Raw genomic sequence first — 57,671 nt, forward strand, 5'->3', positions numbered from 1 at the left:
GGCTGGACTGGTACAACTACCACCGACCCCACACCGGCATCGGCGGCCAAACCCCCGCCAGCCGCGTCACCAACCTGTCCGGACAGCACACCTAGCGCGTTCCCACCAGCTGCTCCGACGCCGCCTCCCGCTCCGCCATCGCCCTCAGCGGCCCGTCCACTGCGGCCAGTTCCGCGTAGACGCCCCGTTGCACCACGCGCCCCTCGTCGAGCACGATCACCTCGTCCACCGCTTCGAGTCCCGCCAGCCGGTGGGTGATCAGGAGCGTGGTACGGCCCTCGGTGGCGGCCAGCAGATCGGCGGTGAGCGCGTCGGCGGTCGGCAGGTCCAGGTGCTCGGCGGGCTCGTCGAGCACCAGGACGGGGAAGTCGGCGAGCAGCGCGCGGGCCAGTGCCAGCCGCTGCCGCTGCCCGCCGGACAGTCGCGCCGCGTGCTCGCCGACCAGCGTGTCGAGCCCGTCGGGGAGACTGTCGGCCCACTCCAGCAGCCGGGCGCGCGCGAGCGCCTCGCGCAGCTCGGCCTCGGTGGCGTCCTTCTTCGCCAGGAGCAGGTTCTCGCGCACCGAGCTGTCGAAGAGGTGCGCGTCCTGTGCGCACAGTCCGACCAGCCGCCGCACGGCGTCGCCGTCCAGGGCGTACGCGTCCACGCCGGCCAGCGTGTACGAGCCCGCGTCCGCGTCCAGGAAGCGCAGCAGCACCTGCGCCAGCGTCGTCTTGCCGGAACCGGACGGGCCGACCACGGCGACCCGTCGGCCCTCGTCCAGGACCAGGTCCAGCGCGGCGAGCGCGTCCCGGCCCTGGCCGGCGTGCCGGGCGGTCAGTCCCTTCACGACGAGCGGGAACGGCGACGCGGGCGCCTGCCGGGGCCGCTCCGGCTCCCGCACCGGCTCGGGAGCGTCCAGGACCTCGTACACCCGCTCGGCGCTCCTGCGCACCCGCTGCCGGAACCGGACCGCGAGCGGCAGCCCCAGGACGGCCTCGAAGGCGGCCAGCGGGGTGAGGACGACGACGGCCATCGCCACGCCGGCCAGCCGTCCGTCCGCCACGGCCCGGGCGCCGACGAGGGCGGCGGCCGTGACGGTCAGGCCGGAGATCAGCGCAGTCAGGCCGTCACCGAGCGCGGTGGCGGTGGCGGCACGCGAGGCGATCCGGGTGAGGGCGCCGTCGGCCCGCCGCGCCTCGGCGGCCCGTGCGGGCAGGGCGCCGGCGACGGTCAGTTCCGCGGTGCCGGTGAGCAGGTCGGTCACGCGCGTCGCCAGCAGCCCACGGGCCGGGGCCAGCTTGCGCTCCGCCCGCCGGGCCACGGCACCGGTGACCAGCGGTACACCGGTCCCCGCCGCCAGCAGACCGGCCGCGAGCACGGCACCGGCCTCCGGCAGCAGCCACGCCGTGAAGCCGACGGACGCGGCCGAGACGACGACGGCCGCACCGGCGGGCAGCAGCCAGCGCAGCCAGTAGTCCTGCAACGCGTCCACATCGGCGACCAGCCGGGACAGCAGGTCGCCCCGGCGGGCTCGGCGCAGGCCGGCGGGGGCCAGCCGCTCCAGCCGCCGGTACACGGCGACCCTGGTGTCGGCGAGCATGCGCAGCACGGCGTCGTGCGACACCAGCCGCTCGGCGTAGCGGAAGACGGCCCGCCCGATGCCGAAGGCGCGTGTCGCCGTCACGGCCATCATCAGATACAGCACGGGCGGCTGCTGCGAGGCCCGTGAGATGAGCCACCCGGAGGTGGCCATGAGCCCGACGGCACTGCCGAGCGCCAGGCTCGCGAGCAGCAGCGCCAGGCCCAGCCGCCCGCGCCGTGCGCCGCTCATCGCGCGGACCCTGGCGAGGACACCGCCCGGGACGGGCTGCGTGACGGGCTCGGCGGAGGTGACGCCCGTCTCCACGGGTTCGGGCCCGCCCGGGCGCGCCGTGCCGTCCGCGATCGCGGTCGCGGCACGGGCGGGCAGCTCGGCCCTCTCCAGCCGCACCACCCGGTCCGCCACGGCCAGCAGCGCCGGCCGGTGCACCACCAGCAGCACGGTCCGCCCGGCGGCCAGCCTCCGCACCGCCGCCACGATCTCGGCCTCCGTGGCGCCGTCCAGCGCGGCCGTCGGTTCGTCCAGGAGCAGCACGGGCCGGTCCGCCAGGAACGCCCGGGCCAGCGCCAGCCGCTGCCGCTGCCCGGCGGACAGCCCGGTCCCGTCCTCGCCCAGCACGGTGTCGACGCCCTCGGGCAGCGCGGCCACGAACTCCAGCGCTCCGGCGTCCCGCAGCGCCCGTCGCACGGCGTCGTCGTCGGCCTCGGGCCGCGCCAGCCGTACGTTCTCCGCGATGGTCCCCGCGTACAGGTGCGGTCGCTGCGGCACCCAGGCGATCCGGGACCGCCACTGCTCCAGGTCGATGCCGGCCAGATCGGCTCCCCCGACACGCACCCGGCCCTCGGCCGGCCGCACGAAGCCCAGCAGGACGTTCAGCAGCGTCGACTTGCCCGACCCGCTCGGCCCCACCAGGGCGACCGTCTCCCCGGGCTCGACGGTGAACGACACGTCCGACACGGCGTCCACGGACCGCCCGGGGTGACGGACGGTCACGCCCTCGAACGCCAGCGCGCCGGCCGGCACCGCGCCGGTGCCCGATGCGGGCACCGGCGTCTGCAGCACCTCGAAGATCTCCTCGGCCGCCGCGAGCCCTTCCGCGGCCGCGTGGTACTGCGCCCCGACCTGCCGCAGCGGCAGATACGCCTCGGGCGCGAGGACGAGGACGACCAGGCCGGTGTACAGGTCCATCTCCCCGTGCACGAGCCGCATGCCGATCGTCACGGCGACCAGCGCCACCGAGATCGTCGCGAGCAGTTCCAGTGCGAACGAGGAGAGGAACGCGATCCGCAGCGTCCGCATGGTCGCCCGCCGGTACTCGCCGGTGATGCGCCGGATGGACTCGGCCTGCGCCTTGGCCCGGCCGAACACCTTCAGCGTCGGCAGCCCCGCGACGACGTCGAGGAAGTGCCCGGACAGCCGGGACAGCAGCCGCCACTGGCGGTCCATCCGGGACTGGGTGGCCCAGCCGATCAGCATCATGAAGACCGGGATGAGCGGCAGGGTGCCGACGATCACGGCCGCCGAGACCCAGTCCTCGGTGACGATCCGCGCCAGTACCGCCACCGGCACGACCACCGCGAGTCCCAGTTGCGGCAGGTAGCGCGAGAAGTAGTCGTCGAGGGCGTCGACGCCCCGGGTGGCCAGGGCGACCAGCGAACCGGTCCGCTGCCCGCTCAGCCACCCGGGCCCCAGGGCCGTCGCCCGCTCCAGCAGCCGTCCCCGCAGCTCCGACTTCACCGCCGCGCTCGCCCGGTGGGCGGCCAGCTCGGTGAGCCAGCCGACCAGCGCCCGCCCGGCGGCGACGGCCACCATCAGCAGCAGGGGAGTGCGCAGTCCGGCGGCCGGCATCCCGTGCTGGAAGGCACCCACCACCACCTCGGCCATGAGCATGGCCTGTGCGACGAGCAGCACCGCCCCGACGGCCCCCAGGCCGACGACCGCCACCAGGAAGAGCCGGGTGGTACGCGCGTACCGGAGAAGACGCGGATCGATCGGTTTCACGTGAAACACACCTCAATGGACGGGTTCGGCGATGTGCTGCGTGCCGATCCGCTTGCGGAACACCCAGTACGTCCAGCCCTGGTAGAGCAGCACCACCGGGGTGGCGATCGCCGCGAGCCAGGTCATGATCTTCAGGGTGTACGGGCTGGAGGAGGCGTTGGTGACCGTCAGGCTCCAGTCCGGGTTCAGTGTCGACGGCATGACGTTCGGGAAGAGCGTCAGGAAGAGCATCGCCACCGCGGCCACGATGGTGATCCCCGACAGGGTGAAGGCCCAGCCCTCACGCCCCGCCCGGGCCGCCACGAGCGCGGTGACGAGCGAGACCACGGCCACGGCCATCGCGATGAGCGAGGCTCCGTCGCCGTCGGCGGCCTGCGTCCACAGCAGGAAGGCCAGGGCCAGTACGGCGGCCACCGGGCCGATGCGCAGCGCCAGTTTCCGGGCCCGCTCCCGGATCTCCCCGACGGTCTTCAGCCCGACGAACACCGTTCCGTGGAAGGTGAACAGCGACAGCGTGACCAGGCCGCCGAGCAGCGCGTACGGGTTGAACAGGTCGGTGACGCCGCCCACGTATTCCAGGTCGGAGTCGATCCTCACGCCCCGGACGATGTTGCCGAAGGCCACACCCCACAGGAAGGCCGGGACGAGCGAGGTCCAGAAGATCGCCGTCTCCCACCTGCGCTGCCAGCTCTCCTCGGGCCGCTTCACCCGGTACTCGAAGGCCACGCCCCGGACGATCAGGCAGACCAGGATGGCCAGCAGGGGCAGGTAGAAGCCGGAGAAGAGCGTGGCGTACCACTCGGGGAAGGCGGCGAAGGTCGCGCCGCCGGCGGTGAGCAGCCACACCTCGTTGCCGTCCCAGACGGGGCCGATGGTGTTGATCAGCACCCGCTTCTCGGGGCGGTTCCGGGCGAGCAGCCTGGTGAGGACACCGACGCCGAAGTCGAAGCCCTCCAGGAAGAAGTAGCCGGTCCACAGGACGGCGATCAGGACGAACCAGACGTCGTGCAGTTCCATGACGGTGCAGCTCCCTCGGCCTAGTACGAGAAGGCCATCGGTTTGTCGGCGTCACGGGAGTCGCCGCCGATCTTCACGGGCGGGTTGAGGTCGGAGTCGGTCAGCTCGGGCGGGCCCGCCTTGACGTACTTGGCGAGCAGCTTGACCTCGATGACGGCGAGGATCGCGTACAGCGTGGTGAAGACGACCATCGAGGTGATGACCTCGGCCTGGGAGACACCGGGGGAGACCGCGTCCCTGGTCTGCATCACGCCGTAGACGACCCAGGGCTGCCGGCCCATCTCGGTGAAGATCCAGCCCCACGAGTTGGCGATCAGCGGGAATCCCATCGTCCACAGCGCCAGGAGCCAGTACAGCCGGGTGAGCCTGGATCCGAGCGGCTTCCTCAGCAGCACCAGGTGCGGCACCTCGTCCTCCCCGGTGCGCAGGGCGTCCGGCAGCATGAACTTCCTGCGTGTGAGCCACAGGCCCAGCAGGCCGAGGGAGAGGGAGGCCATGCCGAAGCCGATCATCCAGCGGAAGCCCCAGTAGGCGACGGGGACGATGGGCTTGTAGTCACCGGGTCCGAACTCCTCCCGCAGGGCCTCGTTGGTGTCGTTGATGCCGGGCACGTACGACTCGAAGTCGCTGTGGGCGAGGAAGGACAGGAGCCCGGGGATCTCCAGGGCGACCTTGTTGTGCCCCTCGTCGACGTCCCCGTACGCGAAGACGGAGAAGGGCGCCGGGCTCTCGCCGTCCCACAGGGCCTCGGCGGCGGCCATCTTCATCGGCTGCTGCTCGTACATGACCTTGCCGAGGGTGTCGCCGCTGACGGCGGTGAGCAGGCCGCCGACCGCCAGGGTGACCAGGCCGAGCCGGAGCGAGGTCCGCATCACCGGGACGTGCTTCTTGCGCATCAGGTGGAAGGCGGCGATGCCCGCCATGAAGGCGCCACCGGTCAGGAAGGCCGCTGAGAAGCTGTGGAAGACCTGGTTGAGCGTGGTGTTCTGGGTCAGGACCAGCCAGAAGTCGGTGAGCTCGGCGCGCCCCTTCTCCTCGTTGATCCGGTAGCCGACCGGGTGCTGCATCCAGGAGTTGGCCGCGAGGATGAAGTACGCCGACAGCAGCGTGCCGATCGAGACCATCCATATGCAGGCCAGGTGGACCTTCTTCGGCAGCTTGTCCCAGCCGAAGATCCACAGGCCGATGAAGGTGGACTCGAAGAAGAAGGCGATCAGGGCCTCGAAGGCGAGCGGAGCGCCGAAGACGTCACCGACGAAGCGCGAGTAGTCGGACCAGTTCATGCCGAACTGGAACTCCTGGACGATGCCGGTGACCACACCCATCGCGATGTTGATCAGGAAGAGCTTCCCCCAGAACTTCGTCGCTCTGAGGTACTTCTCCTTCTCCGTGCGCACCCAGGCGGTCTGCAGTCCGGCGGTGAGGGCGGCCAGCGAGATCGTCAGGGGGACGAAGAGGAAGTGGTAGACGGTGGTGATACCGAACTGCCATCGCGCCAGGGTCTCCGGCGCCAGAGCCAGGTCCACGTCGTCTCTCCTTACATCGCCGTGGTCACAGCGGCAGTCCGCCCCGCTGACCCCCTCCATCTCGGGATCAACCGGGCGCGCTTGTGAAAGCGTTCACATTCACAAGCTATTATGACCTACCGATTCACACCCTCCGCACGGGGGTCCCCTTTCGGTCAGCCCTCTGGTCGAAATCTCAACATCTTGTTGAAACCCCAGCATGCAGGCGGTGCGGATACGGGTCCGGATCTTCTGGCGCCAGGCGCCCGACCGCGTCCCTCTACGCCGTCCCGACCGCATAGGCCCTGCTCAGGGCCCTGCCGCTCGCCTTCGCCGCCCGCGCCGGAGGCAAGGATGTGTACTTCGCCACAGGCGTGTCCGTTTCACGTGAAACGTGCGCCCGGCAGGTATGGAGCTGGGCACCGCCACCTTCCGGTCCGACGGCGACGCCCCGGCACTCCCCCACGGGCCCACGCCGATCCGCGTGAGGCGCAGTGCCACCTCGCAAGCCCGCGCGCCACGCCCGGGGCCATCTGGAGGACGACCGCCGCCTGCCGGCGACCGTCCGCGACGGCAACCCCGTACGCGTAAAAACGGCCGGCGACCGAGTCACCGGCCGACAGCAGGACCGGCCGACAGCAGGACCGTCCGGCAGCAGGAGCGGCCGGCGGGCGGGACGCCGGCCGCCCGCGCTCACAGTTCCTTGCGGAAGCCTTCCGCCGCCTTCAGGAAGATGTCGTTCGCCTCGGCCTCCCCGACCGTCACCCGCACACCCTCGCCCGGGAACGGCCGGATGACCACACCCGCCTGCTCACAGGCCCCCGCGAACGCCACCGTGTTCTCCCCCAGCCGCAGCCACACGAAGTTGGCCTGGGTGTCGGGGACCGTCCAGCCCTGGGCGCGCAGCGCGTCGACCACGCGCGTGCGCTCGTACACCAGCGAGTCGACCCGGCCGAGCAGCTCGTCCTCCGCCCGCAGCGAGGCGATCGCCGCGTCCTGCGCCAGCTGGCTCACCCCGAACGGCACCGCCGTCTTGCGCAGCGCCGCGGCCACCGGCTCGTGGGCGATCGCGAAGCCGACCCGCAGCCCGGCCAGGCCGTACGCCTTGGAGAACGTGCGCAGCACGCAGACGTTCGGCCGCTCCCGGTACAGCTCGATGCCGTCCGGCACCTCGGGGTCGCGGACGAACTCGCGGTAGGCCTCGTCGAGCACGACCAGGATGTCGCCGGGCACCCGGTCGAGGAAACGCTCCAGCTCGGCCCGCCGTACGGCCGTGCCCGTCGGGTTGTTGGGGTTGCAGACGAAGATCAGCCGGGTCCGGTCGGTGATCGCGTCGGCCATCGCCTCCAGGTCGTGCACGTCACCGGGGGTCAGCGGCACCTGGACGGAGCGCGCACCGCTGATCTGCGTGATGATCGGGTACGCCTCGAAGGACCGCCAGGCGTAGATCACCTCGTCGCCGGGGCCGGAGGTGGCCTGGATCAGCTGCTGTGCCACGCCGACCGAACCGGTGCCGGTGGACAGGTGGGAGACGGGGACGGCGAAGCGCTCGGACAGCTCGTTCATCAGGGCCGTGCAGGCCATGTCCGGATAGCGGTTGAACGACGAGGCCGCGGCCGCCACCGCCTCCATCACGCCCGGCAGCGGCGGATAGGGGTTCTCGTTGGAGGACAGCTTGTACGCCACCGCTCCGCCGGCCGCGGCGGGCCTGCCCGGCTTGTAGGTGGGGATACCCTCCAGCTCGGCGCGCAGCCTGGGGCTCGTCTCGCTCACCGCAGTCCTCCTCACGAAGACCGGCGGCCCATGACCGCCGCCGACATCCAATACTCCTCACCTTATGAGGATTCGGCGCTGCTGCGTATAGGTGAGCGCGGTCCTGTGCGCGCGACCTGCGACACCTCTGCTGTCCCCCTGGCATCACAGGCATCACCACACGAAGGCGCACGAATCGGGGGGCGCGCCATACATATATCTATGCGCCGGTGACTCACGCCCTGGCGCGCGTCCCCCGTGAAGGTGAGTTGAGACCTCTTCGCAACATCGAGGGCTCGGCAGGCCTGCGTGCGCCGACACGTCAGGTCCTAGCACAAGATGGGTCAACTTCCTTGTTTTCAAAGGGAATTGACTGTTAATGATCATGCAGAAACGTCCCTGCCAACGCGTGCATATGCGTCCGCCCTACCCCACCGCATGAGCCCTACTATCGGCTCGCCATGACAGCAGCAGGGAAGCACCAGGTGAGCCGCGCGGAAACCTCACGTCGAGGCAGCCGACCGGGCCGGGCGGGCATCAGAGACGTGGCCGCCGCCGCCGGAGTCTCCATCACGACCGTCTCCGACGCCCTCAACGGCAAGGGCCGGCTCCCGGACGCCACCCGGCGCCATGTCCGCGAGGTCGCCGACCGGCTGGGCTACCGCCCCTCGGCCGCCGCCCGCACCCTCCGTACCGGCAAGTCGGGACTGATCGGCCTGACCGTGACGACCTACGGGGACGAACCTTTCACCTTCACCGAGTTCGCCTACTTCGCCGAGATGGCGCGCGCCGCCACCTCCGCCGCGCTCGCCCGCGGCTACGCCCTCGTGATCCTCCCCGCCACCTCGCGCCACGACGTGTGGTCGAACGTCGCCCTGGACGGCACCGTCGTCATCGATCCCTCCGACCAGGACCCGGTCGTCGGCGAGCTGGTCCGGCAGGGCCTGCCGGTCGTCTCCGACGGCCGCCCGGCCGGCTCGCTCCCGGTCACCGCCTGGGTCGACAACGACCACGAGGCCGCCGTCCTCGGCATCCTCGACCACCTGGCCGACGCCGGCGCCCGCCGCATCGGCCTGCTCACGGGCACGACCACGGACACGTACACCCACCTGTCGACCACCGCGTACCTGCGCTGGTGCGAGCGCGTCGGCCAGGACCCGGTGTACGAGGCGTACCCGGCGCACGATCCCTGCGCGGGCGCCGTCGCCGCCGACCGGCTGCTCGCCCGCCCCGACCGGCCCGACGCCGTGTACGGCCTGTTCGACCCGAACGGCACCGACTTACTCGCCGCCGCCCGGCGCTACGGCCTGCGCGTACCGGACGACCTGCTGCTGGTCTGCTGCAGCGAGTCCACCGTGTACGCCAACACCGAACCGCCCATCACCACCCTGTCGTTGAAGCCCCGGCGGATCGGTACGGCGGTGGTGCAGCTCCTCATCGACGCCATCGAGGGGGTGGAGTCCGACCGGCCGGTGGAGCAGGTGATACCGACCGAGCTGATCGTGCGCACCTCGTCGCAACGACGGCCGCCGCGGACGACGGTCAGCCCGCCGCGGTCGCCCGAGGAGGCGTAGCACCGGTCTCCGAAGAGGAGCGGGACCGGTGTCCGGCGCGCGCGGCGCGCGCGTCCGGCAGGTCAGGGGCGGTTCTCGCGCGCAGCGGAGCCGCACGCGCGGGGAGAAGCGCGGCGGATTCCCCGAGGAAGGGGGGCCGGTCTCGCGAAGGGACGGCGTGGCGGGACGACCGCAGGGTGGCCGAAGACCGGTCCAATCGGGGCGAAAGCCGCAGTGAACTGGACTCTTGCTCCGATTCACCACCCCTGGGTCATCACATGGCGCGATCCGCATTCCTATGATGGGCCCACGACACCGCGGGCCGCTGCGACCAGGCAGTCCGATGCGGTGCAGATGCGGCGCGATGGTGGAGGGGTCGATGACTCAGGGGGCCGGTCAGGGACCCGAGGTGGAGCGGACGGCGACGCTGCGCGACTTCCGGGTACCCGCGTACGTCCACGAGACCGGTCCGTACGTCCACAGCACCCACCCGGGCGACGTCGCCCCGCCCCACGAGGAGATCCAGCCCGAGGGGTACACCCCCACCCAGCGCGACCTGCCCGTCATCAACCGGGGCGACACGGTGCAGGTCAGTGTCGACCCCGCGGTCGCGGCGGCCCCGCAGCCGGCCACCGGACCGGGCCCGCTGTACGTCGTCGGCGACGTGCACGGCTACCTCGACGAGCTGGTGGCCGCCCTCCAGCAGAAAGGGCTGATCGACGCGGCCGGTCACTGGTGCGCGGGCACCGCCCGGCTGTGGTTCCTCGGCGACTTCACCGACCGCGGCCCGGACGGCATCGGCGTCATCGACCTGGTGATGCGGCTGTCCGCCGAGGCCGCCGCGGCCGGCGGCTACTGCAAGGCGCTGATGGGCAACCACGAGCTGCTGCTGCTCGGCGCCAAGCGGTTCGGCGACACGCCCGTCAACTCGGGCGCGGGCACCGCCACCTTCCAGGCGGCCTGGCTGCTCAACGGCGGCCAGAAGACCGACATGGACCGCCTCCAGGACCACCACCTGCAGTGGATGGCCCGGCTCGACGCCCTCGAGGAGGTCGACGGCCACCTGCTGGTCCACTCCGACACCACCGCCTACCTCGACTACGGCCGTTCCATCGAAGAGGTCAACGACACCGTCCGCGAGACGCTCACGCGCAACGACGCGGACGAGGTGTGGGACCTGTTCCGCAAGTTCACCAAGCGGTTCTCCTTCCGCGACGAGGGCGGCGCCGACGCCGTGCGCTCCCTGCTGGATACGTACGGCGGCACCCGCATCGTTCACGGCCACAGCCCCATCCCGTACCTGATGGGCGAGGTCGGCTCCGAGGAGGGCGAGGACAGCGCCGGTCCCGTGGTCGAGGGACCACACGTCTACGCCGACGGACTCGCCATCGCGATGGACGGCGGCGTGACCATGGCCGGAAAACTGCTGGTCCAGCAACTTCCCCTGGACATGTGAGGGTTCGCCGGGCAGGCGCTGCCCGGCGGGGACCGTGCCGGGCAGGGGCCGATTTCGGCAAACCCCCTGTCACCGCGGGCCGTCACCGCTCTACCATCGGCGTATCCGTAGCAGGCTCCCCTCCGTTTCTGCCCGACGGCTCGTCAGCATGCCGAGCCCCAAGCCCTACGGAGCATCGGGGGATGCACATGAACAGCGCTCCGCAGCACCTGATGAGCGAGGACCGCCAGGAGTACGAGCGGATCCTCGACGAGGCGCTGCGCTCCGCACCACACCGCCCGGAGACGGCCACTGCCGGACAGCGGCTCAATTCCGAACAGCTGCGCACCATGGCGCTCAACGCCACCGCGGTCATCACGGCGGCCGCGGCGGCCGAGTACCAGCACTACGTCAAGGTCCGCGAGGAACTGCGCCGGCCGACGCCGGCCGGCCCGTCGCCGTCCGTGCGCGAGCCCGGCTCCGCCGAGCCGGGCACCGGCACGATGGGCCTCGCGACCGGCAGGGGGGAGGCCGCCGAGACCGCCGGCGCGGGCGTCGTCGCCGTCGTCGCGGTCCTCGCGCCCGTGCTGGCCGGAACCGCGGCGGCGATCTTCCTGCTCGTCGGCTACGTCCTGAAGATGCTCGACCCCGAGCCGGCGTTCGCCCGGACCATGCTCACCACCGGATGGGTGTTCGGTGCCGTGACCGCGGTCGCGATCCTCGTCGCCGCCGCGGGACTGCTGATCACCGCCCTGCGCAACAAGCCGACGGCCGAAACCGGCCCCCACGGCGAACTGGGCGGGGAAGTGACCCGGGCCAGGGAAGCCTGGCGGGAGGCCCTGCTGGAGCGGGGCATCCTGCCGTTCCTGCGGGACGCGCTCGCCGATCCGGGTACGGCCGCCGCGCTGCACCCGACGGCACCGTCCGCGCCGGCCGGCCGCATCCCGCACCTCGGGTACGACCGCCCCGGTTTCACCAGCCCCGGCGACGGTCCGGGCCGCGGCACGCGGCCGAGTTTCACCAGCCCGGACTACACCAGCCCGGACTTCGGAGGACCGGAACACCGGCCCGAGTAGCCATCGGCCCCGTACCGAGCGGCCGTCGGCTTGCGCTCCCCCCTCGTGCGGGGCGCAAGCCGGGCACCCCCGGCCGGGGCCGGCGGACCACGCACCCGGTCAGAGGATGCCCGCCCGGCCGGCGGCGGTGATCCAGCCGGGGAACTGGGACAGCAGGCGGTCGTACAACTCCTGGTCGGGAACGGAGCCGATGTCGTCCACGGCGAAGAAGCCGACGTTGTCGACGCGGCGGCCGGGCAGTGTGTCGAAGCGCTCGAGCACGCCGTACTGGGACTTCCCCAGCCCCACGAACTGCCAGAAGATCGGCTCCTGCGCCGCCTCGCGGAGCTCCCGCTCGATCTCGGCGTTGCGGTAGACCCCTCCGTCGGAGAAGAACAGCACGAGAGTCGGCGCGGTCGCCGGGTTCTCCCGAACGAAGGCCCGGACCTGGGCGATCACCTTCTGTTCCTCGTTCTGGATGCCGACGTCCCGCATGTCGACCTGGCCTTCTCGCAGACCCTTCTTCCTGCCGCGCCGGAAGAGGCCGATCTCTCCCACGCGCACGTGCAGCCCGAGCCACTCGGGCAGTTCGCCCAGCCGCAGGTCGGGCAGGCGAGCCGCGTTCGAGGCGAACGTCCAGGCCTGCATCTCGCCGTCGTCGTCGAGCTGTGCGGCGACGGCGGCCATGCGCTCCACGACGTCGGCCACCACGCCTTTCGAGTAGAGGAAGGACATGGAGCCGGAGGCGTCGAGGACCAGGACGACCCGCGCGGTGACGCCGGCCGCCCCGTGCTTGCGGAGGCTGACCGCCACCTGCTCCTTGCGCAGGGACAGCCGCTTGTGCATGTCCACGGGCAGTCGTTCCTCTCCCTTGGCCGGGCGGGGCGCGGGAGACGCCGGGGGCTGGAGGGGGGCTGGTTCCGGTGCCGTGGGGGCGGGTGGTGCCGGGGCGGGTGCTGCCGGCGTGGCGGGCGCGGCCGGGGGAGCCTCGTCGACCGTGATGCCGAAGTCGGTGGCCAGCCCCGCGAGCCCCGAGGCGTACCCCTGGCCCACCGCCCGGAACTTCCACCGTCCCTGCCGCAGGTAGAGCTCCCCGCCGATCAGCGCGGTCTCCGTTCCGGCCGCCATGTCGAACCGGGCGAGCTCGGCCCGCGTCCCCGCGTCGAGCAAGCGCAGCGCCAGACCGGGCACCTGGCCGAAGGTCCCGCCGTCGGCCGACGCGCACAGCACGATGCGTTCGACGGCCGGTTCCAGTGCGCCGAGGTCGATCTCGACCGTGTCGGTCGTGGCACCGGCGGCATCCTGCTGACCCAGGTGCCGTACCGCGCCGGAGGCATGACGCGGCTGGTTGTAGAAGACGAAGTCGCCGTCGTCACGGACGCGTCCGGCCGCGGTGAGCAGCAGGGCCGAGGCGTCGACCCCGGGCACACCCGCTCCCGTGGACCAGGTGAGCTCGACGCGCACGGCGGGCGAGTGAACGGGAAGGTTGGCGCCCTTGCTCAGACGCATCGCTGTCATGGGACCAGTCTGCCGAGCCCACCGCCGCGGTGGGGAGGGGCCGACCGACGCCCGCCCCCGTGCGGGCATCGCGCTCGGCGTGGTGGAACAGCGGCGGCGCCGGCGGCACCCACCGGTCCGCCGGCCGGTGCCGCCGGCTGACGGCGCCCGGCCGGCGCCGTCAGCCGGGGCCGCCGCCGGTCCCGTCGGCCGGGCGCGGGCGGATCAGTCCGCGATCGGCAGGTACACCCGGTTGCCGGCGGCCGCGAACTCCTTCGACTTCCGGGCCATGCCCTCCTCGATCTCGGCCTGGCTGCCGCCGTGTTCACGCCGGATGTCCTGCGAGATCTTCATGCTGCAGAACTTGGGGCCGCACATCGAGCAGAAGTGAGCGGTCTTGGCGGGCTCCGCCGGCAGGGTCTCGTCGTGGAACTCCCGCGCCGTGTCCGGGTCCAGCGCGAGGTTGAACTGGTCCTCCCACCGGAACTCGAAACGGGCGTCGGACAGGGCGTCGTCCCACTCCTGGGCGCCCGGGTGGCCCTTGGCGAGGTCGGCCGCGTGGGCGGCGATCTTGTAGGTGATGACGCCGGTCTTGACGTCGTCACGGTTCGGCAGGCCCAGGTGCTCCTTGGGTGTGACGTAGCAGAGCATGGCCGTGCCCCACCAGGCGATCATCGCGGCACCGATGCCGGAGGTGATGTGGTCGTACGCCGGCGCGACGTCCGTGGTCAGCGGGCCGAGCGTATAGAACGGAGCTTCATCGCAGATCTCCTGCTGAAGGTCGATGTTCTCCTTGATCTTGTGCATCGGGACGTGGCCCGGGCCCTCGATCATGGTCTGTACGTGGAAACGCTTCGCGATCTGGTTGAGTTCCCCGAGCGTCCTCAACTCCGCGAACTGCGCCTCGTCATTGGCGTCGGCGATGGAGCCGGGCCGCAGGCCGTCGCCGAGCGAGTACGTGACGTCGTAGGCGGCGAGGATCTCGCACAGCTCCTCGAAGTTCTCGTACAGGAACGACTCCTTGTGGTGCGCCAGGCACCACGCGGCCATGATCGAGCCGCCGCGCGAGACGATGCCGGTCTTGCGGTTGGCGGTGAGCGGTACGTAGGCCAGGCGTACGCCCGCGTGGACCGTCATGTAGTCCACGCCCTGCTCGGCCTGTTCGATGACCGTGTCCTTGTAGATCTCCCAGGTGAGCTCCTCGGCCTTGCCGTCGACCTTCTCCAGGGCCTGATAGAGCGGCACGGTGCCGATGGGGACGGGGGAGTTGCGCAGCACCCACTCGCGGGTGGTGTGGATGTTGCGGCCGGTGGAGAGGTCCATGACCGTGTCGGCGCCCCAGCGGGTCGCCCAGGTCATCTTCTCGACCTCCTCCTCGATGGAGGACGTCACCGCCGAGTTGCCGATGTTGGCGTTGACCTTCACCAGGAACCGCTTGCCGATGATCATCGGCTCGATCTCCGGATGGTTGACGTTGGCGGGCAGCACCGCCCGGCCCGCCGCGATCTCCTCGCGCACGACCTCGGGCGACACGTTCTCGCGGAGGGCCACGAACTCCATCTCGGGCGTGATCTCGCCCCGTCGCGCGTACGCGAGCTGTGTGACCGCCCTGCCGTCACGGCTCCGGCGCGGCTGGCGCGGCCGTCCGGGGAAGACGGCGTCGAGGTTGCGCAGGCCCCCGCGCGGTGAGGTGTGCTTGATCCCGTCGTCCTCGGGGCGGACGGGACGGCCCGCGTACTCCTCGGTGTCGCCGCGGGCGATGATCCAGCTCTCCCGCAGCGGCGGCAGGCCCCTGCGGACATCGGTCTCGACGAGCGGATCGGTGTACGGGCCGGAGGTGTCGTACAACGTGACCGACCGCCCGTTGGTGAGATGCACCTGACGGACCGGCACCCGCAGGTCGGGGCGTGAGCCCTCGAGGTACGCCTTGTGCCAGCCGATGGACTTCCCGGCCTCCCCGTCGCGCGTTCCGGCGGCGGAACCGCCGCCGGAACCGTTGGCGGATCCGTTGGCGGATCCGTTGGCGGATCCGTTCTCCGCGATCTGCGTGGAGGCAGGCGTGCGTGCGTCCTTGTTGGTCATGAGACCTACTCCCTACGCCGGCATTACCCGGTAACAGGTTCGGCGGTCGACGCAGCGGTTTCCGTCTGCCGGCGTTTCGTGTGAAACATCACTCGGCTCCTGCGATGTTTCATGTGAAACATCGCAGGGACGGAGGTCAGCGCCCTCTCAGCCCGGTGCTCCGAGCTCCCGCGTGTACAAAAGGTGCCTCCACGCTAGCGTCACTTCGGGCGCGGTGAACAGAGGGCCCTCCTCGTTCTTGCGATGATCGGTCGGTGACCACGACGCAGCGTCCCCCGTACCCACCGCCCGAGCCACCCCGCGGATCCGGCGCCGGAAACGGCGGCGGAGGTGGAGGTGGCCATGCAGACGGCCTCGGCGAAAGCCGTGGTCATGGCCATGTGGACGGCCGTGCCCCGCTCCGGGGTGACGGCCGCGGTGGTGACCGTGGTGCCGGCGACTGGTTCGGGCGCGGGCCGAGTGGTCCCGGGTCACGCGGTGACAGCGAGCAGGGCTCCGGGACCGGCCTCGGCAACCGGCAGGGTCCCGCCCCCGGCCCTCACCCGGGCCCGGGCGGTGGCCGGGTTCCCGATGTCGCCCCCGGTGGCGGTCATGGCCCCGGTGGCGGCAGTGGCCCCGACAGCGGTCGTGGGCCCGGCACGGGCGGCGACCGGGTGCCGCGGCCCGGCGGCGGACGGGATGCCGGTGCCGGGTTCGGCGACGGCCGGGCTCCCCGTTCCGGCGCCGAACGCGGTGCGGGGTCCGGCGGTGGGCACGGCCCCGGACTCGGCGGCGGTTTCGACGACCGGCCCGGTCGCGGGTCCGGCGGCGGATCCGGTTTCGCGGCCGACGACGGCCGTGGCTTCGGGGCCGGTGGCGGCGGCTACGTTTCACCGTCCGGCGGCAACGACCCGGGCTCCGCCGGCGGCCCCGGGGCCGGCCACGGCTCCGGATCCGGGCACGGCCACGGCTCCGGGTCGGGCGGAGGCCACGGTCACGGCCACGGTCCCGCACCGGGCGGCGGGCACGGGCACTCGCACAGCCACGCCCACGGTCCTGCCACGCCCGTCTCCCGGCACCTGCGCAAGGTCATCGCGGCGATCCTCATCCCGTTCGCCGCGGCGGTGCTGGTCGGTCTCGCCGTGCTGTGGCCGGGCGGGGCCCCGCCGCACCAGCGCACGGGCGTCGGCTTCGACCGGCAGACGCAGCAGGCCACGGTCACCAAGGTCGTCGAGGTGAGCTGCAAGGACGTCGGCGCCTCCGGAGTCCCCCCGACCGGCGACACCTCCACCGCCGAGGGTTCCTCGGCCGTCCAGCAGGCCGACGGCACCTGCAAGAGGGCGACGATCCGGGTCGACACGGGCAAGGACAAGGGCCGGACGTTCACCGAGATCGTCCAGCCGGACCAGTCCCGGCAGCTGGAACAGGGCCAGGAGGTCGTGGTCGCCTACGAGCCCTCCGCGCCGAAGGACCTGCAGTACTCGGTGGCCGACGTCAACCGCCGTTTCCCGATGACACTGCTCGCCGGCATCTTCGCCCTGGCCGTCGTGGTCGTCGGGCGGCTGCGGGGTGTCATGGCGCTGGTCGCGCTGGCCATCAGCTTCCTGGTGCTGAGCCTCTTCATGCTGCCCGCGATCCTGCAGGGCTCCAACCCGCTGGTCGTGGCGGTGGTGGGATCGAGCGCCATCATGCTGATCGCGCTGTACCTGTGCCACGGGCTGTCGGCCCGTACGTCGGTGGCGGTGCTCGGCACCCTGATCTCACTGCTGCTGATCGGCGTTCTCGGCTCGCTGTTCATCGGCTGGGCCGCGCTCACGGGCAACACCGACGACAACACCGGTCTGATCCACGGCCTGTACCCGGACATCGACATGAGCGGTCTGCTGCTCGCCGGCGTCATCATCGGTTCGCTGGGCGTCCTGGACGACGTGACGGTCACGCAGACGTCGGCGGTCTGGGAGCTGCACGAGGCCAATCCGTCGATGGGCTGGCGCGGGCTGTACCGGGCGGGCATCCGGATCGGCCGCGACCACATCGCGTCCGTCGTCAACACGCTGGTCCTCGCCTACGCGGGCGCCGCGCTGCCGCTGCTGCTGCTGTTCTCCATCGCGCAGAGCAGTGTGGGGACGGTCGCCAACAGCGAGCTGGTCGCCGAGGAGATCGTGCGCACGCTGGTCGGTTCGATCGGCCTGGTCGCCTCGGTTCCGGTGACGACGGCGCTGGCGGCCCTGGTGGTCTCGGCGGACCGCCCGGGGACCGGGGCGCCGGCGGCGGACGCCGCCCGTCCGGCCCTGGTACGCGGCGGGCGGGGCCGCCGCCGCAAGCGCTGACCCTTCCTCCGCCGCGGCCGGCCCTCACGCTGAAGCGTTCCTGCGGCCGGGGCGGCAGCCGGTGAAGCGTTACGTCACCACCACCCGGTTGCCGTAACGCTTCAGCCGGCGCCCTGCTCCGCCAGGATGCGGTCCAGGGCCTCGTCGAGGTGGGCGTCGAAGTCGGCCAGCGAGCCCTCCTGGCCCAGCGGCACCAGTTTGTCGGTGCGGTCGAGGAAGGCCACGAGCGGTGCCGTCGAGGAGCGGAACAGCGCGTGGTCGCCGCCGACCTGGAGCCGGATCAGCACCTCGGTGAGGTCGTCGGGTTCGACCGGCCAGACGCGCACGTCACCCTCGCCGCACGGCCGTCCCACCCCGTCGATCAGCAGCTCCCGGCCGAAGGCCCAGGTCACCGGGGCGTCCCCGGGCAGGTGGAAAGTCAGCCGTACGGCGTACGGATCACAGGTCTCGTAGCGCAGTTCCACCGGAATGCGGAAGGAGAGCTCCTCCGACACGAGAAAGCTCATCATGACCTCTGCCTGTACGGACTCGCGCATCGCTACCCCGTCATTCGCCGCGGACTGGCCGGGACCGACCCCTGACAACTGCCTGGAATCTTGCTGAACGTACACATCAGATCACAAGGAGTGAGTTTTCAGATACTGATAGAGAGTGTGAGCGAGCCCAGCAGCCGTCCCATCTCGTCCTGCAGCCGCCGGGCCGCGGGGAGCAGGCGGTCGGCCTGGTGTGCGGGCAGGGAGATGGCCACCGTCGCGGCCTGGGTGCCGACGGTCAGCGGGAGCGCCGCGCACACCGTGCCCAGGGCGTACTCCTGCCGCTCGATCACCGGTTCGGCCCGCCGCAACCGGTCCAGGCGCCGCAGCAGGCTGTGGTCGTCGCGCACCGTGTACGGCGTGAGGGGCTGCACCGGATAGCGGGCGAGGTGGTCCCGGCGGGCCTCCTCGTCGAGCTGGGAGAGCAGGCACTGCCCGACGGCGTGCGCGTGCGCGGTCTCCCGGAAGCCGGCCCACTCCTCGACCGCGGGGTTGCCCGGGGTGTCGGCCACGCACAGGACGTCGATTTCACCCTCCCGGTACACCGCGTAGTACACGGGTACGCCGATCGCGTCGCGCCAGTGCGCCAGCGCCTCGACGACCGTGCTGCGACGTTTCTGCTGGGCTCCGCTGCTGCTCAGCCGCTCAGCCGCCCTCCCCAGGAAGAACAGGCCCTTGTCGCGGCGCAGATACCCCTCGTGCACCAGGGTGCGCAGCAGGTGGTACGTGGTGGGGAGCGCCAGGCCGGTCTCGCGGGCGAGTTGTTTGGCGGGAGCCCCGTGCTCGTGCCGGGCGACGCTCTCCAGCAGGCGCATCGCGCGCTGCACGGATCCGATGAGGGTGCCGGGGGGCGGGGGTGCGGAGGACGCCGTCGAGCGGGGCTGGACGGGGACCGAGTGCAAAGGGGCGGATGCGGTGTCGGCCGTGGGCAAGGGCACTCCCGAAGCGCGAGGGGGCAGTCCGTGCGGGAAGACACGGATGGGGGTGTACGCCGCTCGCGGGGGCCTTCCCCCACGTGGCTTCCGGACTCTAATCGTCCGCCACCGCCCGCAGACGGCCCGCCGGGGAAACTTCCCTCGCCCGAGGGAACCGGTGATTCCTGTTACCTCACCGGCTTCCCACAGGACTCACCAGTCGCTGCGCGACGACGAACTCGACGTGAACTTCCGTACGACGTAGATCAGTCCGCCCACCAGGGCCACGAACACCAGGACCTTGAAGAGCAGCCCGATGAGGAAGCCGACCACGTTCGCGATCAGCCCGCCGAACACGACCAGGGCGACGACCGGCACCGCGACCCACTTCACCCACCACGGCAGCCCCGCGAAAATCTCCCGCATCGCCTTGTCCTCGCCTCTCCGCCCGTCCGAGTGCCGGGTCCTGTCCATCATCCCGGATCCGTGATCTCCGGATGTCCTGCACTCGATGCTAGGTCCCGGAAGGGGGGCGGCGGGGGTCTCGCATCCCTCGTCCTCCCCTGACCGGTCCCCTAGGGAACCCCGGGACGGCGGCTCAGCTCTCGGGCGGAGAGAACACCACCAGCACCCTCAGGTCCTCGCTGACGTGGTGGAACTTGTGGGCGACGCCCGCCGGGACGTACACCACGCTGCCCCGCGCCACCTGGGTCGTCTCCAGGCCCACGGTGAGCGAGGCCCGGCCGCTCACGACGACGTACACCTCGTCCTGGCGGTGCGGCGTCTGCGGATCGTGCTCGCCCGCGTTCAACGCGTACAGGCCGACCGACATGTTCCGCTCCCGCAGGAACTGGAGGTACGCCCCGTCGTTGGCGGCGCGCTCCGCCTCCAGTTCGTCCAGCCGGAATGCCTTCATCGCCTGTCCGCCCCTGTCCCACCGCTCGTGTCCGACCCCGTCTGCCACGATCAGACACATGATGAATTTCCTAGTCAAGACGATCGCCAACGCGGGCGCCCTGGCGGTCGCCGTGTGGCTGCTCGACAAGATCACCCTGACCGGTGACAGCACGGGCAAGAAGGCCGGCACCCTGATTCTCGTCGCGTTGCTCTTCGGCCTGGTGAACGTCCTGGTCAAGCCGGTCGTGAGGCTGCTGAGCCTTCCGCTGCTCATCCTGACGCTCGGCCTGTTCACCCTGGTGGTGAACGCGCTGATGCTGCTGCTCACCTCGTGGCTGGCCGACGTGCTCGACCTGAGTTTCCACGTGGAGGGCTTCTGGACGGCCGTCGTGGGCGGCCTGATCATCTCGATCGTCTCCTGGGCGCTCAACGTCGTCCTGCCCGACGGAGACTGAGGTCATGACCTACCGCGTCTGCTTCGTCTGCACGGGCAACATCTGCCGCTCCCCGATGGCCGAGTCCGTCTTCCGCGCGCGTGTGGCGGAGGCCGGGCTCGACGGCCTGGTCGAGGTCGACAGCGCCGGCACCGGCGGCTGGCACGAGGGCGAGGGCGCCGACCCGCGCACCGTGGCCGTCCTGGAGGACCACGGCTACCGCCTCGACCACACGGCCCGCCAGTTCCAGCCGTCCTGGTTCGCCCGCCTCGACCTCGTCGTCGCTCTGGACGCCGGCCACCTCAGGGACCTGCGCCGCCTGGCGCCCACGGAGCAGGACGCGGCCAAGGTGCGGCTGCTGCGGTCGTACGACCCCGCCGCCGGCGACGACCTCGACGTCCCGGACCCGTACTACGGGGGCGTGGACGGCTTCGAGGAGTGTCTTGAGATGGTGGAGGCGGCGAGCGCCGGTCTGCTCGCCGCGGTACGCGAGGACGTGGGAGGACGGGCGGCATGAGCACAAGGGACACGGTCGGCGAGGACGCCGGGCACGACGGAGGCCGCCGCGCCTTCCCGGGCACGGGTGAGGGCACGCGCGCGGTGCGGGCCGGGCTGCCGGAGCCGGTCAGGCACGAGCCGACCCTGCCGGGGCCCGTGTTCGCCGCCCACTTCCACCTGCCGGGCGACCCCACCGGCCCGTACACCTACGGCCGCGACGAGAACCCCACCTGGACGCTGCTGGAGCGCGCCATCGGCGAGCTGGAGGCGCCCGGGCAGGACGTCGAGACGCTGGTGTTCGCCTCGGGCATGGCCGCGATCTCCGCGGTGCTCTTCTCGCAGCTGCGCGCCGGGGACGCGGTCGTCCTGCCCAGCGACGGCTACCAGGTGCTGCCCCTGGTGCGCGCCCAGCTGGAGGCGTACGGCATCGAGGTGCGCACCGCGCCGACCGGCGGCGACGCCCAGCTCGACGTCCTCGACGGCGCGAAGCTGCTGTGGATCGAGACCCCGTCGAACCCGGGGCTCGACGTGTGCGACGTCCGGCGGCTCGCCGAGGCGGCACACGCGCGTGGTGCCCTGGTGGCCGTCGACAACACCCTGGCGACCCCGCTCGGCCAGCGTCCGCTGGACCTCGGCGCCGACTTCTCGGTGGCCAGCGGCACCAAGCAGCTCTCCGGGCACGGTGACATCCTCCTGGGATACGTCACCGGCCGCAGCGCCGAGGCCATGACCGCCGTACGCCGCTGGCGCAAGATCGTGGGCGCGATCCCCGGGCCCATGGAGGCCTGGCTCGCGCACCGCTCCCTCGCCACGCTCCAGCTGCGCGTCGACCGGCAGTGCGCCAACGCGCTCGCGGTCGCCGAGGCGCTGCGGGACCGGCCCGAGGAGCTGGGGGTGCGCTATCCGGGACTGGTGGACGACCCCTCGTACGAGATCGCCTCGCGGCAGATGCGGCGCTACGGGTGCGTGGTGTCCTTCACCCTGCCCACGCGCGCGCGTGCCGACCGCTTCCTGGAGGCGCTGCGGCTGGTGGACGACGCGACGAGCTTCGGCGGGGTGCGGTCCACGGCCGAACGGCGCGGACGCTGGGGCGGGGACGCGGTGCCGGAGGGTTTCGTCCGTTTCTCGGTCGGTGCCGAGGATCCCGAGGACCTGGTGGCGGACGTGTTGCGCGCGCTGGAGGAGTCGGCGGGCTGAACCGCCCCGCGCACCGGCCGCCGCCCCCGCCTCGCACGCGCACCTGCGCCGAGCGGTGTCCGGCCGCGCGCGACGGGCGGTCCGAACCTCCCCCCTCGTGGCTCGGACCGCCCCGGTTCCGCGCGAAGAACCGCGCCAACAAGGCTAATTGACTCTCTGTCAGTGTCCAATCACAGTAGCGACAGAGACCTATCGACTTATTTATAGTTGGGCGCTCCGGGGGCGGGAGCGGAACGTGCGGAGGGGAGGTTGTGCTGTGGATCTGGCCTTGCTGCGCACCTTCGTGACCGTGCACCGGGCCGGCTCCTTCACCCGCGCCGCCGCCCTGCTCGGGCTCTCCCAGCCGGCCGTCACCTCGCAGATCCGCACCCTGGAACGGCAGCTGGGCCGCCCTCTGTTCCTTCGGCAGGCCCGCGGTGTGACCCCGACGACGATCGGTGACGAGCTCGCCCACAAGGCCGCCCCGCATCTCGACGCCCTGGTGGAGATAGCCGAGACGGGAGCGAACGCCGACTTCTCCTTACGGACGCTGCACCTCGCCGGGCCCCCGGAGTTCACCGCTGAGCGGGTGCTGCCCGCGCTCACGGATCTGACCGGCGAGGACGGGCAGGAGTTCGCCCTGCGCGCCTCGTTCGGGAACGCCGAGGAGGTGCTGGAAGGGCTGGCCGCCGGGCATCACGACCTGGCCGTCAGCACCGCCAGGCCGCGCGGCGCCCTGCTCTCGGCGACCGCGCTCTGCGACGAGGAGCACGTCCTGGTCGCCGCCCCTTCCCGGGCCGAGCGGATCGACACCGGGAAACTCGACCGCAACGGGGCCTCCGCCCTCGAACACGTCCCGGTGGTCGAGGTACACGAATCACTGCCTTTCGTCTCCCGCTACTGGGCGTCCGTCTTCGACTCCCGTCCGCCCACCCCGGGCACCGTCGTCGTTCCCGATCTGCGTGCCGTGCTCGCCTGCACGGCCGCGGGCGCGGGACTGGCCGTGCTGCCGCGCTACCTGTGCGCGGACGCGCTCGAACGCGGGGAGGTCGTCGCCCTGTACGAGCCGGCGGTGCCTCCTCTGCGGACGTACTTCCTGGTGGTCCGCACCGGCACACTGGCGCTGCCGCACATCGCGCGGGCCCACGAGTGGCTGCAGCGCGCGGCCGGCGAATGGTGCTGAGCCGCCCCCGCGCATGCCTCACCTCAAGCACTCGTCCGGTGACATTTCGCTATGTTTCACGTGGAACCAGCCGGGCCACATTTCACCCATGACCGTCCGACCCGTGGTCAAGCGCACCGCTCGCGCCGTCCTGCTGGACGGTGACGACCTGATCCTGATCAAGCGCACCAAGCCCGGTGTCGATCCCTACTGGGTCACCCCCGGCGGCGGGGTCGAATCGAGTGACCCGACCGTCGTCGACGCCCTGCACCGCGAGGTGTACGAGGAACTCGGCGCCAAGATCACCGACGTGGTGCCCTGTTTCGTGGACACCGTGGAGCACATCGGCGAGGACGACGGCGCGACCGGCGTGAAAGTACAGCACTTCTTCGTCTGCCGCCTGAGCTCCATGGACCCCTCGCTGCGGCACGGCCCCGAGGTGGACGAACCCGCCGGTGAGTACGAGATCGTGCGCGTGCCGTTCACGCGCGTCGGCATCGCCTCCGTCCACCTCGTGCCGCTGTCACTGCGGCACTACCTGGACGGCAACATCGAAGGCGTACGCGCCATGCACGCCCCCGACCTGGGCTGACAGACCACCGGACCAGAATTCCGGCTCCGGCGGGCCCGTCGAGCCCGACGGGCCCGCCCGATCGAGCGGCGCGGTCCCGGTCCGATCCGGTGGGCGTCGAGGCCGACGGGATGAGCCCGCCCGCCTGGAACCGGACGGCTGGACGCCCAGTGTTCTCACGTGTTTCACGTGAAACGTCCTGCGCGTGCCCGCACGCACCGTGCGCCTCTCCGCACCTGGCCAAAACGTCGTACATCTCAGTCGAAAGCGGTGGACGGGGAGGGCCCTTGTCGGACAGCCTGACCTGCGTGCCGACTCCTTCCCTTGCCGCTCTGCCCATCCGCCGTCTGACGTTGCGCGATCTCGCCTCGTGCGCCGACTTGTCCGAAGACCGGGGGTGGCCGCGAGAGGAGCACAAATGGGGCTTTCTCCTCACGGCCGGGAAGGGCTACGGCATCGACGACCCCGAAGGCGGCGGACTCGTCAGCGCCTGCGTGGTCACCGAGTACGGAGCGCCGCAGCGACCCGAGCTCGCGGCCATCGGCATGGTGCTGGTCGCCGAACGGTATGCCCGCCAGGGCGTGGCCCGTCGCCTGATGCGCCATGTCGTCTCGGCGATGGGCACCACGCCCGTGACCCTGCACGCGACGCCGTACGGCCGGCCCCTATACGAGGAGCTCGGTTTCAAGGTCACCGGCCTGGCGGAGATGCTGCGTGGGCACTTCGTGCCCGGGGGACCGGAGGCCGAGGTCGCCACCCGCGCCGCGACCGCCGAGGACCTCCCCGCGATCCTCCGGCTCGACGAGGAAGTGTTCGGCGTCGACCGTACGCATGTCATCACCCGGCTGCCCGCCTTCGCCGACCAGCTGCGCGTCGCCGAGGCGGACGGGCGGCTGATCGGATACGCGGCGGCCTGGCCCAACATGGACACCCAGGTCGTGGGTCCGCTGATCGCCCGTGACACCTCCACGGCACAAGCGCTCATCGCCTCGCTCGCCGCCCGCACCGGCCGGCCGCTGCGCACCGACATCGACGTCCGGCACGAAGAGCTGCTGGCATGGGCGAAGGAGCGGGGTCTGGCGTCCGTCGCCTTCAACGCGGTCATGGCTCATGGGATCACGGAGCTGCCCGGGGACTGGCGGCGGCGGTTCGCACCGGTCACGGTGGCGGCCGGCTGACCGGCGCCTGCACGACGCCTCCGACACGAGGACGCCGGTCCCCGAGGCTGTGGGAACCGGCGTTCGTGGTGCGGGGCGCCGTCAGGTGAGGAGGGCCTCCACGGCGGCCGTGGCGAAGGCGTGGTCCTGCTCCGGCGCGCCTCCGCCCACTCCGATCGCGCCGATCAGGCGGCCGTCCCGGTGGACCGGCACGCCGCCCGCGATGAACAGCAGGGGCCGGTCGAGCGCGGTGGGCAGGGTGTGGAAGAGGCCACCGGGCTGCACGGCGTCGACGAGGTCGGCGGTGGGCGCGTTCAGCTGGAGGGCGGTGTACGCCTTGCGGGTGCTGGTCTCGCCGGAGATCAGCACGGCGCGGTCGTCCCGGCGGAAGGCCAGCAGATGGCCGCCGGCGTCCAGCACGGTCACGCTGACCGTGACCCCGGCGGTTTCGGCGGCGCGGCGGGCCGCGGTCAGCAGGACCTCGGCGTCCTGGGTGGTCAGCGGGGCGACGGCGGTGGTGGTGCTCATGAGAGGTGTTCTCCTGGGACTTGTCGGTGGTGCTGTTCGGTGCTGGGCCGGGGGACCCGGGTCGGCCCTGACCCGAGCCCCTGGCCCCGCGGTTCAGTGGTGGACCGGGGTCCGCCGCTCGGCGGGCGCGGAGCCGGCGACGACGGTGCCGGGGGCGCCGCCCCGCCGCTCCAGGGCGGCCGAGAGGAAGGCGAGGACCAGGGCGGCCGCGGCGAGGAGGGCGCCGACCCAGTTGGGGGCGGTGTAGCCGAGGCCCGCCGCGATCACGAGGCCGCCGAGCCAGGCGGACAGGGCGTTGCCGAGGTTGAAGGCGCCGATGTTCACGGCGGAGGCCAGCGTGGGGGCGCCGTGCGCCTGGTCGAGGACGCGCTTCTGCAGCGGCGGGACGGTGGCGAAGCCCAGGGCGCCGATCAGGGCGATCGTCACGGCCGAGAGGACCTTGTGGTGCGCGGTCAGGGTGAAGAGCGCCAGGACGACAGCGAGGGCGCCCAGCGAGACGTACAGCATGGGCATCAGGGCACGGTCGGCGAACCGGCCGCCGACGAGGTTGCCGCCCACCATGCCGAGGCCGAAGAGGACCAGCAGCCAGGTGACGGAGCCGTCGGCGAATCCGGCGACGTGGGTCATCATCGGCGCGATGTAGGTGATGGCCGCGAAGACACCGCCGAAGCCGAGGACGGTCATCGCCATGGCGAGCAGGACCTGGACGTTCTTGAAGGCGGCCAGTTCGTGCCGCAGGCGTACGCCCTCCGGCTTGGGCATGTCCGGGACGAGCTTGGCGATGCCGGCCAGCCCGACGACGCCGAGGGCGGTGACGACGGCGAAGGTGACGCGCCAGCCGATGGACTGGCCGACGAGCGTGCCCAGCGGGACGCCGACGACATTGGCGACGGTGAGCCCGGTGAACATCATGGCGATGGCTCCGGCCTTCTTGTCCGGGGCGACCAGGTCGGCCGCGACGACCGAACCGATGCCGAAGAAGGCGCCATGGGCGAGTGAGGCGACCACACGGCCGACCAGCATGATGCCGAAGGCGGGGGCGAGGGCGGAGAGCAGGTTGCCGGCGATGAACAGGCCCATCAGCAGCATCAGCATCCGCTTCCTGGACACCCTGGTGCCGAGCACAGTCATCAGCGGGGCGCCGAAGACGACACCGAGCGCGTAGCCGGTCACCAGGTAACCGGCGGTGGGGATGGAGACCCCGAAGTCGCTCGCCACCTCGGGCAGCAAGCCCATGATCACGAACTCGGTCGTTCCGATCCCGAAGGCCCCGATCGCGAGGGCCAGAAGCGCGAGAGGCATGGGGGGTGACACCTTCCCAGACGATTGCAGGAGCGCTTTGCGTGCGTCCACAATAGTTGCAGACGCGGGATACATGCAAACAGAGACTATTGCGGCCCTGCTCTACCCTGGCAAGAGCTGCTCCGTGACGGAGGAAACGCCAATGACAGCGACGGACCCCGCGCTCACCGCCCTCTCCCAGGGCTGGTGCGCCCTCTCCCTGCTGCACGGGAGGATCGAGGCCCACATCGAGCGCGCCCTGCAGACCAGACACGACCTGAGCGTGCGCGAGTACTCCCTGCTCGACGTGCTCAGCCGACAGCACGACGGCGACGGAGGCCACCTGCAGATGAAGCAGGTCGCCGACGCGGTCGTCCTCAGTCAGAGCGCCACCACCCGCCTGGTCACCCGGCTCGAGGACCGCGGACTCCTGGAGCGCTACCTGTGCCCCACCGACCGCCGGGGCATCTACACGAACGTCACCGAAACCGGCCTCAAGCTTCTGGAGGAGGCCCGCCCCACCAACGACTCCGCCCTGCGCGAGGCCCTGGACGAGGCAGCCAAGAACCCTGAACTGGCCCCACTGGTACGGGTCGTGGAGACGCTGAAGGCGCCGGTGCCCGCCTAGGTGTGCCGTCCCGCATAGGGTGCGGCCATGGGAGCTCTCGAGATACGCGCCGCGGTGACGGACGACGTCCCCGCGATCGTCGGCATGCTCGCCGACGATCCGCTGGGAGTCCGGCGCGAGTCGCCGGACGACCTCACCCCGTACCTGGCCGCACTGGAGCGGCTCAGTGCCGACCCGAACCAGCATCTGGTCGTGGCGGTCCGGGAGGACCGTGTCGTCGGCACGCTCCAGCTCACGATCGTGCCCGGGCTGTCCCGGCGCGGCGCCACCAGGTCGATCATCGAAGGCGTGCGTGTCCACGCCGACGAACGCGGCAGCGGCCTGGGCACCCGGCTCATCGAGTGGGCGATCGAGGAATCCCGGCGCCGGCACTGCCGATTGGTGCAGCTGACCTCCGACATCTCGCGGACCGATGCCCACCGCTTCTACGAACGGCTCGGTTTCACCGCCTCCCACGTGGGGTTCAAGCTCACGCTGTGAAAGGTGTGCAGCGCGCTGTTTCACGTGAAACAGCGCGCTGCGCGTCCGGTGCCGGACCAGTGCCCTAACCGACCCCCCGCCATCCCTCGGGGTCCACACCGCCCGGCACAGGAGCCCCCTCGTCGTACGGCTGGCGTGTGAAGACGAAGGATCCGAGGTCGAGATGGCTCAGGGATCCGTCCGGCCGTCGTACGGCGCTCAGGGTCTCTCCGGCGTAGTAGCCCTCCAGCCCGGTCCAGGTGCCGTCGCCGTTGGACCGGAACCGCGAGCGGCGGCCGTTGCCGGACAGCGGCTCCAACGAGACGAGCCCGTCGGCCGTCAGCCGCAACGCGAAGGCGTATGTCCCCCAGTACCACTGTCCCGCCAGCTCCAACACCGACGGGTCGACGTCACGCAGCGGCCGCCAGGGCCGGGGGATGCGCGGCTCCGCCTCGGCGACGATCCGGACGAGGTCGGCGGCGACCGTGAACAGCGGCGGACCGGACGTGCAGTTGGCCAGGACGACCGCCGCCACGTCGTCCGCCTCGCTGATCATGAGGCAGGCGAGGAAGCCGGGCAGCGACCCCGTGTGGCCGACGAGGGTTCGTCCGCCCTGGTGCCGGATCTCCATGCCCAGGCAGTAGGCGTAGCCGCCGGCCACGTCCGCCGCCTCGGCGGGCGCCGCGGGCGTCCGCATCTCCCGCAGCGACCCCGCGCTCAGCACGCGCTCGTCGCCCTCGACCAGGAAGGCCGCGAACCGCGCCAGGTCACCCGTGGTGGACCACAGTTGCCCCGCGGGCGCCATCCGCCCGAGGTCCTCCGCGGGCTCGGGCAGCATCACATCGGCCCATGGATGCACCGCCCAGCCACCCGCGTGCGGTGCCTGCGGCCGCGCACTCGTCCGCTCAAGACCCAGAGGTTCGAGTACTTCGCGCCGGAGGACCTCCTCCCACGGCGCGCCCCGCAGCTTCTCGACGAGCGCGCCGAGCAGCGCATAGCCCGGGTTGGAGTAGTGGAACCGCCGGCCGGCCGGATGCAGCACGGGCCGCTCGCCCAGCACGTCGGCGAGTTCGGGCCGCAGGGACCCGGGACTGCGCTCCCACCACGGACCCGGCGTCTCGGCCGCCAGCCCGGCTGTGTGCGCGAGCAGTCCGGCGATGGTCGCCTCCCCCACGCCGGTGCCCGGCAGATGCTTCTCCAGCGGGTCCGCGAGGTCGAGCAGACCCTCGTCACGCAGCCGCAGCACGAGAACGGCGGTGAAGGTCTTGGTGATCGAGCCGATCCGGTACTGCACGTTCTGATCGGGTCCGTGGCCCTCCACCGACGTCCGCGCCCCCGTCCACACGGGTTCGCCGCCCCGTACGACGGTCGCGACGAGCGACGGCGCGCGCCCTTCCGCCTGGGCGACGGCGATCCGGTGCAGCAGCGCACGCCGGGTGCCGGGGAGCAGCTCTTCCTGAGGTGTCGTCATGGCCTCACTCCACCCCGGCCCGGCACCCCGCGTCGAGCTCATTTCGCCCCCGGTGTGGGGTCTCGCCGCCGATGACATGTCGGTCTTCTGTGACCTGCTGGTTCTCCGTTGTCTCACCGCGCTGTCACTCAAGATCAGTCCCGGATCGATGCCATTTCCTCGGCGGAACGACGAGTCTGCGGCTGAGCCGCCGAGCACGAGGACTACATGCGAGCTCGGAGCGCGCACGATGAGTTTCCCGCGCCGCGCCGGTCTGTACGTGTGAGACCGACTCACGGAAGGCTGGCGCCATGCGGAAATTGATCTACGGCATGAACCTGACCCTGGACGGCTACATCGCCGCGCCCGGCGACGACATCGGCTGGAGCGTACCGAGCGACGAGCTGTTCCAGTTCTGGTCCGACCGGTTGCAGGCGACCGACCTGTCGCTGTACGGGCGCAAGCTGTGGCAGACGATGAGCTCCTACTGGCCGACCGGCGACCAGCAGCCCGACGCCACCCCGGCGGAGATCGAGTTCGCGCGCCGCTGGCGGGACATGTCGAAGGTGGTGTTCTCCTCGACGATCGACAAGGTCGACTGGAACACCCGCCTGGTCACCGGCGACGCGGTCACCGAGATCACCCGGCTCAAGGCCGCGGACGGCGGCCCGATGGACATCGGCGGCGCGACGCTCGCCGGGGCGGCCATGCGAGCCGGGCTGATCGACGAGTACGTGCTGGCCACCGCGCCGGTCCTGGTGGGCGGCGGCACGCCGTTCTTCACCGCGCTGGACAGCTGGGTGAACCTGAACCTGGTGGAGACGCGGACGTTTCCCTGCGGCGTGATCCTGACCAGGTACGAGACGAGGCGCTGAGGGCCCGTCCGGGAGTCACGGGCCATATGCTCCGCGGGTGGCACCGGAGGAGCCGGCTCGGTTGCAGCAGGAAGGGCTGGGCCACGATGCGGTGTACGGAGGGATCAAAATCCGCGAAGATCAGCCTCGCCCCTTCCAGGCGCGACTCGTAGATCACGTGGTCGCGTACCGTCGCAGACCGGTAAATGCCGGAGTGGTGCTTCTGGCCCTTGTACCAGCGGAAAGTCCGCCACGGCGCAGCCGCCTCCAAGTCCCCGAAAGGAACCGTAGGCCAAACCCGCTCTTCGACGCGCTCACCGCTTCGACGACGAAAACTCACGGTCACAGGCCACGTCCATCACGCGCCCCCAGCCCACAGGACGGCTGAGACTGTGCCACTGAGTCTGAGGCCCTACACCCGGCCGGATCAGGTCTGCGCCATGTCCACGAACCGCGAGTAGTGCCCCTGGAAGGCGACCGTGATCGTCGCCGTCGGGCCGTTTCGGTGCTTGGCCACGATCAGGTCGGCCTCGCCCGCGCGCGGCGACTCCTTCTCGTAGGCGTCCTCGCGGTGCAGCAGGATCACCATGTCGGCGTCCTGCTCGATGGAGCCGGACTCACGCAGGTCGGAGACCATCGGCTTCTTGTCGGTGCGCTGTTCGGGGCCACGGTTGAGCTGCGAGAGCGCGATGACCGGGATCTCCAGCTCCTTGGCGAGCAGCTTGAGGTTACGGGACATGTCCGAAACCTCCTGCTGACGGCTCTCGGCACGCTTGGAACCGCCGGACTGCATCAGCTGCAGGTAGTCGATGACGACCAGCTTCAGGTCGTTGCGCTGCTTGAGGCGGCGGCACTTGGCGCGGATCTCCATCATCGACAGGTTCGGGGAGTCGTCGATGTAGAGCGGGGCGGCCGAGACGTCCGGCATCCGGCGGGCCAGGCGCGTCCAGTCCTCGTCGGTCATCGTGCCCGAGCGCATGTGGTGCAGGGCCACCCGGGCCTCGGCGGACAGCAGACGCATCGCGATCTCGTTGCGGCCCATCTCGAGGGAGAAGATGACGCTCGGCAGGTTGTGCTTGATCGACGCCGCCCGCGCGAAGTCCAGCGCGAGCGTCGACTTGCCCATCGCGGGACGCGCGGCGATGACGATCATCTGGCCCGGGTGCAGGCCGTTGGTGAGGGAGTCGAAGTCCGTGAAGCCGGTGGGCACACCGGTCATCTCGCCGCTGCGCGAACCGATCGCCTCGATCTCGTCGAGGGCGCCCTCCATGATGTCGCCGAGCGGAAGGTAGTCCTCACTGGTGCGCTGCTCGGTGACCGCGTAGATCTCGGCCTGGGCCCGGTTGACGATCTCGTCGACGTCGTCGTCGGCCGCGTATCCCATCTGCGTGATGCGCGTACCGGCCTCCACCAGGCGCCGCAGGACGGCGCGCTCGTGGACGATCTCCGCGTAGTACGCCGCGTTCGCCGCCGTCGGCACCGTCTGGACGAGGGTGTGCAGGTACGCGGCCCCGCCGACCTTGTTGATCTCGCCGCGCTTGGTGAGCTCGGCGGCGATCGTGATGGGGTCGGCCGGCTCGCCCTTCGCGTAGACGTCGAGGATCGCCTGGTAGATCGTCTCGTGGGCCGGCTTGTAGAAGTCGTGGCCCTTGAGGATCTCCACGACGTCGGCGATGGCGTCCTTAGACAGGAGCATGCCGCCGAGGACGGACTGCTCGGCCTCGATGTCCTGAGGCGGTACGCGCTCGAACGACGGGCCTCCGCCGTCCCACACCCCGTTGTCCCGGCCGCGGTCGTGCTGTTCGTCGCGGCCCCGGCCACCGTCGCCGCGCCGGCGGGAGGCGGGCAGACGATCACTGGGACCGCTGTCGGCCCACGGGTCGTCCAAGGGCTCGGAAATGCTCACCGAGCCACCTCCTCCCGTCCGCCGAGCGGACCTCGCCGTGCTCCTCTTTCTTACGGCACGGCACTGACAACTGAGAGGCCCGCCTCCGTTCTGTGGTGCCGGTTTTGCGGTGCTTTGCCAACCGGCGGACGGAGCGGGCGCCGGACCACCGTAGGCCCGTCGGCAGCGTCAGCCAATCTGGTTATCCACAGGCCGTGTGGACAACGGCCCCAATGCTGTGGAGAACCCCGCGAAACCTGTGCACGACTCAGTGGACAGGCCTGTGAACAAGCCCGGGAAGCCCTGAGGAAAACTGCTCTGACCTGCTCATTTACCATCCACCGGCTGTGCAGAAGAAAAACTTCCCCAGTCGGATCAAGATCGATGCGACCGGCGCACAGGAGTGCACGGCACGCGACATCGAGTAAGGGTCACAAAAGCTTTGCGTCTCTTACCTGTGGACGATTAGATTGGTGCACATGACACAGGCCCCCGTGCGCTCCCGAGACGCCCGGCGACAGCACGACCGAGAGATCGTCGCGCTGGCCGTCCCCGCCTTCGGCGCCCTCGTCGCCGAGCCCCTCTTCCTCATGGCCGACACGGCGATCGTCGGCCATCTCGGCACCGCACAGCTGGCCGGACTCGGCATCGCCTCGGCCCTCCTGACGACGGCCGTCAGCATCTTCGTCTTCCTCGCCTACGCCACCACGGCCGCCGTCGCCCGACGCGTCGGCGCGGGCGACCTGCAGGCCGCCATCCGCCAGGGCATGGACGGCATCTGGCTGGCCCTGCTGCTCGGCGCCGTCGTCGTCGCCGTCGTCCTGCCCACCGCACCCGCCCTCGTGGAGCTTTTCGGCGCCTCGGACACCGCGGCCCCGTACGCGACCACCTATCTGCGGATCTCCGCACTCGGCATACCGGCCATGCTGGTGGTACTCGCTGCGACGGGCGTCCTGCGCGGCCTGCAGGACACGAAGACGCCGCTGTACGTCGCCATCGCCGGCTTCGTCGCCAACGGCGCCCTCAACGCCGGACTCGTCTACGGCGCCGGTCTGGGCATCGCGGGCTCCGCCTGGGGCACCGTCATCGCCCAGCTCGGCATGGCCGCCGCCTATCTTGCCGTGGTGGTGCGCGGGGCACGCAGGCACGGTGCCTCGCTGCGTCCGGACGCCGCGGGCATCAAGGCCTGCGCACAGGCCGGCATGCCCTTGCTGGTGCGCACTCTTTCCCTGCGGGCGATCCTGATGATCGCCACGGCCGTCGCGGCCCGCCTGGGCGACGCCGACATCGCGGCACACCAGATCGTCCTGTCCCTGTGGAGCCTGCTGGCCTTCGCCCTGGACGCCATCGCCATCGCGGGGCAGGCCATCATCGGGCGCTACCTGGGGGCCGGCGACGCCCAGGGCGCCCGCGACGCATGTCGTCGCATGGTGGAGTGGGGCATCGCGGTCGGAGTCGTCCTCGGTCTGCTGGTGGTCCTCACCCGGCCGGCGTTCCTGCCCCTGTTCACCAGCGACCCGGCCGTCAAGGACGCCGCACTCCCCGCCCTGGTGATCGTGGCCGTCTCCCAACCGGTCTCCGGCATCGTCTTCGTCCTGGACGGTGTCCTGATGGGCGCGGGTGACGGGCCCTACCTCGCCTGGGCGATGCTGCTCACCCTGGCGGTCTTCACCCCGGTGGCCCTGTTCGTCCCTGCTGTCGGCGGTGGACTCACCGCTCTGTGGGGCGCCATGACGCTGATGATGACCGTGCGCATGCTGACCCTGTGGCTCCGCACCCGTTCAGGCCGCTGGCTCGTCACCGGCGCGACACGCTGACCGTTTCACGTGGAACACCGCTTCGGGTGTTCCCCCGTGACCACTACGCAGGGGCCGAGCAAGAAGGGGCCGCACCCCGAAGGGTGCGGCCCCTCTCACTGCTTCAGCGAGCGCAGTGGTCAGGCAGCGACGACCTCGATGTTGACCTTGGCGGCAACCTCGGGGTGCAGACGCACGGACGTCTCGTGGGCGCCCAACGTCTTGATCGGCGCGGCGACCTCGATGCGGCGCTTGTCGACCTCCGGACCACCGGCGGACTTGATCGCCGAGGCGATGTCGGCCGGGGTGACGGAGCCGAAGAGACGACCGGCGTCGCCGGCACGGACGGCCAGGCGGACCTTGACGCCCTCGAGCTGGGCCTTCACCTGGTTGGCCTGCTCGATGGTCTGGATCTCGTGGATCTTGCGAGCACGACGGATCTGCTCGACGTCCTTCTCGCCACCCTTGGTCCAGCGGATCGCGAAGTTCCGCGGGATCAGGTAGTTGCGAGCGTAACCGTCCTTGACGTCGACGACGTCGCCCGCGGCACCGAGGCCGGAGACCTCGTGGGTGAGGATGATCTTCATGAGTCGGTCACCCTTCCCTTAGCGCGCGGTGGAGGTGTAGGGCAGCAGCGCCATCTCACGGCTGTTCTTGACAGCCGTGGCGACGTCACGCTGGTGCTGCGTGCAGTTGCCGGTCACGCGGCGGGCACGGATCTTGCCGCGGTCGGAAATGAACTTCCGCAGCATGTTCGTGTCCTTGTAGTCCACGTACGTGACCTTGTCCTTGCAGAAAGCGCAGACCTTCTTCTTCGGCTTGCGCACAGGCGGCTTCGCCATGGTGTTTCTCCTGTGTGATCAAGAAGTTGGGGTACGACCCGCCTTCGGCCCGGCCGGACCCGCAGGCCCGGCCGGAAGGCCTAGAAGGGGGGTTCGTCCGAGTAGCCGCCGCCGCTGCCGGAGCCACCGCCCCAGCCGCCGCCACCCTGGCCGCCGCCGGCAGGAGCGCCGGTCGCCCACGGGTCGTCGGCGGGAGCGCCGCCCTGCTGACCGCCGCCGGGGCCGCCGCCCCAGCCGCCGCCACCCTGGCCGCCCTGGCCGCCACCGCCGCCGTAACCGCCCTGGCCACCGCGGCCGGCGGTCTTGGTGACCTTGGCCGTGGCGTTGCGCAGGCTGGGGCCGACTTCCTCGACGTCCAGCTCGTAGACCGTGCGCTTGACGCCCTCACGGTCCTCGTAGGACCGCTGCTTCAGCCGGCCCTGCACGATGACGCGCATGCCTCGCTGGAGCGACTCGGCGACGTTCTCCGCCGCCTGGCGCCAGACCGAGCAGGTCAGGAACAGGCTCTCGCCGTCCTTCCACTCGTTCGTCTGGCGGTCGAAGGTGCGGGGAGTGGACGCGACACGGAACTTCGCGACGGCCGCACCGGAGGGGGTGAAGCGCAGCTCGGGGTCGTCGACAAGATTGCCGATGACCGTGATGACGGTCTCGCCTGCCATGGGGGAACCTCTCGGCGGGTTTGCTGCTGGCTGCTTGTGCTGCTACTCGAATCCCGGGATCGGCTGAGCGGGAGAGCTCAGTGGGTCTCGGGACGGAGGACCTTGGTCCGGAGGACCGACTCGTTCAGGTTCATCTGGCGGTCGAGCTCCTTGACGACCGCAGGCTCGGCCTGCAGGTCGATGACCGAGTAGATGCCCTCGGGCTTCTTCTTGATCTCGTACGCGAGACGACGACGGCCCCAGGTGTCGACCTTCTCGACCTTTCCGCCACCGTCACGGACGACGGAAAGGAAGTTCTCGATCAGCGGGGAGACAGAGCGCTCCTCGAGATCGGGGTCGAGGATGACCATCACCTCGTAGTGACGCATGTGGAACCCACCTCCTTTGGACTCAACGGCCACGGTCGTTCCGTGGCAGGAGGGTTGTGATGCGTACGCAACAGTGTCTGTCAGTAAAACAGCCGCCACTGACAATCGGGGTCGGGCGGCGGTTCCCCAGGCCGGCCGGACGGATCCTGACCCTGTCCTGGCTGTGCCCGGGCAGACACCGGTGCAGACGGTACAGAGTACCCGCACAGCGGCTTCCGGTTGAAATCCGCCCGTGAGGGCCGTCAGTCTGTACGCATCGGGTGTGTATGGCGCTACGATGCGCCGCTTTCGCAGGAGGTGCCCCATGGCACAGGCAATGCGGCCCAACACCGCCGGAGGCCTCTTCGCCACGGACGGCAAACCCCATCCCCGCCAGGACGCGCTGCTCGCGGTGACCCTGGTGCTGGGTCTCACGTCGTTCGTCACGGCGATGTTCCACGACCTGCACCTGCTGAGCTCCTGGACCGGCCTGGCGGGGATCCTCACCGGCGCGTACGGCCAGTGGATCTCGGTGACGACCCGTGAACGCTTCGGCCTGATCCTCGGCCTCGGCGCGGCGGGGATCGGCTTCTTCCTCGGCATGGCGCACGGCGGTCTCTTCGGCGGGCTCGTCGACTGACGCCAGGGACACTCCAGACGAAATCACCTCGCACCGCCCCGGCCGGCCCCCGGCCGGGGCGAAGGTTCCGTACGCCCAACCGGGGCGCGCACGGGGCGCAGTAGGCTTCGGCGCTAGAGCCGGAGCCCCTGTACCCATGGGGACACACCAGCCCGAGGAGCGCCCCGAATGAGCCTGACCCTGAGGACCATCAGTCGCGAGCAGCATCTGGCCTACATCCAGAGCCTGCCGTCGGCGAGCCACATGCAGGTCCCGGCCTGGGCGGACGTCAAGGCGGAATGGCGCTCGGAGAACCTCGGCTGGTTCGACGGCCGGACCGGCGAGCTGGTCGGCGTCGGCCTCGTCCTCTACCGGCAGCTGCCCAAGATCAAGCGCTACCTCGCCTATCTGCCCGAGGGCCCGGTCATCAACTGGTTCGCGCCGAATCTGCAGGACTGGATCGAGCCGATGCTGGCGCACCTGAAGCAGCAGGGCGCCTTCTCCGTGAAGATGGGCCCGCCGGTGATCATCCGGCGGTGGGAGGCCAACACCATCAAGAAGGGCATCCAGGACCCGGACGTGAAGCGTCTGCGCGACCTGGAGGCCGACTTCATCGAGCCCCGCGCCTTCGAGGTGGCCGACAAGCTGCGCCGCATGGGCTGGCAGCAGGGCGAGGACGGCGGCGCCGGCTTCGGCGACGTCCAGCCCCGCTACGTCTACCAGGTGCCGCTGGCCAACCGCTCCCTGGAAGAGGTCCACAAGAACTTCAACCAGCTGTGGCGCCGCAACATCAAGAAGGCCGAGAAGGCCGGCGTCGAGGTCGTACAGGGCGGCTACCAGGACCTGGAGGAGTGGCAGCGGCTGTACGAGATCACGGCCGTGCGCGACCACTTCCGGCCCCGCCCGCTGTCGTACTTCCAGCGCATGTGGACGGCCCTCAACAGCGAGGACCCCAACCGCATGCGGCTGTACTTCGCCCGCCACAACGGCGTGAACCTGTCGGCGGCGACGATGCTGATCGTCGGCGGGCACGTCTGGTACTCCTACGGTGCCTCCGACAACATCGGCCGCGAGGTCCGGCCCTCCAACGCGATGCAGTGGCGGATGCTGCGCGACGCCTACGCGCTCGGCGCCACCGTCTACGACCTGCGTGGCATCTCCGACTCGCTGGACGAGACCGACCACCTCTTCGGCCTGATCCAGTTCAAGGTGGGCACCGGCGGCCAGGCCGCCGAGTACCTCGGCGAGTGGGACTTCCCGCTGAACAAGCTCCTGCACAAGGCGCTCGACATCTACATGTCGCGTCGCTGACCTCGCATTCGGCGCTCCGGTACGTTCACGACCGGTAGTTTCACGACCAGCTCCGATCGCTCCCACACCTCTGACACACCGCAGCCACGAGAAAGGTTCCAGGTCCGGCCATGGCGCTCACGCTCTACGTCGACACCGCGCGCTGGCGGGCGCACCACAAGCACGTGCAGGAGCAGTTCCCCGGGCTCGTCCCGGTCTGCAAGGGCAACGGTTACGGCTTCGGGCACGAGCGGCTGGCGGAGGAGGCCACGCGGCTGGGCTCGGACATCCTCGCCGTCGGCACGACGTACGAAGCCGCCCGGATCAAGGACTTCTTCAGCGGTGACCTGCTGGTGCTGACGCCGTACCGGCGCGGCGAGGAGCCGGTTCCGCTGCCCGACCGGGTCGTGCGCTCGGTGTCGTCGGTCGACGGGGTGTACGGCCTGGTGGGCGCCCGCGTGGTCATCGAGGTGATGTCCTCGATGAAGCGGCACGGCATCAGCGAGCAGGACCTGCCCCAGCTGCACGCCGCCATAGAGAACGTCCGGCTGGAGGGCTTCGCCATCCATCTGCCGCTGGACCGCACGGACGGCTCCGACGCCGTCGAGGAGGTCATCGGCTGGATGGACCGGCTGCGCGCGGCCCGGTTGCCGCTGCACACGATGTTCGTCAGCCACCTCAAGGCCGAGGAGCTCCAGCGGCTGCAGCAGCAGTTCCCGCAGACCCGGTTCCGGGCCCGCATCGGCACCCGGCTGTGGCTGGGGGACCACGAGGCCACCGAGTACCGCGGCGCGGTCCTGGACGTCACACGCGTCTCCAAGGGCGAGCGATTCGGCTACCGGCAGCAGAAGGCGGCCTCCGACGGCTTCCTGGTGGTCGTGGCGGGCGGTACCTCGCACGGGGTCGGCCTGGAGGCCCCCAAGGCCATGCACGGCGTCATGCCGCGCGCCAAGGGCGTCGCCCGCGCCGGCCTGGCCACGGTCAACCGGAACCTCTCCCCGTTCGTCTGGGGCGGCAAGCAGCGCTGGTTCGCCGAGCCGCCGCACATGCAGGTCTCGATCCTGTTCGTGCCCGCCGACGCGCCGGAGCCGAAGGTCGGCGAGGAGCTGGTGGCCCATCTGCGCCACACCACCACCCAGTTCGACCGGCTCGTGGACCGCTGAGCGACGCCTCGAGCACAGCGGAAAGGCCGTACACGATCGCCGTGTACGGCCTTTCGCACGCCGCCGTCACCTCCGCTCCCGCGAACGCGCTCCGGTCACCGTTCGCTGCCACTTGTTCGCCCTGAGCGAACGGTTCAGAGCGGGCCGCCCGACGGGTCCTTCCTGCCCCACTCGACCTCCTGGCCCTCCGCGTGGGCTGCGCGCCGTGCGGGGCGGGCCGCGGGGCCGAGGACGAAGACGTCCTCCGCACCGTCGAGCACCCCGCCCGAGGGATCGTCGTCACCGGACCGGCGCACCGGGTCCCGCTCCGGCATGAGGACGTCGCGGACGACCATCGCGCACAGGTACAGCGTGCCCAGCAGGTGCAGCCCGATGGCCCAGTGGTAGCCGTCCGTGGGCAGTCCCTTGTGCGCGTCGCCGCTGGTGGTGTACGCGAGGTACATCCAGATGCCCAGGAAGTACGCCACCTCGCAGGCCTGCCAGATCAGGAAGTCCCGCCACTTCGGCCGGGCGAGGGCGGCCAGGGGCACCAGCCACAGGACGTACTGCGGCGAGTAGACCTTGTTGGTGACGATGAACGCCGCGACGATCAGGAAGGCGAGCTGGGCGAACCGCGGACGGCGCGGGGCGGCCAGCGTGAGGGCCGCGACGCCCGCGCAGCACAGCAGCATCAGCGACGTGGCGAGCGTGTTGACGGTGTCGGTGCTCAGGGGGTCCGCCGAGTTCTGCGCCATGATCAGCCAGAAGGACCCGAAGTCGACGCCGCGTTCCTGGCTGAAGGTGTAGAACTTCGACCAGCCCTCGAAGGCGAAGAGCATCACCGGCCCGTTCACCACCAGCCAGGCGACGACCGCGCCGCCCAGGGCCGTCCCGTACTCCCGCCACCTGCCCGCACGCCAGCACAGTACGAACAGAGGGCCGAGCAGGAGGACGGGATAGAGCTTGGCAGCCGTGGCCAGGCCCAGCAGGACCCCGAAGGCGAGGGAGCGGCCCCGTGACCACATCAGCATCGCGGCGGCCGTCAGGGCGACCGCCAGCAGGTCCCAGTTGATGGTGGCGGTCAGGGCGAAGGCGGGCGCCAGGGCGACCAGCAGGCCGTCCCAGGGACGCCGGGCGTGTGTGCGGGTCACGCAGACGGCGATGACGGCCGCGCACACCATGAGCATCCCCGCGTTGACCATCCAGTACCACTGCTCTTGTTCCTGGATGCTGCCGCTGCCGGGCGTGAGCCAGGAGGCGACCTCCATGAACACACCGGTCAGCACCGGGTACTCGAGGTACTGCATGTCGCCGGGGAGCTTGTCGAAGTACGGCACGAGCCCGTCGGCGAAGCCTCGCCCCTGGTAGAGGTGCGGGATGTCCGAGTAGCACGCGTGCGTGTACTGCGAGCTGGCACCGAAGAACCAGGCGCCGTTGTAGCAGGGCGCCTTCTGGACCAGCCCGAGGGCGAACACGCCGATCGCCACGAGCGCGATCACCCGGACGGGGCTCCACCAGGACGTACCGGGCAGGACACGCCGCCCGAGGGGGCCGCCGATCAGCTCACTGCCGGCCGCCGCAACCGTGTCCTCCTTGGTCGGCGGCACGGTGTGCGGCTCGTGGGCGCTCGCTTGCGTCGATTCTGCACTGGGCATGCCGCACATCCTGCCGTACACACCTGGGGATACGCCGAGGGCCGCCACACCCGGGGCGGGTGTGGCGGCCCTCGATCCACGTTTCACGTGAAACAACGACGTGTTTCACGTGAAACGCCCAGGGCGGGCGATAGCGCGACTAATCTCCCGGTCCTCCGAACAGGCCACCATTGCCGTTGCCTCTGCTGTTGCCGGGCTCACCCGACTCCGTGGGCGACGGCGAGAGCGACGCGTCTCCATCGGTTCCACCCGTGTCCGGGCCGCCGTCGTCTTCCTCATCGTCGTCGCACCGGAAACCGAAGCAGGTCTCCTCACTCGGCGTAGGAGCCGTCGGGCTGGTGGGCGTCTCACTGGGCGTCTCGGACGGCGTCTCGGACGGGGTCGGCGTGGGCTCCGCGGTGACGGTCGGGGTCGGCGACGGAGCGCCCGCACCGTCCTGGATCCTTCCGATGGGCTCGGCGTCCGGGAAGCCGGGATCGGGCTCGCCCTTCAGCGCGGCCTTCATGTACTCGGTCCACACCAGGGTGGGGGTGTCACCACCGTGGATGGACTCCTCACCCGCCGTGCCGTTCATGGAGAGCAGCTTGGCGCTCTTGGGATCCTCACGGAACATCGCGACCGAGGTCGACAGCTGCTGGGTGTAGCCGACGAACCAGGCGGACTTGTTCTCGTCGGTGGTACCGGTCTTGCCGGCCGCCGTACGGCCCAGCGCCAGGGCGTTCCTGCCCGTACCGTTCTGGATCACGTTCTCGAGGACGTCCGTGACGTTGTTCGCCACGTTCTCGGACATCGCCTGCTTGATCCTCGGCTTGGTGAATCCGGGGAGCTCCCGGCCGCCGTACTTGACGGAGGTCACCGAGTAGGGGTCGGCCTGCTTGCCGGACGCCGCGAACGTCGCGTAGGCATCGGCCATGCGGATCGCGCTGGGCGTCGACGTACCGAGGGCGAACGAAGCGTTGAGGTCGGCGAAGCTGCTTCGCAGGATGCCGGACCTCTGGGCCACTTCCGCCACGTTCGTCATTCCCACGTCCATGCCGAGCTGGACGAACGGAGTGTTGACCGACTGCTCCATCGCCTTGCGCAGGGTGATGTAGCCCCAGGGGTAGTCGCTCTCGTTCTCCTGGAAGAACGGCGTGTTGTCCTTCTTCAGGACGTAGGTGCCGTCGTTGTTCAAGATCTTCAGGTGGTCGTTGCCGTTGTACTTGCTGAGCGGCGAGACGCCTGTGCCACGGTTCTTGTAGGTGCCGTGTTCCATGGCCGCCGCGAGCACGAACGGCTTCCACGTCGAGCCCACGGGGACACCCGCGGTGTCCGCGTTGTTGTTGAAGTGGCCGTTCTCGTAGCCGGCACCGCCGTAGAGCGCGACGATCGCCCCGTCCTTGGGCCTCACCGACGCCGCGCCGAACTGGACGTGCTTGTCCTCCTCGCGCTTCTCCGGGTTGATCTTCTGCTTCTCGATCTTCTTGACGGCCTCGCTCAGCGCCTCGACCTTGTCCTTCTCGAAGGTCGTCTGGATCTGGTAACCGCCCTGGTCGAACTGGGCCTCCGTGATGTCGGAGTGGTTCAGGACGTACTTCTTGGCCGTGTCGACGAGGTAGCTGATCTGACCGGTCATGCCCTTGGTGGCCTTGCGGCCCTGGGGCATGGGGTACTCCTTGATCGCCTCCTGGTAATCGGCGTCCGAGAGGTGCTTGTCGTTGTGCATCTGCTCGAGGATCCAGCTCCAGCGCTCCTTGGAGCGCTTGGTGTTGGCACTCTCGGACGCCGTGGTGTCGAGGCCGGGGTTGCCCGCCGGGTCGTAGTACGTCGGGCCCTTGAGCAGGGCGGCGAGGAAGGCGCACTCACTCGCCGTGAGCTTGTCCGCGTTCTTGCCGTAGTAGGTCTGGGCGGCGGCCTGGATGCCGTAGGCGCCGCGGCCGTAGTAGGACGTGTTCAGGTACCCCTGGAGGATCACGTCCTTCTTGAGCTTCGTCCCCACCTTGATGGAGATGAACATCTCCTTGAACTTCCGGGAGATCGTCTGTTCCTGGCTCAGGTAGGTGTTCTTGACGAACTGCTGGGTGATCGTCGAGCCACCCTGCGTGTCGCCGCCCCGCGCCATGTTGACCAGCGCCCGCGCGATGCCCATGGGGTCGACGCCCGAGTCCTGGTAGAAGCTCTTGTTCTCGGCCGAGATCACCGCCCACCGCATGGCCTCGGGGATCCGGTCGATCGTGACGTTCTGCCGGTTCTGGCCGCTGCCCGCGGCGACCATCTGCGAGCCGTCCGCCCAGTAGTAGACGTTGTTCTGCGACAGGGCCACGGCCTTCCCCTCGCTTGGTACCTCCACCATGGCGTACCCGATGCCCGCGACGGCGACGAGGCTGCCGACGAACCCGATGCACAGTCCGGAGACGAGCCTCCAGGACGGCACCCAGCGGCGCCAGCCGTACTTGCCGGCCCTCGGGTAGTCGACGAACCGCTTCTGGGCGGGGGCGGCCACGCGTCCCCTGCCCCGTCCAGGTCCGCTCGGGCCGCCGGGAGCGCCCCGACGGCCTGCGCGGCCCGGCTCGGCCGCCCTGCGGCGGCCACCCGTACTTCTCTGCGCCGCACGCCGGGCCTCGGCTCGGCTGCCGTACGCCTGCTCCTCACTCCCTGAGTCATAGGAGCCCGACTCATGGGAGCCGGACGGAGACCCGGTGGCGCCTCGCGGTGCCGCACGGCGGCCGGAGGACGAGCCGGGCTGGCCGCGTCGGGCCGCGGCACGTCCGCCTCCCTGCGGCTGCGGCGGTTTGCGACGGTGCTCGCTCATCGAACGACTACTCCTCGGGCAGGCGCACCCGTGCGCGCCTGGAAACGGCGGCTGTTTTCCGGTCCCCCCGAAGTACGGATGCGACCGGCCTCACATTCACCGGTCCCGCATGCACCCGTACTACACCGAGGACGACGACGCCCCCGGGCGTCACTCGGTTCCCGGTGCTGTGCATGGCGCACAGACTACGCACCGTCAAAACCTGCCTAGTCCAGAACTTCACCTCAAATCAGGCAACTTGCCTCAGGTGAATCGGTGATGTGATCCCGTTCACCACCCTCCCTCTTGTCGCATCCGGAACGCCGTTCTATCGTCGTGATGTATCGAGTCGATACATCGGCGCGACACATCGCTCCGAGACAAGGCCGTCGGCAGACCCGTCACGGCACGACCGCGGCAGAGAGGAGGCGACGATGAGCCGGCGTTCCGGGATCCTCGAGTTCGCCGTACTCGGCCTGCTCCGCGAATCCCCGATGCACGGTTATGAGCTGCGCAAGCGGCTCAACACGTCACTGGGCGTGTTCCGGGCGTTCAGCTACGGGACGCTTTACCCCTGCCTCAAGACGCTGGTCGCAAACGGCTGGTTGATCGAAGAACCGGGGAACGCCCCCGAGGACACCCTCGCCGCTCCGCTCACCGGACGCCGGGCCAAGATCGTCTACCGGTTGACGGCGGAGGGCAAGGAACACTTCGAGCAGCTGCTCTCGCAGACCGGGCCCGACGCGTACGAGGACGAGCACTTCGCCGCGCGCTTCGCCTTCTTCGGGCAGACGTCGCGCGACGTACGCATGCGCGTGCTGGAGGGCCGCCGCAGCCGGCTGGAGGAGCGCCTGGAGAAGATGCGCGCCTCCCTGGCCCGGACCCGGGAGCGCCTCGACGACTACACGCTTGAGCTCCAGCGCCACGGGATGGAGTCCGTGGAGCGCGAAGTGCGCTGGCTGAACGAGCTCATCGAGAGCGAGCGGGCCGGGCGGGACCTTCGGGGTTCCGCCACCGGGGGGCCCGCTCAGCAGGACACCACATCTGGAGCGCCGGGCGTCCTGCCCCGGCCGGGGGACGCCCCCCGGCCGGATACGCCCGACGACACCGCCTCGTGAGAGCCACCTCAGGGCCTCACTCGTACACACAGGGAGCAACCGGAATGGGTTCGGTTCGCGTAGCCATCGTCGGCGTGGGCAACTGCGCCGCATCGCTGGTGCAGGGAGTCGAGTACTACAAGGACGCCGACCCGGCGTCCAAGGTGCCGGGCCTGATGCACGTCCAGTTCGGCGACTACCACGTCCGCGACATCGAGTTCGTCGCCGCATTCGACGTGGACGCCAAGAAGGTCGGTCTCGACCTCGCGGACGCCATCGGCGCCTCGGAGAACAACACCATCAAGATCTGCGACGTTCCCACCACCGGTGTGACGGTCCAGCGCGGCCACACCCTCGACGGCCTCGGCAAGTACTACCGCGAGACCATCGAGGAATCCGCCGAGGAGCCCGTCGACGTCGTGCAGGTCCTCAAGGACCGGCAGGTCGACGTCCTGGTCTGCTACCTGCCCGTCGGCTCCGAGGACGCGGCGAAGTTCTACGCCCAGTGCGCCATCGACGCCAAGGTCGCCTTCGTCAACGCCCTCCCGGTCTTCATCGCCGGCACCAAGGAGTGGGCGGACAAGTTCACCGAGGCGGGCGTGCCGATCGTCGGCGACGACATCAAGTCGCAGGTCGGCGCCACCATCACGCACCGCGTCATGGCGAAGCTGTTCGAGGACCGGGGCGTCGTCCTGGACCGCACGATGCAGCTGAACGTCGGCGGCAACATGGACTTCAAGAACATGCTCGAGCGCGACCGCCTCGAGTCGAAGAAGATCTCCAAGACGCAGGCCGTCACCTCGCAGATCCCCGACCGGGACCTCGGCGAGAAGAACGTCCACATCGGCCCGTCCGACTACGTCGCCTGGCTCGACGACCGCAAGTGGGCCTACGTCCGCCTCGAAGGCCGCGCCTTCGGTGACGTCCCGCTGAACCTGGAGTACAAGCTCGAGGTCTGGGACTCCCCGAACTCCGCCGGTGTCATCATCGACGCCCTGCGCGCCGCGAAGATCGCCAAGGACCGCGGCATCGGCGGCCCGGTGCTCTCCGCGTCGAGCTACTTCATGAAGTCCCCGCCGGTCCAGTACTTCGACGACGAGGCCCGCGAGAACGTCGAGAAGTTCATCAAGGGCGAGGTCGAGCGATAGCGCGCCACAGCGCCGCGCGACAAGGCCCGTCTTGTTGCGGGCACTTGAGGGTCCCCGGGGCAGTGCACCCGGGGACCCTTCCCGTATGTGAGGCTGTGCCCCATGGCCGTCGTCCGTGACCTGCGCGTCCTGCTCCGCTTCCAGGGTTTCAGACGCCTGCTCGCCGTGCGTCTGCTCTCCCAGGGGGCCGACGGCGTCTACCAGGTCGGACTCGCCGCCTACGTCGTCTTCTCCCCGGAGCGGCAGACCACGGCCGCCGCGATCGCCTCCGCGATGGCGGTGCTGCTCCTTCCCTACTCCCTGGTGGGACCCTTCGCCGGCGTGCTCCTGGACCGCTGGCGCCGCCGCCAGGTCCTGCTGTACGGCAGTGCGCTGCGCGCCCTGCTGGCATCGGCGACGGCCCTGCTGATCCTCGGCGGCGCCCCGGACTGGCTGTTCTACGTCTCGGCCCTGTGCGTCACCGCGGTCAACCGCTTCGTCCTGTCGGGCCTGTCCGCCGCGCTGCCCCGTGTGGTCGACACCGGGCGCCTGGTCGTCGCCAACTCCCTCTCCCCGACCGCCGGAACGCTCGCGGCGACGGCGGGCGGCGGCCTCGCCTTCGCCGTGCGCCTGCTGGTCGCGGACTCCGACGCGGCCGTGGTGCTGGTGGGCGCGGCCCTCTACCTGTGCGCGGCACTGGCGTCCCTGCGCATGGCCCGGGAACTGCTGGGGCCCGACCGCGAATTGGTGCGGCCGCACCTGGGGGAGGCGCTGGCCGGTACCGCGCGCGACCTGATCGCCGGGGTGGGGCACATCGCCTCACCACCGCGCCGGGAGGCCGCCCGGGCGCTCGCGGCCATGGCACTGATGCGGTTCTGCTACGGCGCCCTGCTGGTGATGCTGCTGATGCTCTGCCGGTACGCGCTGAGTTCGACCGCGGACGAGGGACTCGCCCTGCTGGGGCTGGCGCTGGGCGTCTCCGGCGCAGGCTTCTTCGCGGCGGCCGTGGCGACTCCCTGGGCCGCGGGGCGCGTCGGGCCCGGCTGCTGGATCGCCGTGTGCGCCGCGGCCGCCGCGGTCCTGGAGCCCGCCCTCGGCCTGCCGTTCGCCACCGTCCCGCTGCTGGTCGCGGCGTTCGTCCTCGGTCTCACCACCCAGGGCGCGAAGATCGCCACGGACACCGTCGTCCAGTCGTCCGTCGACGACGGCTTCCGTGGCCGGATCTTCTCGGTCTACGACGTCCTGTTCAACGTGGCCTTCGTCGGCGCCGCCGCCGTGGCCGCCCTGATTCTGCCGCCGGACGGCCGTTCGGTGCTGCTGGTGGTCACGATCGCCGTTATCTACGGAGCGGTTGCTGTGGCTATGGCCCGTTTTGAACGCCAGTAAGTGTCACATCAATGCCACAGAGCCTCTTCTGGCTACGGAGTTGTCAGTGGGGACCGATAACTTACGTGAGTCTTATTCGCGACTCATTCGCGTCACGCACCCATGCTTCTTCAGGGGGACCCCCAAGTGACTACTCCGCCGCCCCAGGGCAATCCGTTCGCGCAGGGCCAGCAGCCCGCCGGCCAGCCCCAGGCCCCGTACCCGCCACAGGGCGGCTACCCCCAGCAGCCCGGTCAGCCCGGCTTCCCGCAGCAGGCCACCGGTCCGTACCCTCCGGTGCCCCCGCAGCAGTCCGGCCGCAAGCCGAGCTTCAAGACGATCAAGAACATCGTCGTTGTCGCGGCCGTCGCCGCCATCGCCATCGGCGGCTTCATAGCCAGCCGGGACGACGCCAACACGGCGGCGGTGGGTGACTGCATGCACCGCGGCAGCACCAACAACAACGACCCGGATCTCGAGGTCGTCGAGTGCAGTGACGCGAAGGCCCAGTACGTCGTGCTCGCCAAGATCGAGGGCTCGTACCTCACCCAGACGCTGGCGTCGAGCAAGTGCGAGGGCCAGGCCAAGGACTTCCAGTACACCTACACCGAGAGCGGCGACGGCAAGGACTTCCTGCTCTGCCTGAAGGACTACTCGAAGTAAGGCAGAAGCAGGGAGGGGCGGTGTTTCACGTGAAACACCGCCCCTCCCGTGTGTCCGCCGGGTCGTGTTTCACGTGAAACACGACCCGGTGCGACACCTCACCCCTGCTGCTCGGCCCACCACTTCCTGAGCTCCGCCACCGCCGCGTCAGGCCCCATGGGTCCGTTCTCCAGACGGAGCTCCAGCATGTGCTTGTACGCGCGGCCGACCGCCGGGCCGGGCTTGATGCCGAGGATCTCCATGATCTGGTTGCCGTCCAGGTCCGGACGGATGGCGTCCAGCTCCTCCTGCTCCTGAAGCTTGGCGATCCGCTCCTCCAGGCCGTCGTAGGCACGCGACAGCGCGGCCGCCTTGCGCTTGTTGCGCGTCGTGCAGTCGGACCGCGTCAGCTTGTGCAGGCGGTCCAGGAGCGGTCCCGCATCGCGGACGTACCGGCGGACCGCGGAGTCCGTCCACTCACCCGTGCCGTAGCCGTGGAAGCGCAGGTGGAGTTCGACCAGACGCGAGACGTCCCTCACCAGCTCGTTGGAGTACTTGAGCGCCGTCATGCGCTTCTTGGTCATCTTCGCCCCGACCACCTCGTGGTGGTGGAAGGAGACCCGGCCGTCCTTCTCGAAGCGGCGTGTGCGCGGCTTGCCGATGTCGTGCAGCAGGGCGGCGAGGCGAAGGGTCAGATCGGGGCCGTCGTCCTCCAGCGCCATCGCCTGCTCCAGGACGATCAGCGTGTGCTCGTAGACGTCCTTGTGCCGGTGGTGCTCGTCCCTCTCCAGACGCAGGGCCGGGAGCTCGGGCAGCACATGGTCCGCGAGCCCGGTGTCGACGAGCAGCGTCAGACCCTTGCGCGGGTGCGCGGCCAGGACCAGCTTGTTCAGCTCGTCCCGGACCCGCTCGGCGGAGACGATCTCGATGCGCCCTGCCATCTCCTTCATGGCCGCGACGACCTCGGGAGCCACCTCGAAGTCGAGCTGCGCCGCGAAGCGCGCGGCCCGCATCATGCGCAGCGGGTCGTCGGAGAAGGACTCCTCGGGGGTTCCCGGGGTCCGCAGCACGCGCGCCGCGAGATCGTCCAGGCCGCCGTGCGGATCGATGAACTCCTTCTCCGGGAGCGCGACGGCCATCGCGTTCACCGTGAAGTCACGGCGGACGAGGTCCTCCTCGATGGAGTCGCCGTACGACACCTCCGGCTTGCGCGAGGTGCGGTCGTACGCCTCCGACCGGTAGGTGGTCACCTCGATCTGGTAGCCGCTCTTCTGGGCGCCGACCGTGCCGAAGGCGATCCCGACCTCCCAGACCGCGTCCGCCCACGGACGGACGATCTTGAGTACGTCCTGGGGACGGGCGTCGGTCGTGAAGTCCAGGTCGTTGCCGAGCCGGCCCAGCAGCGCGTCCCGGACCGAGCCGCCGACCAGAGCGAGTGAGAACCCGGCCTCCTGGAAGCGGCGGGCGAGGTCGTCGGCGACCGGTGCGACCCGCAGCAGCTCGCTCACCGCGCGGTGCTGCACCTGGCTCAGGACACTGGGAGTTTCTTCGTTGGCGTTCGGCACAACAGAAGAGGGTACGTGGCCCGGGCGACCGCACGCGTCTCCATAAAACGTGCACAGAAACGGCTCGGCGACACCTCTCTCGATACGTGCACATACGGGACAGGCCAGCAGCGCCCCCGATCTTGTGCACCGGTCCGCGGCACTTCCCCTCAGCGCGCATCGTTACCATGCCTGGACGCACATTCCGACGACCACTGACGACGAGGGACGGGCAAGCGCGTGGCCGAGGCGGCAGACTTCCAGGGGACGAGTGCCTCACCTGCCCGTCGGTGGCTGCGGCGCACCGGAACCCTGCTGGCCGGGGCGCCCCTGCTGGCGGGACTCCTCCAGCTGCCCGCCGCGACCTCCGCCGACGCCGCCGGGCAGGACTCCCCCCGGGCCGCCGCGGACACGGGATCGGTGGCCGTCGCCGTCGACTCGCTCAGCCCCGGCGTCCCCACGGACGGGGACACGCTGACCGTGTCCGGCACGGTGACCAACAAGGGCAAGCAGACGGTCACCGACGCCCACGTCGGACTGCGGGTCGGCCCCTTGCTGAACACCCGCTCGGCCATCGACACCATCGCCAAGGACCGGGACGACCTCCAGGGCCCCGTCGGCTCCGAGGTCGCCGACAAGTACACCGAGAAGTTCTCCGCGCTGTCCCCGGGCGTCGCCGAGCCCTTCAGCATCTCCGTGCCGGTCGACGAACTGGACCTCGGGCGGGACGGCGTCTACCAGTTCGCCGTCTCCCTGTCCGGGCAGACCGCCGCGCGGCCGTGGGAGCAGGTCCTCGGTGTGCAGCGGACGTTCCTGCCGTGGCAGCCCGAGGAGGGCGACACCAGGACGAGGACGACGTTCCTGTGGCCGCTCGTCTCCACCGTCCACATGACGGCGGAGACGGGGTCGAACGAACAGCAGACCCCCGTCTTCCTCAACGACGATCTGGCCGAGGAGATCTCCCCGGGCGGCCGCCTGGAGCGGATGGTGTCGCTGGGCAAGGACCTCGACGTCACCTGGGTGATCGATCCTGACCTGCTGGCGTCGGTCGACGCGATGACGGACGGCTACCGGGTCCGCAACGGACGCGACACCGTCGCCGGTGACGATCAGGAGGTCGCCAACCGGTGGCTCGCCGAGCTGCAGAAGGCGGTGGCGGGCAAGGAGATCGTGGCCCTGCCCTTCTCCGACCCGGACCTGGCCTCCCTCGCCCACAACGGCACGAGCGTCACCGGTTCGCTGAGCCACCTCAAGGAAGCCACCGACGTCGCCGCGGACACGGTGGAATCCATCCTCCACGCGAAGCCGAGCACGGACTTCGCCTGGCCCGTGGACGGTGCGGTCGACCCGTCGATCGTCAAGGTCGCCACCTCGGCGGGCGCCGACAAGGTGATCGCCCGCGGCGACAGCCTGCGGGAGACCGGCGACCTGACGTACACGCCCTCCGCGGCCCGTCCCATCGGCGGCGGCACCACGGCGGTCGTCGCGGACGCCCGGCTGTCCAGGGTGTTCGAGGGCGACCTGACGAGGGCCTCCGCGTCCACGCTCGCGGTGCAGCGCTTCCTGGCGCAGAGCCTCACACTCCACCTCCAGACCGGCAAGCAGCGCAGCATCGTCGTCGCCCCGCAGCGCATGCCGTCCGCGTCCCAGGCCAGGACGATGGCCGAAGCGCTGACCGCCCTGCGGGACGGCACCTGGTCGGAATCGCAGAACCTGACGGCCGCGGCCAAGGCCAAGCCGGACCCGGCCGCCACCACAAAGGTCCCGGCGGCCTCCTCCTACCCCCCCTCGCTGACCCGGCAGGAGCTGCGCGAGGCGGCGTTCGACCAGATCGCGCAGACGCAGGGCAAGCTCGACAACTTCAAGGTGATCCTCAGCAACCAGTCCCGGGTGGTCACCCCGTTCGGACGGGCCGTGAACCGCGAGATGTCCACGTCGTGGCGCGGCCGGACCAGCGAGGCGGAGAGCTACCGGGCCGGCGTCGAGTCGTACCTCGACGGGCTCATCAAGGGCGTCAAGCTGATCAACAAGACGGACACCAAGCTCTCCGGCCGCAGCGCCACGATCCCCGTGACCGTGCAGAACAACCTGGTGCAGGGCGTCGAGCACCTGGTGCTGCGGCTCAGCTCCAGGAACCCCACGCGTCTGAAGATCGGCGGCGACGCCTACGAGGAACAGCGCGTCGCGGTCTCCGGCGGCCACAGCCAGTCGGTGAAGTTCACCACGTCGGCCAACGCCAACGGCCAGGCGACGGTGGTCGCCCAGCTGTACACCGAGGACGGCCGCAAGTACGGCGATCCGGTCACCTTCGACGTGAAGGTCACCGAGATCACCGCGACGGTGATGCTGGTCATCGGCGGTGGAGTCCTGCTGCTCGTCCTCGCCGGCTTCCGGATGTACACGCAGCGCAAGCGTGCGGCCGCCCAGGCGGACGAGGAGGACGGCGCCGAGGACGGCGTCGGCGGGGCGGGCGAGGACATCGCCGGCCCGCAGAACCCAGAAGCCCCCGAGGACCGTCTCACGAAGGGGCCCGAGGCCGGCTCACGGGCAGACGGCCCGGAGCAGCCGAGTGACCCCGCACCGGACACCGCAGCGGAAAGCGCCGGCCCGTCCGGCACGGGTGAGAGAGTGGACCGTTGAGATGTCGTGGCCGGTGGGCCCGGGACGATGAGGTGGGGTAACCATGAACGCGCCGTACGACGGTGACCGCGGCCGGGCCGTGGACAGCTCGGGCTACCCCGAGCCGGGCCCGTCCGAGGAGCCGCCGCCCGAGCACGGCCAGGTGTCGCCGCAGCCGCCCACGGACCCGTACCTCCAGGACGCCTACGCCCCGGACCCCTACCAGGCGCAGGACCTCGCCGCCCAGGACCCGGTCGCCGAGGCGCTCTACGACCGCGCCGCGCACCCCCCGCCGCCCCCGGGCACGTACCAGCCGCAGCAGCCGCAGCAGCCGCAGCAGCCGCTGTACGCCCAGCCGCCCCAGTCGCCGTACGCCCCCGACCCGCGCGTCTGGGCGCAGCCCCCGGCGCCCGAGCCGGGCGGTCTGACCCAGCACCTGCCGTACGGCGACGACCCGCGCACGACCCGGTTCGTGGGTGTGGACGACCTGGTCAGCGAGGCGGGCGAGCAGCGCCACGAACCCGACGCCTTCGCGCATCTCTTCCGGGACCAGCAGCAGGGCAGCGGCCACCCGTCGTACGAGACCCCGTCGGTCCCGGGGCCGTCGCCGGCGCCGGGCCGGCAGTACGAGACGGCGACGCCCTCGGCGGAGGAGGCTCCGGCACCGGAGTCCGTGCCCGCACCGGCTCCGAAGAAGGGCGGCCGGGCCGGGAGCCTGCTGAAGTCCAGCGCGGTGATGGCGGCCGGCACGATGGTGTCCCGCCTGACCGGGTTCATCCGCTCGGCATTGATCGTTTCGGCATTGGGCGTCGGTCTCCTCGGCGACACCTTCCAAGTGGCCTACCAGCTGCCGACGATGATCTACATCCTGACCGTGGGCGGCGGCCTGAACTCCGTCTTCGTGCCGCAGCTGGTGCGCGCCATGAAGGAGGACGAGGACGGCGGCGAGGCCTACGCCAACCGCTTGCTGACCCTGGTGATGGTGACGCTGGGCACGCTCACCGCGCTCTCCGTCCTCGGCGCGCCGATCCTGATCCACCTGCTGTCCGCCCCAGTCGCCAGCGACCCGGCGGCCAACCAGATCGCCGTCACCTTCGCCCAATACTTCTTGCCCTCGATCTTCTTCATGGGCATCCACGTAGTGATGGGACAGATCCTCAACGCGCGCGGCCGGTTCGGCGCGATGATGTGGACCCCGGTCCTTAACAACATCGTCATCATCGTGACGCTCGGGACGTTCATCTGGGTCTACGGCACCGCGGCCGACTCCGGGATGAAGGTCACGAACATCCCGCCGGAGGGTCAGCGGCTCCTCGGCGTCGGCGTCCTGCTCGGCCTCGTCGTCCAAGCCCTGGCGATGATCCCCTACCTGCGGGAGACCGGCTTCCGGCTGCGGCTGCGCTTCGACTGGAAGGGCCAGGGCCTCGGCAAGGCCGTGACCCTCGCCAAGTGGACGGTTCTGTTCGTCCTCGCCAACCAGGCCGGCGCGGTCGTCGTCACCCAGCTGTCCACTGCGGCGGGCAAGGCTTCGCCTGTCGACGGCGCCGGCTTCGCCGCCTACGCCAACGCCCAGCTGATCTGGGGCCTGCCGCAGGCCATCATCACCGTCTCCCTCATGGCCGCCCTGCTGCCCCGCCTGTCGCGCTCCGCGGCCGAGAACGACGCCGGTGCCGTCCGGGACGACATCTCCCAGGGGCTGCGCAACACGGCCGTCGCGATCGTGCCGATCGCCTTCGGGTTCGTCTCGCTCGGCATCCCGATGTGCACGCTGATGTTCGGCTCCTCGGGCACCAGCGCGGCCACCAACATGGGCTACATGCTGATGGCCTTCGGCCTCGGCCTCATCCCGTACTCCGTGCAGTACGTCGTCCTGCGCGCCTTCTACGCCTACGAGGACACCCGCACGCCCTTCTACAACACGGTCATCGTGGCCGCGGTCAACGCGGGTGCCTCGGCCCTGTGCTTCTTCCTGATCCCGGCCCGCTGGGCCGTGGTCGGCATGGCCGCCTCCTACGGCCTCGCCTACGCGATCGGCGTCGGTGTCGCGTGGCGCCGGCTGCGCAAGCGGCTGGGCGGGGACCTGGACGGCGCCCGCGTGATGCGGACCTACACCCGGCTGTGCATCGCGTCGGTGCCGGCCGCCCTGCTCAGCGGCGCGGCCTGCTACGGCATCGGCCACACGCTCGGCCAGGGCGTCGTCGGCTCCTTCGCCGCGCTTCTCGGGGGCGGTGCCGTACTGTTCGGAGTCTTCTTCGTCGCCGCCCGCCGCATGCGCATCGAGGAACTCAACTCGCTGGTCGGCATGGTGCGCGGGCGCCTGGGACGCTGAGGCGGAGGGCAGGCGCACAACCATCGTCGGCCACCGTGTGTCGTGCATGGCGGCGGACTGTGGGCACAATTGATTTCGGCGTCGGACGGCGCGCAACGGCCACCGGCCGGCGCGCAACGGATGGGGAGGCAGGAACGACGGTGGCGGAACGGAGCACAGCTGCCGTCGACGTGGCAGACAACAGCGGCGAGACGTCGCTGACCGCGCAGGCGGACCAGTCCACGGCCGACGGGGTGGCCAAGAACCGGGAGCGGGACACGGACAGCGACGAGGTACAGGAGAGCCCCCGGACCGACGGTTCCGGAAAGGCCTCGCCTCCCGAACTGCACAGCGGTCACAAGCTCGCCAGACGCTACCGCCTCGAGGAGTGCGTCACCCGTCTGGACGGTTTCAGCAGCTGGCGGGCCGTCGACGAGAAACTCCGCCGCGCCGTCGGCGTCCACATCCTGCCCGCGGACCACGCGCGAGCCCGCTCCGTCCTGGCCGCGGCCCGCTCCTCCGCCCTGCTCGGCGATCCCCGCTTCGTCCAGGTCCTGGACGCCGTCGAGGACAACGACCTCGTCTACGTCGTCCACGAGTGGCTCCCCGACGCCACCGAACTGACCACGCTGCTGACCACCGGGCCGCTGGAGCCGTACGACGCCTACCAGATGGTCAGCCAGGTCTCCGCCGCCATGGCCGCCGCCCACCGCGAGGGCCTCGCCCATCTGCGCCTGAACCCCAACGCCGTCCTGCGCACCTCCACCGGCCAGTGGCGCATCCGCGGCCTGGCCGTGAACGCCGCGCTGCGCGGCATCAGCTCCGACACCCCGCAGCGCACCGACACCGAGGCCGTCGGCGCCCTGCTGTACGCGGCACTCACCCAGCGCTGGCCCTACGAGAGCGACGCCTACGGATTGTCCGGCCTGCCCAAGGACATCGGCCTGATCCCTCCCGACCAGGTTCGTGCCGGCGTCCACCGAGGCCTGTCCGAGCTGGCCATGCGGGCACTCGCCAACGACGGCGCCACCGCCTCCCGCCACGAGTCCCCCTGCACCACGCCGGAGGAACTGGTGAAGGCGATCGGCGAGATGCCCCGCATCCGCCCGCCGGAGCCGGCGTTCACCACCCCCGAGTACCAGCACACGACCTACCAGCAGGGCACATACGGCCGTCCGGTGTCCCACCCGGGCGTCACCCAGCCCGTCCCGGCCCCGCCGCCCCCGCTGCAGACCCGCACCGGCAAGGCGCTGAAGTGGGCCGTCTCCGCCCTCCTCATCGCCGCGCTCGGTCTCGGCAGCTGGCAGCTGGCGGACGCGCTCATGGAGCAGGGCGGCAAGGCGGACGACCCGAGCAGGACGCAGACGACGGACGGCGACGACAAGAACCCGAAGAAACCGGCGGCCGGCAAGCCGATCCCCATCAGCAGTGCCCGCGACTTCGACCCCTTCGGCTCCGACCGCTCCGAGAAACCGACCGACATAGGGAAGGTCCACGACAACAGCGCGGCCACCTACTGGCAGACGGACTACTACCTGAGCGCGGACTTCGGCCGTCTGAAGTCGGGCGTCGGCGTCATCCTCGACCTCGGCAAGGTCCAGCAGGTCGGGAAGGTGACCGCCACCTTCGTGGGGGCCACGTCGGTCGAGCTCCGCAGTGCGGGCGCGGACACCATCACGGAGCCGGCGTCCTTCGATGCCTACACCAAGGTCGCCGAGGGCACGGGAACGACCGTGGAACTCAAGCCCGGCAAGTCCCTCAAGACCCGCTACCTGCTGGTGTGGCTGACCAATCTGCCGATGCAGGCGGACGACGGCAAGTGGCGCGGCAGACTGGCGGACATCAAGGTGACCAGCTGAAGGCATCTGCCGCAGGGAGGGATCCGATGGCGGACGGCGCCGGAAATGACGGAGTGAGCGATCAGGACCTGCTCACCCGCCACGTCGAAGGCGACCCCGACGCCTTCGGGGAGCTCGTGCGACGTCACCGCGACCGGCTCTGGGCCGTGGCCCTGCGGACGCTGGGGGATCGCGAAGAGGCCGCTGACGCCGTTCAGGACGCCCTGCTCTCCGCCTACCGGGCCGCCCACACGTTCCGCGGTCAGTCGGCCGTCACGACCTGGCTGCACCGCATCACGGTGAACGCCTGCCTCGACCGGGCCCGCAAGACGGCCTCCCGGAAGACGGCCCCGGTCGACGACACCGAGCGCCTGGAGCAGCTCCTGGAGCCGCACGAGTCGGCCTCGGCGCCCGCCGAGCGCAACGATCTGCACCGGCAGCTCATCGAGGCCCTGGGCACCCTGCCGACCGACCAGCGTGCGGCGCTCGTCCTGGTGGACATGCAGGGCTACCCGGTCGCCGAGGCAGCCCGCATCCTCGACGTGCCGACGGGCACGGTGAAGAGCCGGTGCGCCCGCGGCAGGGCCAGACTCCTGCCCCTGCTCACCCACCTGCGACCGGAGAGCAGCGAGGAGGGCGAGAAACCGGGCAGGGAACGGAACCGGATGCAGGAGACATCCGTCCCACCTGCAGCGGGACCGAGCCGAGCGGGCCCGCCGCACGCAGGGCCGAGCGACTCAGCTGCAGTGAAGGGCGGAGGTGGACGAGCGTGACGTCGACGTCGGACATGGCCGGTCACCCGGACGTCGCAGAGATCTCCGACCTCGCCGAGGGTCTTCTCCCACCGGCACGCACCGCGGACGTACGACAGCACCTGGACGAGTGCGAGCTGTGCGCGGATGTCTACGCGTCCCTCGAAGAGATCCGGGGACTGCTCGGCACGCTGCCGGGTCCGTCCCGCATGCCGGCCGATGTCGCGGGCCGCATCGACGCCGCGCTCGCCGCGGAGGCACTGCTCCAAGCCGCCGCCCCCGGCACGGCCGATCCCGCCGCCGAGGCCGATGGCTCGCCTTCCGGCGAGGACGTCGGCGCGCGTGTTTCACGTGAAACATCGGCATCGGCGGACCGCCCAGCCGGACGTCCCCGCTCCTCCAGCACGGGACCCGGCCGCAAGAGCAGCGGTCGCGGCGGGCGGCGCAGGATCGCCGTCCTGGGCGCCGCGTTCACCGCAGCCGCCCTGGGACTGGGTTCCGTCCTGTTCTCCTCGCTCTACGACAACGAGCCGTCCGGCAACACCGCGCACGGACAGCGGACCGCCTCCGCCGACACATTCGCCGAAGGCGACCTGGAACAGCAGGTCTCCGACCTCCTGGCCCAGAACCGGCGTGAGGGCGGCTCCCGCACCCCTGGCGGTCTGAGCGCGGAGTCGGGCCCCGGAGTCAACAGCCCCAAGATCCTCAAACAGCCGGCGGTGCCGGACTGTGTCCGTGACGGCCTCGGCCGGAACGAAAGGGCTCTGGCCGTCGACCAGGGCACGTACAGAGGGAAGAAGGCACTCCTCGTGGTGCTTCCCGACGCGGCCGACGACACCCGCGTGACCGCCTACATCGTCGACGCGACGTGTGTGGATCAGCCGTCCTCCACTGCCAGGGGCAAGGTCCTGCTGAAGCGTTCCTACACACCCTCCTGAGCGCGAGGACTTCGTCTCCGTCCCCCCTGGTATCCCGTACGGTGCGCCTCTCCGTGTGCCCGGACACAGCGGGAATGCGCGCCCCTTAGGATCCGTTGGGTGGGGT

At 70.5% G+C, this 57,671-nt stretch carries 48 protein-coding genes and 1 riboswitch; of the genes, 26 read left to right on the forward strand and 22 right to left on the reverse strand.

Annotation, left to right across the window (positions count from 1 at the left end):
• Positions 1–91: 91 nt before the first annotated feature.
• From cydD to hisC, 4 genes are all read right to left on the reverse strand, one after another.
• Positions 92–3,583, reverse strand: coding sequence for a thiol reductant ABC exporter subunit CydD (cydD, locus tag AB0L29_RS23910; RefSeq protein ID WP_365829784.1), 3,492 nt, complete (start codon positions 3,581–3,583; stop codon positions 92–94).
• 12 nt (positions 3,584–3,595) lie between these two features.
• Positions 3,596–4,600, reverse strand: coding sequence for a cytochrome d ubiquinol oxidase subunit II (cydB, locus tag AB0L29_RS23915; RefSeq protein ID WP_365829785.1), 1,005 nt, complete (start codon positions 4,598–4,600; stop codon positions 3,596–3,598).
• Between the two features lie 20 nt (positions 4,601–4,620).
• On the reverse strand, positions 4,621–6,126 hold the full coding sequence (locus AB0L29_RS23920; protein WP_365829786.1) for a cytochrome ubiquinol oxidase subunit I: 1,506 nt from the start codon (positions 6,124–6,126) through the stop codon (positions 4,621–4,623).
• 672 nt (positions 6,127–6,798) lie between these two features.
• Entirely contained in the window at positions 6,799–7,878 is a 1,080-nt protein-coding gene (gene hisC, locus AB0L29_RS23925; protein ID WP_365829787.1) for a histidinol-phosphate transaminase, read from the reverse strand.
• 440 nt (positions 7,879–8,318) lie between these two features.
• On the opposite strand from hisC, the gene AB0L29_RS23930 reads away from it, so the two are divergent.
• The 3 genes from AB0L29_RS23930 (at position 8,319) to AB0L29_RS23940 (ending at position 11,921) form a co-directional block, all read left to right on the forward strand.
• Positions 8,319–9,431, forward strand: a complete 1,113-nt coding sequence (locus AB0L29_RS23930; RefSeq protein WP_365829788.1) for a LacI family DNA-binding transcriptional regulator — start codon at positions 8,319–8,321, stop codon at positions 9,429–9,431.
• A gap of 343 nt (positions 9,432–9,774) precedes the next feature.
• Positions 9,775–10,866: a metallophosphoesterase gene (locus AB0L29_RS23935; RefSeq protein ID WP_365829890.1), complete on the forward strand. Its 1,092-nt coding sequence runs from the start codon at positions 9,775–9,777 to the stop codon at positions 10,864–10,866.
• 182 nt (positions 10,867–11,048) lie between these two features.
• Complete coding sequence (locus AB0L29_RS23940; protein ID WP_365829789.1) at positions 11,049–11,921, forward strand: hypothetical protein; 873 nt, start codon at positions 11,049–11,051, stop codon at positions 11,919–11,921.
• Positions 11,922–12,020: 99 nt separating this feature from the next.
• On the opposite strand, the gene AB0L29_RS23945 is transcribed toward AB0L29_RS23940, so the two are convergent.
• From AB0L29_RS23945 to AB0L29_RS23955, 3 genes are all read right to left on the reverse strand, one after another.
• On the reverse strand, positions 12,021–13,418 hold the full coding sequence (locus AB0L29_RS23945; RefSeq protein ID WP_365829790.1) for a VWA domain-containing protein: 1,398 nt from the start codon (positions 13,416–13,418) through the stop codon (positions 12,021–12,023).
• A 204-nt stretch (positions 13,419–13,622) separates the two neighbouring features.
• Positions 13,623–15,479 (reverse strand): phosphomethylpyrimidine synthase ThiC, encoded by a 1,857-nt coding sequence (gene thiC, locus AB0L29_RS23950; RefSeq protein WP_365829791.1) that lies wholly within the window; start codon positions 15,477–15,479, stop codon positions 13,623–13,625.
• Positions 15,472–15,661: riboswitch (TPP riboswitch) on the reverse strand. It overlaps the preceding gene by 8 nt.
• Positions 15,662–15,949: 288 nt before the next feature.
• Positions 15,950–16,234 (reverse strand): hypothetical protein, encoded by a 285-nt coding sequence (locus tag AB0L29_RS23955; RefSeq protein WP_365829896.1) that lies wholly within the window; start codon positions 16,232–16,234, stop codon positions 15,950–15,952.
• Here AB0L29_RS23955 and AB0L29_RS23960 point away from each other — a divergent pair.
• The gene (locus AB0L29_RS23960) at positions 16,133–17,788 is read left to right on the forward strand and encodes a YibE/F family protein (protein WP_365829792.1); all 1,656 of its coding nucleotides are present in this window, start codon (positions 16,133–16,135) and stop codon (positions 17,786–17,788) included. The genes AB0L29_RS23955 and AB0L29_RS23960 overlap by 102 nt on opposite strands.
• Before the next feature lie 101 nt (positions 17,789–17,889).
• On the opposite strand, the gene AB0L29_RS23965 is transcribed toward AB0L29_RS23960, so the two are convergent.
• The 4 genes from AB0L29_RS23965 to AB0L29_RS23980 all read right to left on the reverse strand — a co-directional run bounded on the left by AB0L29_RS23965 (position 17,890) and on the right by AB0L29_RS23980 (position 20,151).
• The gene (locus tag AB0L29_RS23965; protein ID WP_365829794.1) at positions 17,890–18,324 is read right to left on the reverse strand and encodes an SsgA family sporulation/cell division regulator; all 435 of its coding nucleotides are present in this window, start codon (positions 18,322–18,324) and stop codon (positions 17,890–17,892) included.
• 98 nt (positions 18,325–18,422) lie between these two features.
• Positions 18,423–19,148: an IclR family transcriptional regulator C-terminal domain-containing protein gene (locus AB0L29_RS23970; RefSeq protein WP_365829795.1), complete on the reverse strand. Its 726-nt coding sequence runs from the start codon at positions 19,146–19,148 to the stop codon at positions 18,423–18,425.
• Between the two features lie 300 nt (positions 19,149–19,448).
• Positions 19,449–19,661 (reverse strand): DUF5326 family protein, encoded by a 213-nt coding sequence (locus tag AB0L29_RS23975; RefSeq protein WP_365829796.1) that lies wholly within the window; start codon positions 19,659–19,661, stop codon positions 19,449–19,451.
• A gap of 172 nt (positions 19,662–19,833) precedes the next feature.
• Complete coding sequence (locus tag AB0L29_RS23980) at positions 19,834–20,151, reverse strand: cupin domain-containing protein (protein WP_365829891.1); 318 nt, start codon at positions 20,149–20,151, stop codon at positions 19,834–19,836.
• A gap of 58 nt (positions 20,152–20,209) precedes the next feature.
• Between AB0L29_RS23980 and AB0L29_RS23985 the strand changes: the two genes are divergently transcribed.
• From AB0L29_RS23985 to AB0L29_RS24010, 6 genes are all read left to right on the forward strand, one after another.
• Complete coding sequence (locus AB0L29_RS23985) at positions 20,210–20,587, forward strand: phage holin family protein (protein WP_365829797.1); 378 nt, start codon at positions 20,210–20,212, stop codon at positions 20,585–20,587.
• Between the two features lie 4 nt (positions 20,588–20,591).
• The gene (locus tag AB0L29_RS23990) at positions 20,592–21,083 is read left to right on the forward strand and encodes a low molecular weight protein-tyrosine-phosphatase (protein WP_365829798.1); all 492 of its coding nucleotides are present in this window, start codon (positions 20,592–20,594) and stop codon (positions 21,081–21,083) included.
• Positions 21,080–22,261: a cystathionine gamma-lyase gene (locus tag AB0L29_RS23995; RefSeq protein WP_365829799.1), complete on the forward strand. Its 1,182-nt coding sequence runs from the start codon at positions 21,080–21,082 to the stop codon at positions 22,259–22,261. The genes AB0L29_RS23990 and AB0L29_RS23995 overlap by 4 nt, the downstream gene beginning before the upstream one ends.
• A 256-nt stretch (positions 22,262–22,517) precedes the next feature.
• The gene (locus tag AB0L29_RS24000) at positions 22,518–23,423 is read left to right on the forward strand and encodes a LysR family transcriptional regulator (RefSeq protein ID WP_365829800.1); all 906 of its coding nucleotides are present in this window, start codon (positions 22,518–22,520) and stop codon (positions 23,421–23,423) included.
• An 88-nt stretch (positions 23,424–23,511) separates the two neighbouring features.
• Positions 23,512–23,994 carry an NUDIX hydrolase gene (locus AB0L29_RS24005; protein WP_365829801.1) on the forward strand — a complete coding sequence of 161 codons (483 nt, stop codon included), beginning with the start codon at positions 23,512–23,514 and terminating at the stop codon, positions 23,992–23,994.
• 287 nt (positions 23,995–24,281) lie between these two features.
• Positions 24,282–25,151 (forward strand): GNAT family N-acetyltransferase, encoded by an 870-nt coding sequence (locus AB0L29_RS24010; RefSeq protein ID WP_365829802.1) that lies wholly within the window; start codon positions 24,282–24,284, stop codon positions 25,149–25,151.
• Between the two features lie 81 nt (positions 25,152–25,232).
• On the opposite strand, the gene AB0L29_RS24015 is transcribed toward AB0L29_RS24010, so the two are convergent.
• Together AB0L29_RS24015 and AB0L29_RS24020 are read right to left on the reverse strand one after the other, a co-directional pair.
• Positions 25,233–25,658, reverse strand: coding sequence for a heme-binding protein (locus tag AB0L29_RS24015; RefSeq protein ID WP_365829803.1), 426 nt, complete (start codon positions 25,656–25,658; stop codon positions 25,233–25,235).
• A gap of 93 nt (positions 25,659–25,751) precedes the next feature.
• Positions 25,752–26,960, reverse strand: coding sequence for an MFS transporter (locus AB0L29_RS24020; RefSeq protein WP_365829804.1), 1,209 nt, complete (start codon positions 26,958–26,960; stop codon positions 25,752–25,754).
• Between the two features lie 142 nt (positions 26,961–27,102).
• On the opposite strand from AB0L29_RS24020, the gene AB0L29_RS24025 reads away from it, so the two are divergent.
• A complete protein-coding gene (locus tag AB0L29_RS24025; protein WP_365829805.1) occupies positions 27,103–27,567 on the forward strand; it encodes a MarR family transcriptional regulator in 465 nt (154 codons plus the stop codon).
• A 27-nt stretch (positions 27,568–27,594) separates the two neighbouring features.
• The gene (locus AB0L29_RS24030) at positions 27,595–28,047 is read left to right on the forward strand and encodes a GNAT family N-acetyltransferase (protein WP_365829806.1); all 453 of its coding nucleotides are present in this window, start codon (positions 27,595–27,597) and stop codon (positions 28,045–28,047) included.
• Positions 28,048–28,111: 64 nt separating this feature from the next.
• Here AB0L29_RS24030 and AB0L29_RS24035 read toward each other — a convergent pair whose 3' ends face one another.
• Entirely contained in the window at positions 28,112–29,497 is a 1,386-nt protein-coding gene (locus AB0L29_RS24035; protein ID WP_365829808.1) for a serine hydrolase domain-containing protein, read from the reverse strand.
• A gap of 290 nt (positions 29,498–29,787) precedes the next feature.
• On the opposite strand from AB0L29_RS24035, the gene AB0L29_RS24040 reads away from it, so the two are divergent.
• Positions 29,788–30,351 (forward strand): dihydrofolate reductase family protein, encoded by a 564-nt coding sequence (locus tag AB0L29_RS24040; protein WP_365829809.1) that lies wholly within the window; start codon positions 29,788–29,790, stop codon positions 30,349–30,351.
• A gap of 406 nt (positions 30,352–30,757) precedes the next feature.
• Here the strand turns inward: AB0L29_RS24040 and dnaB are convergent, their stop codons facing one another.
• Complete coding sequence (gene dnaB, locus AB0L29_RS24045; RefSeq protein ID WP_365829810.1) at positions 30,758–32,236, reverse strand: replicative DNA helicase; 1,479 nt, start codon at positions 32,234–32,236, stop codon at positions 30,758–30,760.
• A gap of 458 nt (positions 32,237–32,694) precedes the next feature.
• Between dnaB and AB0L29_RS24050 the strand changes: the two genes are divergently transcribed.
• Complete coding sequence (locus AB0L29_RS24050) at positions 32,695–34,032, forward strand: MATE family efflux transporter (protein WP_365829811.1); 1,338 nt, start codon at positions 32,695–32,697, stop codon at positions 34,030–34,032.
• Positions 34,033–34,151: 119 nt separating this feature from the next.
• Here the strand turns inward: AB0L29_RS24050 and rplI are convergent, their stop codons facing one another.
• The 4 genes from rplI to rpsF all read right to left on the reverse strand — a co-directional run bounded on the left by rplI (position 34,152) and on the right by rpsF (position 35,880).
• Positions 34,152–34,598, reverse strand: coding sequence for a 50S ribosomal protein L9 (gene rplI / locus AB0L29_RS24055; protein WP_365829812.1), 447 nt, complete (start codon positions 34,596–34,598; stop codon positions 34,152–34,154).
• An 18-nt stretch (positions 34,599–34,616) separates the two neighbouring features.
• Positions 34,617–34,853, reverse strand: coding sequence for a 30S ribosomal protein S18 (gene rpsR / locus AB0L29_RS24060; RefSeq protein WP_003949403.1), 237 nt, complete (start codon positions 34,851–34,853; stop codon positions 34,617–34,619).
• An 80-nt stretch (positions 34,854–34,933) separates the two neighbouring features.
• Positions 34,934–35,512: a single-stranded DNA-binding protein gene (locus AB0L29_RS24065; RefSeq protein WP_365829813.1), complete on the reverse strand. Its 579-nt coding sequence runs from the start codon at positions 35,510–35,512 to the stop codon at positions 34,934–34,936.
• Between the two features lie 77 nt (positions 35,513–35,589).
• Positions 35,590–35,880: a 30S ribosomal protein S6 gene (gene rpsF / locus AB0L29_RS24070; protein ID WP_009189556.1), complete on the reverse strand. Its 291-nt coding sequence runs from the start codon at positions 35,878–35,880 to the stop codon at positions 35,590–35,592.
• Between the two features lie 304 nt (positions 35,881–36,184).
• Between rpsF and AB0L29_RS24075 the strand changes: the two genes are divergently transcribed.
• From AB0L29_RS24075 to AB0L29_RS24085, 3 genes are all read left to right on the forward strand, one after another.
• Complete coding sequence (locus AB0L29_RS24075; protein ID WP_365829814.1) at positions 36,185–36,499, forward strand: hypothetical protein; 315 nt, start codon at positions 36,185–36,187, stop codon at positions 36,497–36,499.
• A gap of 168 nt (positions 36,500–36,667) precedes the next feature.
• Positions 36,668–37,789 carry a peptidoglycan bridge formation glycyltransferase FemX gene (gene femX, locus AB0L29_RS24080; RefSeq protein WP_365829815.1) on the forward strand — a complete coding sequence of 374 codons (1,122 nt, stop codon included), beginning with the start codon at positions 36,668–36,670 and terminating at the stop codon, positions 37,787–37,789.
• 110 nt (positions 37,790–37,899) lie between these two features.
• Positions 37,900–38,931: an alanine racemase gene (locus AB0L29_RS24085; RefSeq protein WP_365829816.1), complete on the forward strand. Its 1,032-nt coding sequence runs from the start codon at positions 37,900–37,902 to the stop codon at positions 38,929–38,931.
• A gap of 134 nt (positions 38,932–39,065) precedes the next feature.
• On the opposite strand, the gene AB0L29_RS24090 is transcribed toward AB0L29_RS24085, so the two are convergent.
• Positions 39,066–40,574 carry a glycosyltransferase 87 family protein gene (locus AB0L29_RS24090; RefSeq protein ID WP_365829817.1) on the reverse strand — a complete coding sequence of 503 codons (1,509 nt, stop codon included), beginning with the start codon at positions 40,572–40,574 and terminating at the stop codon, positions 39,066–39,068.
• 130 nt (positions 40,575–40,704) lie between these two features.
• Positions 40,705–43,356, reverse strand: a complete 2,652-nt coding sequence (locus AB0L29_RS24095) for a transglycosylase domain-containing protein (RefSeq protein ID WP_365829818.1) — start codon at positions 43,354–43,356, stop codon at positions 40,705–40,707.
• A 413-nt stretch (positions 43,357–43,769) separates the two neighbouring features.
• Between AB0L29_RS24095 and AB0L29_RS24100 the strand changes: the two genes are divergently transcribed.
• From AB0L29_RS24100 to AB0L29_RS24115, 4 genes are all read left to right on the forward strand, one after another.
• Positions 43,770–44,453, forward strand: a complete 684-nt coding sequence (locus tag AB0L29_RS24100; protein ID WP_365829819.1) for a helix-turn-helix transcriptional regulator — start codon at positions 43,770–43,772, stop codon at positions 44,451–44,453.
• A gap of 44 nt (positions 44,454–44,497) precedes the next feature.
• Positions 44,498–45,580 carry an inositol-3-phosphate synthase gene (locus AB0L29_RS24105; protein WP_365829820.1) on the forward strand — a complete coding sequence of 361 codons (1,083 nt, stop codon included), beginning with the start codon at positions 44,498–44,500 and terminating at the stop codon, positions 45,578–45,580.
• Positions 45,581–45,682: 102 nt separating this feature from the next.
• Positions 45,683–46,945 (forward strand): MFS transporter, encoded by a 1,263-nt coding sequence (locus tag AB0L29_RS24110; RefSeq protein ID WP_365829821.1) that lies wholly within the window; start codon positions 45,683–45,685, stop codon positions 46,943–46,945.
• A 126-nt stretch (positions 46,946–47,071) separates the two neighbouring features.
• Positions 47,072–47,587 carry a hypothetical protein gene (locus tag AB0L29_RS24115; protein WP_365829822.1) on the forward strand — a complete coding sequence of 172 codons (516 nt, stop codon included), beginning with the start codon at positions 47,072–47,074 and terminating at the stop codon, positions 47,585–47,587.
• 98 nt (positions 47,588–47,685) lie between these two features.
• Here AB0L29_RS24115 and AB0L29_RS24120 read toward each other — a convergent pair whose 3' ends face one another.
• Positions 47,686–49,131, reverse strand: coding sequence for a CCA tRNA nucleotidyltransferase (locus AB0L29_RS24120; RefSeq protein WP_365829823.1), 1,446 nt, complete (start codon positions 49,129–49,131; stop codon positions 47,686–47,688).
• A gap of 219 nt (positions 49,132–49,350) precedes the next feature.
• Here AB0L29_RS24120 and AB0L29_RS24125 point away from each other — a divergent pair, with 219 nt between their 5' ends.
• From AB0L29_RS24125 to AB0L29_RS24145, 5 genes are all read left to right on the forward strand, one after another.
• Positions 49,351–51,750: a DUF6049 family protein gene (locus AB0L29_RS24125; RefSeq protein ID WP_365829825.1), complete on the forward strand. Its 2,400-nt coding sequence runs from the start codon at positions 49,351–49,353 to the stop codon at positions 51,748–51,750.
• A 43-nt stretch (positions 51,751–51,793) separates the two neighbouring features.
• On the forward strand, positions 51,794–54,058 hold the full coding sequence (gene murJ, locus AB0L29_RS24130) for a murein biosynthesis integral membrane protein MurJ (RefSeq protein ID WP_365829826.1): 2,265 nt from the start codon (positions 51,794–51,796) through the stop codon (positions 54,056–54,058).
• Between the two features lie 140 nt (positions 54,059–54,198).
• A complete protein-coding gene (locus AB0L29_RS24135) occupies positions 54,199–55,896 on the forward strand; it encodes a protein kinase family protein (protein WP_365829828.1) in 1,698 nt (565 codons plus the stop codon).
• Positions 55,897–55,922: 26 nt separating this feature from the next.
• Positions 55,923–56,648, forward strand: coding sequence for an RNA polymerase sigma factor SigM (gene sigM / locus AB0L29_RS24140; RefSeq protein ID WP_365829829.1), 726 nt, complete (start codon positions 55,923–55,925; stop codon positions 56,646–56,648).
• Positions 56,645–57,565 carry a hypothetical protein gene (locus tag AB0L29_RS24145; RefSeq protein WP_365829830.1) on the forward strand — a complete coding sequence of 307 codons (921 nt, stop codon included), beginning with the start codon at positions 56,645–56,647 and terminating at the stop codon, positions 57,563–57,565. The genes sigM and AB0L29_RS24145 overlap by 4 nt, the downstream gene beginning before the upstream one ends.
• The last annotated feature ends 106 nt before the right edge of the window (positions 57,566–57,671 follow it).

The organism is Streptomyces sp. NPDC052701, from assembly GCF_040678355.1.
GTDB lineage: Bacteria > Actinomycetota > Actinomycetes > Streptomycetales > Streptomycetaceae > Streptomyces.

Bases quoted from the DNA above. Each gene is read 5' to 3' on its own strand.
- cydB (WP_365829785.1), bottom strand. From the start codon at position 4,600: ATGGAACTGCACGACGTCTGGTTCGTCCTGATCGCCGTCCTGTGGACC.
- AB0L29_RS23930 (WP_365829788.1), top strand. From the start codon at position 8,319: ATGACAGCAGCAGGGAAGCACCAGGTGAGCCGCGCGGAAACCTCACGT.
- AB0L29_RS23935 (WP_365829890.1), top strand. From the start codon at position 9,775: ATGGTGGAGGGGTCGATGACTCAGGGGGCCGGTCAGGGACCCGAGGTG.
- AB0L29_RS23940 (WP_365829789.1), top strand. From the start codon at position 11,049: ATGCACATGAACAGCGCTCCGCAGCACCTGATGAGCGAGGACCGCCAG.
- AB0L29_RS23945 (WP_365829790.1), bottom strand. From the start codon at position 13,418: ATGACAGCGATGCGTCTGAGCAAGGGCGCCAACCTTCCCGTTCACTCG.
- thiC (WP_365829791.1), bottom strand. From the start codon at position 15,479: ATGACCAACAAGGACGCACGCACGCCTGCCTCCACGCAGATCGCGGAG.
- AB0L29_RS23965 (WP_365829794.1), bottom strand. From the start codon at position 18,324: ATGCGCGAGTCCGTACAGGCAGAGGTCATGATGAGCTTTCTCGTGTCG.
- AB0L29_RS23975 (WP_365829796.1), bottom strand. From the start codon at position 19,661: ATGCGGGAGATTTTCGCGGGGCTGCCGTGGTGGGTGAAGTGGGTCGCG.
- AB0L29_RS23980 (WP_365829891.1), bottom strand. From the start codon at position 20,151: ATGAAGGCATTCCGGCTGGACGAACTGGAGGCGGAGCGCGCCGCCAAC.
- AB0L29_RS23985 (WP_365829797.1), top strand. From the start codon at position 20,210: ATGATGAATTTCCTAGTCAAGACGATCGCCAACGCGGGCGCCCTGGCG.
- AB0L29_RS23990 (WP_365829798.1), top strand. From the start codon at position 20,592: ATGACCTACCGCGTCTGCTTCGTCTGCACGGGCAACATCTGCCGCTCC.
- AB0L29_RS23995 (WP_365829799.1), top strand. From the start codon at position 21,080: ATGAGCACAAGGGACACGGTCGGCGAGGACGCCGGGCACGACGGAGGC.
- AB0L29_RS24005 (WP_365829801.1), top strand. From the start codon at position 23,512: ATGACCGTCCGACCCGTGGTCAAGCGCACCGCTCGCGCCGTCCTGCTG.
- AB0L29_RS24015 (WP_365829803.1), bottom strand. From the start codon at position 25,658: ATGAGCACCACCACCGCCGTCGCCCCGCTGACCACCCAGGACGCCGAG.
- AB0L29_RS24020 (WP_365829804.1), bottom strand. From the start codon at position 26,960: ATGCCTCTCGCGCTTCTGGCCCTCGCGATCGGGGCCTTCGGGATCGGA.
- AB0L29_RS24025 (WP_365829805.1), top strand. From the start codon at position 27,103: ATGACAGCGACGGACCCCGCGCTCACCGCCCTCTCCCAGGGCTGGTGC.
- AB0L29_RS24030 (WP_365829806.1), top strand. From the start codon at position 27,595: ATGGGAGCTCTCGAGATACGCGCCGCGGTGACGGACGACGTCCCCGCG.
- AB0L29_RS24035 (WP_365829808.1), bottom strand. From the start codon at position 29,497: ATGACGACACCTCAGGAAGAGCTGCTCCCCGGCACCCGGCGTGCGCTG.
- AB0L29_RS24040 (WP_365829809.1), top strand. From the start codon at position 29,788: ATGCGGAAATTGATCTACGGCATGAACCTGACCCTGGACGGCTACATC.
- AB0L29_RS24050 (WP_365829811.1), top strand. From the start codon at position 32,695: ATGACACAGGCCCCCGTGCGCTCCCGAGACGCCCGGCGACAGCACGAC.
- rplI (WP_365829812.1), bottom strand. From the start codon at position 34,598: ATGAAGATCATCCTCACCCACGAGGTCTCCGGCCTCGGTGCCGCGGGC.
- rpsR (WP_003949403.1), bottom strand. From the start codon at position 34,853: ATGGCGAAGCCGCCTGTGCGCAAGCCGAAGAAGAAGGTCTGCGCTTTC.
- AB0L29_RS24065 (WP_365829813.1), bottom strand. From the start codon at position 35,512: ATGGCAGGCGAGACCGTCATCACGGTCATCGGCAATCTTGTCGACGAC.
- rpsF (WP_009189556.1), bottom strand. From the start codon at position 35,880: ATGCGTCACTACGAGGTGATGGTCATCCTCGACCCCGATCTCGAGGAG.
- AB0L29_RS24075 (WP_365829814.1), top strand. From the start codon at position 36,185: ATGGCACAGGCAATGCGGCCCAACACCGCCGGAGGCCTCTTCGCCACG.
- femX (WP_365829815.1), top strand. From the start codon at position 36,668: ATGAGCCTGACCCTGAGGACCATCAGTCGCGAGCAGCATCTGGCCTAC.
- AB0L29_RS24085 (WP_365829816.1), top strand. From the start codon at position 37,900: ATGGCGCTCACGCTCTACGTCGACACCGCGCGCTGGCGGGCGCACCAC.
- AB0L29_RS24090 (WP_365829817.1), bottom strand. From the start codon at position 40,574: ATGTGCGGCATGCCCAGTGCAGAATCGACGCAAGCGAGCGCCCACGAG.
- AB0L29_RS24095 (WP_365829818.1), bottom strand. From the start codon at position 43,356: ATGAGCGAGCACCGTCGCAAACCGCCGCAGCCGCAGGGAGGCGGACGT.
- AB0L29_RS24100 (WP_365829819.1), top strand. From the start codon at position 43,770: ATGAGCCGGCGTTCCGGGATCCTCGAGTTCGCCGTACTCGGCCTGCTC.
- AB0L29_RS24105 (WP_365829820.1), top strand. From the start codon at position 44,498: ATGGGTTCGGTTCGCGTAGCCATCGTCGGCGTGGGCAACTGCGCCGCA.
- AB0L29_RS24110 (WP_365829821.1), top strand. From the start codon at position 45,683: ATGGCCGTCGTCCGTGACCTGCGCGTCCTGCTCCGCTTCCAGGGTTTC.
- murJ (WP_365829826.1), top strand. From the start codon at position 51,794: ATGAACGCGCCGTACGACGGTGACCGCGGCCGGGCCGTGGACAGCTCG.
- sigM (WP_365829829.1), top strand. From the start codon at position 55,923: ATGGCGGACGGCGCCGGAAATGACGGAGTGAGCGATCAGGACCTGCTC.